This window comes from Oceanospirillum sp., from assembly GCF_048265165.1.
Classification (GTDB): domain Bacteria; phylum Pseudomonadota; class Gammaproteobacteria; order Pseudomonadales; family Halomonadaceae; genus Oceanospirillum.
The window spans coordinates 1-55815 of the sequence record NZ_JBLXCD010000001.1; the positions used below are offsets into that span (position 1 = coordinate 1).

A 55815-nucleotide genomic window follows, 5' to 3' on the forward strand; every position below is an offset into this window, starting at 1 on the left:
TACTTGGCAGTCTCAAAAGATTGAAAACAAGTCATAAAAAAACATAACAAGTCATTGCAGCAGGACAAAAAACAGCTGGTTTTTGCTCGTGCCTCGCTAATTTTAACCAGCTATTTTGTTGCCTCTGAATGAGGTGTTCAGGCTGTAGAAAAACCTAACGGGTTCTGGTTGTTGAGAATTTATCGCGCACCTACGTTGATTTAAGAGCTTAGCGGCGATGAAAAAACTGCTCCAGAATTCACGTAGAGGCGTCATTTTCAGTACAAAAAATGATCAATTTTTGAGGCTGAGGCTTTTCTACAGCCTCGTTATGCATAAAGAAGAATCGATATGAGTTTGAATATTTCCACAATACTCGCAGACCTAATATCAGAGTCTTATAAACGGAGCCCAAAGCTAACGGTCTTCGGTATATTTTTCAGTATTGCTCTAGTGGTAGTTGCAGTGTCTACCACTGAGTACTTAAAAGAGCGTGATTTCAAGAAAAGCGCGCCGAAAGATGTGGTGGTTCAAATTCAAGAGCTGGAAAAACTAGACGAAGGCTTAGGCAAACTGTCAGCATTTATCCAGCTTCAAAAGCAACAGCTGAACGAAAAGCAAGCTGTAATCTCTTCGCTTGAGAAAAAACGTTCTGAACTGGAGCCTATCGTAAATTCTCAGTCAGAGGTGGTCGAAGCCATTTTTAAGGTGCAAGAACAGCGTGCCCAGCAAAGTAAGTGGCTTGATCGGGGTATTGGTTTTGCTCTTGGCATATTGGGTTCGCTTATCGCATCAGTAATCTTCAAGCTCATTGATCGTAGGCGCAATAATGCATAACAAGCGCAGGCTGTCGGAACGCCTTCCCGCTGCGCTCCAAGTTGTCCGCAGCTGCGGGCGTTAGGCGTTAAGTTGCACCGCGTTGCGCAATACGCTGCGCTTCTTCCATGATTAAGTCATTTAAACATAAGGGCCTGAAGCTGTTTTTCGAAAAAGGGAAAACTTCAGGCATACAGACTAAGCATGCGAAAAAACTTCGCATGCAGTTAGCTGCTATCCATACATCACAAGATATCGATGACATTAATTTGCCCGGATTTTCTCTTCATCAACTCAAAGGAGAAAGGTCTAATATTTGGTCGATATCAGTCAACGGTAATTGGAGAATAACTTTCGAGTTTACGGATGGTAATACTTACATCTTAAATTACGGGGATTATCACTAATGAATATGCATAACCCACCACATCCTGGTGAATTTATTGAATCCATTTACATGGAGCCACACGGCATCAGTTGCAGGACACTTGCTACCCATCTTGGTGTTGCCGCTTCAACACTAAATCGTGTCGTTAAGGGAAAAAGTGCAGTAACGCCAGCAATGGCATTAAGGCGCAGCCCTGAAAGTTGGCTTAGCATGCAAGATAATTACGAGCTTTGGCAGGCTAAGCAGAACATCAACTTGGATAACGTGCAGCCAATAGATCTGCATGCTGCCTAACAAGCAAATGTTGAGGACACAAACACGCGGGCTCTGCTGCGCAGTGTAACCCATGCGTTAGTACCTCATTTCTGAAAACAGATTTTCTACAACCTCGTTAGCTATTATTGCGTTGTCTGAAAGTGATACTATAGTGTCACTATTAGTCTGATTCAGGGTGAGTCCATGAAGGTTGAGCTGGTTACGAACCTAAAACGCCAAGCTACAAAAATTTTGGCAGATCTGCGCTTGTCTAAAGAGCCGGTACTGATCACGGAGCACGGTCAGCCATCCGCATACCTTGTTGATGTGCAAGATTACGAGTTTATGCAGCGCCGACTTGAACTGCTTGAGGGGCTCTCGCGGGGAGAGCGCGCTGTACTTGAGGGAAGAACGTACAGCCAAAGTGAGGCCAGGGAGAAAATGAGTAAATGGCTGAAGTAATCTGGACAGAGCCCGCCCTTCAAGAATTGGATACCATTGCTGAGTACATTGCTCTGGATAATCCTGCTGCAGCAAGTCATCTGGTTCAGAAAATTTTCGATAATACCGAGCGTTTGGAGAATTTTCCCCAGTCCGGACGGATTCCTCCCGAGCTCCCTAATTCGGTATACAGGGAGTTAGTGGTTCAACCCTGTCGCATTTTCTATCGTGAGGATGGGAAGCGTGTTCTTGTCCTCTATGTCATGCGAGAGGAGCGCCAGCTCAGGGCTTACATGCTTGGAATTGGAAGCAGCTAAGCAGCCGTGTCAGTCTGATTAAGCCTTTCCACCAAGTGAATTAATCCGATTCCTGCCTGCTGGTAAAAATGTCTGCAAGGGCGAGGGTTCCTGCCTCTAACGGGCTGCCTTTGCGATAAACAATGGATAGCTGAATATGCTTTGGGCCGTGGGTGACGGGTGTCATGGTAAGGGATTTTTCATATCGGCTGCCAACAACCATATTTTTACCAATAATGGTGTAACCCAAGCCTGCAGAAATACAGCCCAGTACGCCATCGGCACTACTCATGGTCATTAACTCATCGCTGCCACGGCTTGCTTTTTGCCTCCATAACAAAGCGTGGTTTCTGTAACCACAGCCTTCCTCCCGCACCAGTAGCACGGGGTCATAATCACTTTCTTTGGGCGTTACCCTAACCAGCTCTTCTTTCACTATAGGAATGATGACCAGCTTGTCATGTTTGGGGGCGTTGCCTATGGCGGCACAGTCTACCTTGTTGTCTAAGACGGCCAGTACCAGCCGGTCGCTGGTGTCTGTATAAATCTTTGTCTGAATATTGGGGTGGTCTTGCTTGAGCTGTTTCAGCGCGAGGGGCATGTGAACCGAAGCGAAAGTTTCCGGCATACCAATTCTCAGCTCATAACTGCCCTTGTTACGCAAAATGGCCGCTTTGGCCTGATACTCCAGTTGTAAAAGCTCATCGGCGTACTGGTAAAGCTGCTGTCCGCTGGGTGTCAGCTGCAGCTTTCTGCCCGCCAGGGTGAATAATCTGGTATCCAGTTCATTTTCCAGTTTTTTAATACGGTTGGTGATATTGGATTGAACCGTATGGAGCTTATCCGCCGCGCCCTTAATACCGCCTTCATCCACAATCATTTTAAAGGTCTTAAGTGCTAAGATTTCCATTTGATTCTCTAATAATGAAGTATTTATTCTGGATGATTCAATTTTTAAGATTATCAGATCAGGTTAGTCTTTGTTAACAGTCTTTTCATTACAAGGTGGTTGTTATGTTGACAAAGCTAACTCGGACTCGGGTTTATCTTGCCGGAATCTGTAGCTTGATCGTAACGGTGGGGGTGGCGCGTTTTTCTTACAGCCTGCTGTTACCGATTATGCAGGACGGAGCAGGCCTTACAGAGTTGGGGGGCGGCTGGCTGGCGACCACTAATTTTATGGGGTATATGGCGGGTGTGCTGCTTGCTTCTAATCTGCATAACCTCAACATAAAATACAATCTGCATCGGGTTTATCTACTTCTCAGTATTGTCACTTCAGCGGCTATGGTGATGACCACGGATGTTGTTGCCTGGGCGGTCTTGCGGTTTTTTGCCGGGGTCTGTGCCTCCGGTGGCTTTATTATTGCCTCGGGTTTGATTTTAAAGTGGTTGGTTAAAAATCAGCATCGTGCGGAGTTAGGCATTCATTTTGCCGGTGCTGGGATCAGTATTATTGCGGCATCTGTGCTGGTTGAAGTGATGCTGACGCTGTCGGCAGACTGGCAGCAACAATGGTTGGCGCTGGCTGTGATGGCCGCTGTGTTTGCTGTGCCGGCATGGTTATGGATTCCACACCCTCTGGTGGATGGGCAGGATGCAAATACCACAAAAGATAATCCCCCAAGCCGGGTGTTTACCACGCTTATGATGCTGGCTTATTTTTGTGCCGGTTATGGTTATGCGGTCAGCTCTACTTTTATTGTGGATATCGTAGAACGAACCGAAGGGCTGGAAGGGCAGGGAACACTGGCCTTTTTACTGATTGGATTTGCCGCCACGCCTGCGACTCTGGTGTGGGATCGAATCGCCAGAAGAGTGGGCTACCTGCATGCCTTGCTGGCAGCTTATATTCTGCAAGTAGTGGGCATTATTCTTCCTGCCATGAATGACAGCTTACCGGCAGTCTTGTTAAGTGCGCTGCTGTTTGGCGGCACTTTTATTGCCTGTGTGAGTTTGGTGCTGACAATGGCCGGTAAGTTTTTCCCCAGTAATCCCGCCCGGTTTATGGGAGTGATGACACTGGCTTATGGTGCCGCTCAGATTATCGCACCTGTTTTTACAGGCTATCTTACCGAGGCACTGGGCAGCTATAACCTCGGATTGTACCTATCGGCCGGTGTCATGCTTCTGGGTATTGTTTTTTTGCTTGGGCTGGTGCGTCTGGAAAGACGGACAGGTTGAGGCTCTCTTATATGCGGTGCCTTTGTGGGGTGCGTTATTGGTGACGGTATGGATGATCCGGCAGGCAGGGTTGTTGGTCAGCTATTGCATTATGGCGGCCGGAGTATGCGCAGGTCATAAAAAAGAACCCCGGTTAGAGATAGCCGGGGTTCTTTAGTGTACGGAGCTAGCTGTCCGCTATTTTCCGTTTCTGCAGTGGTACTGCTAGGTCAACTAAGGAGTAAAGATGACTTTAACACTACCATCGACTTCGCTAGCGTCAATATAACCAATAGCACCGGGAGTGTTGGCAACAGCCGACTTTACTGCTGTTGTTGAGTCAAGCATGCGCGGTGGCTGCCCTTTTCCGGTAAATACCTGCTTAGACCAAAAGGCATTGAGCTGTGCCTGTGAACGGCCGGTTACTTTTGTGTGGAACTCGTCCCGCAACGCTTGCCCCTGGGACAGGTCGATAGGGTCTGCAGTCTGTCCACCTGGCAACTGCTTGCTGCGGCCAATATACAGGTCACGTATATCGTTCTTTGCCATGCTGTCAGGGCCGGAAGGGTGAGCGATAACCACCACGTCAGCCATTGCGGAAGATGTTGCCAGTAATAATGTTAGTAGAAAGTACTTCATAGCTGATTCCCTTAAAAGGCTGCGTCAAGTTTAACCGAAAAGACATTGGCATCATCATACTTAACCGATGCACTATTATTACCGTCCAGATCACCACCTGTATCGCCAAAATCAGTCACGTGGCTCAGGTCAAACTTCACGGCCATGTTGCTCATTGCATCCCAACGTACACCTATACCGTAAGAGGTACGTTCGACATTGCTGATATCAGATCCCGCGTAATAACCGTAGTAAGGGCTGCTTGGGTTTGTTACCTGGGCACGGGTGAGAGGGCGCTCACTGTCATCGGTAGACTCTGTCCTTGACACTGTCGTATATGGGCTCAGACTACCGAATGTGCGAACGACAGTAAGATAAGCTGAGTCGGTATCGACGGTAGGGCCGTCAGTTTCGAAGCGGGTTAGCTCCGAGATCACCTGCCAGGTGCCGTCGTTGTAGCTCAGGCCAACACCAGAAAAACTGGTGTCATATGATGTGTTATCACCAATAATGGATAAATCAGCTACCGCGTAGTTGGCACGCAGCGTCCAAATGAAATCGGTCCAGTTAATGACACCCCCAAATAGGTTGTCTACAGTGATATCGGTGTTTGTACCTGCGATATCAACTGTATCACTGGTTTCACCGGTAAATGCCTGCAGGCTAAGAGTTGAGAGGTCGTAATTCACATCATAAATCGCATCAACCCCAGTGTAGCTGGTGATTGGAATGCCACCATAAACATCAATAGGAGGACGAGCCCAAGGTTGCGCGTAGCCGACTTCAAGTGAATCTGAGTACATAAAAAATGGTAAGCGCATTTTACCGGCACGCGCTTTTAGATTAGAGGAGACCTGGTGGCTGATATAAGCCCATTCAAAGTTTGGCTCCCAGTTATCATCGCTGCGACCTACCAGCTGCATGGTGACATCGGTCTTATCTGAAATCGAAAAAGTACCCTGAAGTCCAAACAGGCTCTCATTGGTAAATGTACCGTCCTCGGTATAGCCTGCATAGCCACTATCATTATCGGCAATACCATAGGCAACACTGAAAAAACCATTAAAACGCAACCGTTCCTGAGTAGGTTTATTGACCTGCTGCTGTAGTGTTTTAACTTGTTGCTCTAAATTATCAACACGAGCCTGGTCGTCGGCTATGGCCTGATTGCCAGCCAAGGTGAGACCAGTAATGCATGCACTGGCAATAAAAGACTTAGGTTGATTAAGGATCATAGCTCTCTCCAAAGAATTATAATGGTCATACCTTAAACTGAGAGGCGACATCTCCCAGTCGTTTTGAGATGTTGTCGATATCCTGACAGATTGAGTTGGTCGTGCTGGTACTTTCAGTGACCGTCTCAGTATTTTTATGGATGTCAGTAACGTGTCGCATTACCTGATCAAATGTAGAGCGCTGCTCTTCAGTCGATTGGGCTATTTGATCGTTAAATGTACTGATCTCCTGGACGCTAACCAGAATGGTAGCTAGCGCCTCTTCAGACTCTTTTGTGGCTTCAACGCCTGTATTTACGTGTTTGACACTGCTTTCCATGGATTCAACAGCACTTTGGGACACGTTTTGCAGTTCGCTGATGACGGAATGAATCTCCTCAGTCGCCTGCCGGGTTCTGACAGCCAGTTCACGAACCTCATCTGCGACGACAGCAAAGCCCCGTCCATGTTCACCAGCCCTTGCTGCTTCAATGGCAGCATTCAGGGCAAGCAAATTGGTCTGTTCAGCGACCGTTTGAATCGTGTTAAGTAACTGGCCTACATCGGTACTGAAGGTGTCGAATTTATTCACCACTTGCGCTGTCGCTTTAACATCCTCTGCCAGTGTCGTTATGGTGTCGACATTCCTGTTCAGGGTCGCCTTACCCTGAGCTGCAGTGGTATTGATCTCGTTGGCTTTATCCGAACCCAAGCTGGAGAGTTGAGCAACCTCTTGTACGCTGGACATCAGTTCTTCAATGGCATGACGTGTGGCAGCGATAGCTTGAGCCTGAGCACTGATTTCACTGACATTTTTGCCGCTGGTGTCGGTCAGTCGGTCAGAAACCTGTGACAGTGATTGCACATCCTGCAGAATTTCGGCAAATGACCGGTGCAGCTTCTCAACAAAGCGGTTGAAGTTTTCGGCGAGAGGTTGGATCTCATCCTGCCCCTTATAAATAATCCGGCAAGTTAAGTCCCCTTCGCCAGATGCCATATCATGTAATGACTGAGTAACCTGATTTAAGTTACGGGTAATAGAGCGGCCAATAATAAGGCTCAGAGAAACCAGAACAACGATGGCTATAATAGCTATGATCAATGATATCTGTGATGCGCTGGAGGCGCTGGCCAGTATATCGGAAATATTATTTGTAAAACTGAGTTCTCTATTGGCTTTCATAGACTCCAGTGAGTCATGGAGTGCTTGCAGCCTTTGTGCATTTTCTTTTGCCTCGTTAGCGACCTTAGAAAAGTCTACTGTTCCATCAATAAAGCCTTTAGCAATTGTTGTGGCTGTATTAAACCAGCTGTTGAGTTGTTCTTCAGCTTGTTTGACACCAGATGTGCCTAAATCACTAAGCTTATTCAGGTTTATTTGAATTAAATCCCGCTGTTTCTCTGCCTGCTCTAAAATATCAGGGTCACCGGTAGTTACCGCAGAATTGATATTCTGCTCCATCGAAAGCAGAGTGCCGAGATTGATGGTCGTCAGTTCCAGCGAGGGGTAGAGCTTATCCTGAACCTCTGCCAACCGTTTGGCATTGTTGTTTTCAACATATAATGAATAGCCCTGGCTGACGACAAAAGCCAATAATGCAATGGCTACAATAAGCAGTAATTTTTGGGAAATTTTTAAACCTAACACGCTAATTTCCTTTGCAGTAGTATCTGTATTGGGCTTGCCTTGTTTCAGCAGCAGTCTAGGGTTAATAACAATTATACTTAATGTAGAGTTATTAATCTATGTTTTTTGTGTTGCTAATATTTACCTGTATTCAGCTTAGTAAGTTTTGGCATTTTTTCCTGTTATTCAGATAGAATTTTATAATTTTCCGTATCTTTACAGTAAAATTATCCTGCCTGATGCATCGGCTGGAAGATTGTAACCTTGAATATAATTTATGAATGGTCAGTCATCTTACTAAGGTGATTATACCCACTAACATTGTCTGGTTATTATCTGACGGATCTGATGTATAGGAGGGCTCATGCTTCTTGCTATGATATGTATATGGTTTTTGATACAAAAACTAATTTTTGTGAACGGAAAGTATTATTTGAACTGAGTAACCAACATCATGTCATAAACGACGCATTATTTTGGTTTGGTTGAAAAAATCATCCGTAGCAGGGAGAGACCAACAACGTATTTTGCTAATAAATACAAGGTGGTAGGTATTCATTGTGAGGTTACGACCTTGTTTCTGGTCGATCAGGAGCTGGCTTTCTGGCTCAGAAATTGGGCGCTAGCGATGCACCTGACGGCGTACTTACCCTGTTGGCGTGCCAGATATGTTACAGATTTTTCCTTTTTTTTAGTTGTTGGTATCAGAACTGATCTGTCAGATCCAGTGGCCGAATATGGGTAATTTTAAGCTCCCCCTGCTTTGCAGGGCTTCAGGGGTGATCAAAATGAGTTGCCGGAGCAGAGGTTCGGTTGATGGATTTTGTATTTCACGAAGTACTGCAACCTTTTTAATCACAGAAAATTGTACATTGTTACAGCTGTCAGCAATCCATGACATTGCTGACGCTGTATTGTAACTGAAAGTCTAATTAAGGGATCACATGATTAAGCGTTTTGCACGTCCACTACTATGGGTCGGATTGACTGTTTTGTTTGTTCTTGCTGCGATGGCGGCGTTGGTTGCTCTGATGGAACATAAATCCGGTGCCCTGCCTGATGTGAAGCTGAAGACACTTGATGAAGAGGTGATTACACTTGAGCAGATAGCGGACGGTAAACCTATGGTGGTCAATATTTGGGCAACATGGTGTCCGCCCTGTATTCGTGAAATGCCTCTGTTGCAACAGGCTCAGAAGGCGAATCCTGATATTGCCTTTGTTTTTGTCAATCAGGGTGAGCACTCTGAAACAGTAAATGCTTTTCTGGATAACGCTGATCTGGATCTTACTTATGTACTATTAGACAATAGAGGTCAGTTGGCACAAGTGACAGCCAGTATGGCACTGCCCACAACGCTGTTTTATAACGCTGAGGGCGAACAGGCAGATGTGCATCGTGGAGAGTTAACCGAGAGTGATTTGTCTGTATTGTTGGGTCAGATATTACAGCCCTGATTTAGGCAGGTGAATCCTGAGTCTAAAACAGAGATAATAGCGACTGTCAGAATTTAATTACCCGAACGGAAATACGGCCCGATATGAGTAAATCGTTACAGGATCAGCTATTAAACGCTGGCTTAACCAATAAGAAAAAGGTTAAGCAAGCGGAAAACCACAAGAAAAAGCAGGCGAAAGTTAAGCGTACAACAGGTCAGGAAGACGAGGTTAAACTGCGCGCAGAGCAGCAGCGTAAAGAGAAGGCAGAGCGTGATCGTTTGTTGAATCTTGAGCGTAAGGCTGAGGAAGAGAAAAAAGCCATTAAAGCTCAAGTAAAGCAACTGATTGAGATGAACCGGTTATCAAACTCTGCCGGTGATCTTGCCCATAATTTTGTGATGGACAAGAAAGTCAAAAAGATTAACGTAACCGCAAAAATTTCCGACCAGTTGGCTAAAGGGCGTTTGGCAATTGCTGAGCTTGAGGGGCGCTACGAGCTGATACCTCCAAAGGTAGCAGAGAAAATTCTACAGCGTGAGCCAGATTGGCCCATCGTACTGAACGAGAAAGCGCCGGATACCGGTGATGCAGAAGAGGATGATCCGTATGCTGATTTCCAGATTCCGGATGATCTGATGTGGTAATACCCGACAAACGAATAAGAAGCCTGCATCGCAGGCTTTTTTTATGCTTGAGTGATTCGGAATTGCTGCTAAATCAATTAGTAAAAAACCGATACCTGATAAGCTGTAGGGGAGTCATTACAGGAGGTGCCTATGTCAGCCCGCTACAGCTTTAGTTCTGATGAGATCAATGACGCGATCGACATTCTAGAGCACGCGATAGTCAACCATCGAAGCTGGTATGAGTCTCTTCTGGAGGGTTTGGTTTGTCGTCAGCCTTTCAACGAACAGGTCATGGACCCTCTGGCTCATACCAAATGCGGCTTTGGTTGCTGGTATTACCGAAATGCTTCTGAGGCGATTCGCACGACTCCTGAGTTTTCGGTTCTCGAATCTACCCATAAAGAGATGCATGATGCCGCTAGGGATCTGGTCCGGCAGTATCAGCAAAATCAACAGGCCTCGCTGGAAGGGTTTCGTACTCTTAATCGCAGTAAAGCTGAGCTGGTTGAGTTATTGAACCACATGCATGATTCTATTGTAGAGCAGCAAAATTCATTTGACCCCCTCACTGGACTGATTAATCGCCGTTCTATAGGACTGGTTCTGGATAAGAATCATGCCCAGTCCATTCGCAGTCATACCCCGTATGTCTTGGCGATGCTGGATATCGACTTTTTTAAAGCGGTGAATGATACCTACGGTCACTTAGCGGGTGATGAGGTTTTAAAAGCTGTATCCCGCTACGTCAGTGAATCCCTGCGAGAGGCTGACTCTGTGGGGCGGTATGGTGGTGAGGAGTTTCTGATACTGCTACCGGATACTAACGCCAGCGTTGCGCAGCAGGTATTGGACCGTTTGCGGCAGGGAATCAGTGAGCTAAATGTGGTTTATGACGATCAGGTGGTCTCTCTGACAGTCTCAATAGGTTATGCCAGTTTTTCTCCGGGTAAAGTAGTCTGGGAACTGGTTAAGGATGCGGACCAGGCTCTTTATCAGGCGAAAAAGAATGGCCGTAATCAGGTGGTCGCCCACCGGGACGACCTCCTTTGTCAGTATTGACTGATTAGAGTCTTAGTACTGAATGATCAGAGTGCTTTCAGCAACTTTTGTGCAGTCAGGGCTGAACTCATCGGGTTTTGTCCGCTGATCAGTAATCCATCCTGTACAGCAAAGGCCTGCCAATCGCCGGCTTTCTGAAAATCACTGCCGCGTTTAATAAACTCATCTTCCAGAAGAAATGGCACCACATCCGTCAGCTGAACGGCATCTTCTTCACTGTTTGTGAAGCCAGAAACCGCCTTGTCTTTGACCGCATAGTTTCCTGCTGCATCTTTAATATTCAGCAGTGCTGCAGAGGCGTGGCATACAGTCGCTACGGGTTTATGCGTTGCCAGAAAACGTTCGATCAGGGCAATAGACGTTGGGTTATCCGTAAGATCCCAGAGTGGGCCGTGACCGCCCGGATAAAATACGGCATCAAAGTCATCAGCGTTGATATCTGCCAGTTTCAGGGTATTAGCGATCTGACTCTTTGCGTCAGTATCCTGATCGAAACGGCGGGTATCGTCAGTTTGAAAGTCTTCCAGTTCACTTTTAGGATCAACCGGAGGCTGACCACCAGCTGGAGAAGCAAGTGTGACCTGAACACCTGCATCAACCAGTGCATAATAAGGTGCGGCAAACTCTTCTACCCAGAAACCTGTTGTTTCACCTGTATCACCCAGCGCTGAGTGAGAGGTTAAAACCATTAGTACTTTTTTATCGCTTAAAGCGCTCATATTCATATCTCCGGGAGCCGTATCAGGGGCTCGCTGGTTAAGTGTTTTTCAGGTGAACTGAAGTCTTGCCAGGCAGTTTACGGTTTGGATCTATATTGAACAATATGAGTAAAACTGACTTTAATAGTTTAATTATTGATACAATATAGGCGGTGTCGTGTTGCAACCCTCAAGCCGAGTCTGGGCCTTAAAATGAATATTTCGTTTGAACAGTTAAAAAGTATGGTGGTGTTTGCTCAGGTCGTGGAGCAGGGTAATCTGACTGCTGCGGCTAAACGTCTTGGGCTATCCCGTGCGGTGGTGAGCTATCATATAAAGAAGCTGGAAGAACAGCTTGAGGTGAAGCTACTGAATCGTTCTACCCGGGCGATCAATTTGACCGAGGCTGGTTCGGTTTATTATCAGTCCTGTCGGATTATTGCAGAGCAGGCGTTGCAGGCGCAGCAGCAGATGGAAGCGCTGAAAGAAGAACCTCAGGGGCTGATTAAAATTACCTGTCCGGTCAATGCCGGGCTCCAGTTGGTGGTGCCTGCGCTGAATGAGTTCCGAAGTCTTTACCCTAAGATTGAGCTGGATGTGATGCTCAGTGATGAGATCATCAATATCATGCAGGAGGGCATTGACCTAGCGATTCGGGGTGCGCCCCTGCCGGATTCCGGCTTGCAGGCTGCCCGTTTAACAACCCTGCCTACGTGTCTGTGTGGTGCGCCGTCCTATTTTAAAAAGCACGGACGACCCACAAATCCAGCTGAACTGGGTAGTCACTGCTGGGTCATCTACAAGCAAACCTCAGATGTACTGACCTTGCAAAAGGGTGAGCGTTCTTACAGCGTGGCTTTAAAAGGGGGAGTAAGTACCAATAATGCGGCAGCGCGCACAGCGTTTATCGAGGGTGGGCATGGGTTGGGGCGTATTCCCTTGTATGATGCCTGGCCGAGAATAGAAGCCGGCCACCTTGAAACCATTATGGATGACTTTGAACTGAGTCCTATCGATATCTATGGGGTCTTCCCACCGGGTAATGCAGCCTCTAAGAAACTGAGGCTGCTGCTGGACTTTCTCAGGGAGTATTTTATTCGTCTCGAACATCCGTTGAACGGTATCGTTCGCTAAACGCTTGGTTTTCTATGGGAGATGCTTCTCTGAGAGGTTTAATCGTTGCGGTAGATGGTTTCAATAAGGTGAAAACCAAATTTGGTTTTTACCGGCCCGTGTACTTTCAGAACAGGCTTGGTAAAAACAACATTGTCGAAGGGCTTTACCATGGCACCGCGACGGAACTCTCCAAGATCACCGCCTTTCTTACCGGATGGGCAGAGAGAGTGTTGTTTGGCCAGTTTGGCAAAATCGCCGCCCACCGCCAGCTTCTTTTTGATCACTTCCGCCTGTTCCCGGGTTTTAACCAGAATGTGTCGTGCGCAGGCCGTGGCCATGATGGTGTCCTCTGAGGTTGTCACTGCAGTTAAATAGCAGTGTTAAATTAGCGATTCAGCAAAAGCAGGTCGCTGGAAAGGCGGCTATTATAGCCATTTTTTCCGGCGAAGCAGTAATGTGACAATGATGGCGGCGCTGAACAAACCACCACTGACCCACCAGAACGCATTAGGGTTATCTGCCCCCGGCATGCCGCCAACGTTGATGCCCAGTAGCCCGGTGAGAAACCCCAGTGGCAGAAATACCGCTGTGATCATCGATAGCAGATAGACCCGCTGGTTACCCAGCTCTGACAGCTGGCTGAGTAGCTCTTCCTGTATGACCACGGCGCGTTCGCGCATCGCACCCAGATCCTCCAGATAACGGATCAGACGGTCTGTGGTTTCACGAATCCTCAGGCGTTCGGTTTCATTCAGACCACTGAATCGCTCGGTATGTAAGCGTGCCAGAGCATCGCACTGAGGCGCGAGGTAGCGGCGCAGAGTTATAATCTGGCGGCGCAGTGCAGAGAGTTCTGCCTTAACCTCATCATGACCGCCGGTCAGGGCCCGCTCTTCCAGATCTGCCAGAGTATCCTCATAGCTTTCCATGGTTTCCCGCATTCGCCAGGTCAGGTTGTCGGTCAGGTCTGCGATAAACTCCCCAGTGGTAATCGGTGCCTGATGATTCTGGATCTGGGAGAGCAGATCCTGAACAGATTGCAGCTGGCGCTTTCGGGTACTGATAATGCGGTTTTTTTCCACCCATAGACGGATGGAAACCATATCATCCGGGTCGGCTTCCGGGTTCAGGTTTACACCGCGAAGCAGCAGTAACAGCCCATTACTGAAAGGTGTACAGCGTGGGCGCGTTTCGGTCGCCGTCAGCGCTTCTGCGACGACAGACTCAAGACCGGACTCTTGTTGCAGCCAGCGCTGAACTTCTTCATTGGTGTACTCAAGATGCAGCCAAAGTAAACCCTGTTCCGGTTGCCATTGGTCGATCTCGTCGGCGGTCAGTGTTTTTCCCTGCTGATCATTAAACAGGTATGCATGAATTAAACCGGATGACACAGGCACAGGCTCTCCTTAATGATCTTCTCTGCTGATGGCGTGGAGTGTACGACGATAACTCCTTGGCTGAACACCCTTATTTTTAACGCAAAAAAACACCCTGCAGTGATTTAGCATCGTTGCTAATAACCGAAGGGTGCTTTTTGTCTCAGTTCGGACTGATGGATAATCAGGCTAACCGGTAGAGCAGAATCTTATGCGCTGATCGCTTCAGTCAGTGCTGCGCGGGCTTCATTGATTGGCGCTTCACCTGCCGCAACACCTGCTGCCTGTATCAGGCGGATATCCTGAAGACCGATAAAGTTAAGCGCTACTTTCAGATAGGTATCCTGATGGTTCAGGAATGCGATTGGTGTGTGTGCACGGTAGTCGCCACCGCTTGCTGTGATCACATACACCGGGCGATCTTTCAGCAGACCTTGTGGCCCCTGCTCCGTGTAGTGGAAGGTTTCGCCAACACGGGCGACCTGATCGATCCAGGTTTTCAGGCCGGAAGTGATGCTGAAGTTGTGCATAGGTGATGCGATCACAATCTCATCAGCTGCGCGCAATTCGGCAATGAGCTCATCAGATACTGACAGCGCTTGGTTCTGGGCTTCGGTGCGCTGCTCTGCCGGAGTATAGAAGGCCCCTATGGTTTCTTCCGTCAGGTGAGACGGCGGGTTAGCGCCAACATCCCGATGAGTAATGGTGCCCTGAGGGTTTGCAGTCTGCCATTTTTCAATAAATTCAGTGGTCAGTTCCCGGGTGATGGACTGACTGAGTTTAGGGCTGGAGTGAATCACAAGTAGATTTTTCATGGTATGTCCTTTGTCGGTTAGCAGACGGGCGGCTTCCTGAGTAGAGAAAGGTGTTGTCCGTTATGTCTTATCCTTGCTACTTTACTCCTAACAAAAAGAAATAAAATTGCATTAAATAACGCTATATATTCTGTAAATTAGAAATGTTTGAGCTTAAACTCGAAAAAATTGAAAGGTTTAGGCGGTTCAATCGTTAAAATTGGGTCAATTGGTAAACAGGGTGAAAAGCTAATGGCGGGACATAAAACAACGCTGGAGCAGTGGCGCATCCTGCAGGCAGTGGTAGATCATGGCGGTTATGCCCATGCGGCGGAGGCCCTGCATCGCAGCCAGTCGTCTCTGAACCATGCCGTAAAAAAGCTTGAGCATCAGTTGGGTGTTCAGGTTCTGGAAGTTAAAGGCCGAAAGGCATTTCTGACCGATGCCGGAGAAGCCCTTTTACGGCGCTCACGGGTGTTGACGGAAACAGCAGAAAGGCTGGAGAAACTGGCCGAAAATATTGATATGGGCTGGGAGCCGCAGCTGAATATTTGCGTCGAAGCGATCTATCCACGGGATCTGTTATTTCGGGCACTGGCACGCTTTTACCCTGAAAGCCGGGGGACTCGCATTCGGATTATCGATACGGTTCTTACCGGTAGCGTAGAGCAGATCGTCAATAATAGTGTCGATCTGGCAATTACCGGTCGTGTGCCTAAGGGCTACACCTCAGAAGAGTTATACCGGGTTGAGTTTATGTTGGTGACCCATCACACCCATGAATTAGCGGCCTTGGGGCAGACAATCAGTCAGCAGGAGCTGGTTGAGCATATGCAGGTTGTGATTAAAGATAATGCTCTTAAACCTTCTGAGTCACAGGGCTGGCTTAAATCAGAGCAGCGCTGGACCGTAGACAGCTTTGAGCGGGCAAAGCAGATTCTCAAGCACGGCATGGGCTTTTGCTGGTTACCCCGGCATGAGGTGCTGCAGGAGCTGGCCAGTGGCGAGCTTGTAGCATTGGATGTGGATTTTTCCTCCACCCGAACGGCAACCGCTAGTCTGGTTATTCCTGATCCAGACCTCTTAGGCCCAGGGGGTAGACGGCTGTATGAAATTCTGATGGAAGAGGGCCGTGCTGCCAACTGCAAAAAAACATTTGCAGCGTCTGGGTGTACATCAGAGTGAAGCGGTCTAATCTGTTTCAGCAGGGAGATGCGCATCGGTCTGTTTAAGGGCATATCTATGACCGTAAAGCTTAGGCTATAATTGCAGATATTATGAATCAATAGGAGTAATCAATGGTTCTTCAACGGTTAGGGACTCTTGTTTCACGGGCCATACAGCTGATGGCTTTCAGTCTGGTATTATCCGGCACAGCATTGGCTAATGACAGAGCGTTGTTGCAGGCCACTATCGATATGGACCGCCAGTATATCCCTGCGTTGATCTATATAGAGCAGGGTGATCGTGAGTCAGCCCGTGACGCCATGATGAAATTCTCTGAACAATGGAGTGCCTTTGTCACGACTTTTGCGGTTAACAGTGATGATCCTGAATGGCCGCATTTTCTGGATATTGCATCCGGTATGGTCAGTGAAGCTTTTATGGATGTTCAGGACGGTGAGCTGGAAGATGCCAGAAAGCAGCTGAGCGCAGTAACGGTAACCTTGCACGGCCTGCGTGAGCGCAATGGTATTAATTACTATATTGATGAACTGAATGCTTATAAGCCATACATGGATGCACTGATTGCTACAGCGGACAATAAGAAGGGCAGGTTATTCACCCGAGCTCAAATCCGGGTACTGCAAAAAAACTGGGCTCAGGTCTGGCCGCGCTGGGCGTCGATCCGCCATCATGTCAGCCGGGCAGATTTTGATCAGCAACTGTTTGGTTTTACGGATGATCGTTTTGTCGAATTAAAACGGGCTGTAGCCCAGGAGCAAACGGCGCTGAATAGACTACGACAGGCTCTGCGCACCGGTACTCATCGGGAGATGGCTGATGCCGCTATCGATCTGGAAGCTGGTTTTATGCGAACCTACCGGGCTTTTGGCGATATGCCTTTCGAGTAGATTATGTATAAGCAAGAGTTCCGAGGCTTTAAGCCGTTCAGGCAGTAAAAAAGAGGCGCGATGTTTTACATCGGGCCTCTTTTTTTGTTTCCTGCCTTATATCAGGCAAAACACTTGTGTAGGAAAAAGTGCCCTGACCGAGGGGATAAAAACCTAAGTGGGAGATCGAAACTGTTTGATAGGAGAAGAGTAAACTGATGGGTAAGTCCGGTCGGCGTTATTCGGTCAGATATTGGTGAATTGTTGCACAATCTGACATCACCTGTCGGAACACGGCATAAATCCATGCCTTAGAGTCACGGCTCAGGGTTTATGCACAGAATTGTGCACCGAAACTGTGGACAACTTTTCTGCGGTTTCACCTTACAGAAGGTTCCTAATGCAAATTCTGTGCTGATTCTTCTTATTTTACCGCTCAGGCTGCTCGGGATTTCCTGAACCGTTAATGATATTTTATTGTGATACCTATTTTTGTTTTTGTGCCATCTTTGTGTGTTTGTTTTGGCACTCCTCCATAAGTAGGAGTGCCATGGAAGGCAGAGAGAAGCGCTGTTACACTAGCGTTAAATGGTACGCATGTAGTGCGGCTTATAAACATATGAAAGGCTAGGTCATGTATAACTTTAGTTTTCAGAACCCAACCAAACTGATTTTTGGCGAAGGCCAGATTAGCAAAATTGCTTCCTCAATTCCGAAAGATAAAAAGGTACTGGTGATCTACGGCGGAGGCAGTATTAAGAACAATGGTGTCTACGATAAGGTTAGCGCAGCCTTGGCAGAGCACCAGTGGAGTGAATTTGGCGGTATTGAGCCTAACCCCGGTTTTCACACCTGCCTGAAAGCCCTAGAGCAGATTAAAGCTGACGGCAGTGAATATCTACTGGCGGTTGGTGGTGGTTCTGTGGCGGATGCCACTAAGTTTATTGCGGGAGCCGCCTGTTTCAATGGTGATCCCCTGACGATCCTGACTGAAGGCGCCAAAGTACATCAGGCATTACCTTTAGGGGTCGTATTAACGCTACCTGCAACTGGCTCTGAGAGCAATCCTAACGGCGTTGTAACCCGTTACGAAACCCAGGATAAAATGCCCTTCTACAGTCGTGCTCTGTATCCTCAGTTTGCGGTACTTGACCCGACTGTGACCTACTCTTTGCCGGAGAAGCAGGTAGCTAATGGAATCGTTGATGCTTTTGTTCACACCATCGAGCAGTACCTGACGTTCCCGGTGGGAGCCGATCTTCAGGATCGTATTGCTGAAGGTATCCTGCGTACTCTGATGGACAACGGCCCTAAGGCGCTGTCCGAGCCCAAAAATTATAATGTGCGGGCGAATGTAATGTGGTCAGCGACTATGGCCCTGAATGGTCTGATCGGCCTGGGCGTTCCTCAGGACTGGTCTACTCATTTTATCGGCCATGAGCTGACCGCGCTGCACGGTCTGGATCATGGTCAGACTTTGGCGGTGATTCTGCCGGGAATGATGGAAGAAAAGCGCGAGCAAAAACGAGAGAAACTCCTGCAATATGCCCGTGAAGTTCTGGCTATTGAGCACGGCACGGAGGATGAACGCATTGACCGTGCTATCGAAGAGACCCGTGCCTTCTTTGAGTCCTTGGGCGTGCAAACCCGGTTGAGTGATTACGGCGTTGGTGAAGACGATATTCCACCGATGATCGCAGCGCTGAAAAAACACAATATGGTCGCCCTGGGTGAGCATCAGGATGTAACTCCAGAGGTTAGTGCTGCTGTTCTTAAACGCTGCCTGTAAAAAAGCCCGGAGCCCTCGCACAAGAAAGATCCATCGGATATGTAGCGGGGGTGAGGTTATCTGCCAGGTAATTCTGTGAGGTAATAGGTAATTCTGTCAGGTAATAAAGTATCGGCATAAAAAAGCCCGGCCTGCAGCGAGAGATGCAGCCGGGCAAATAACTTTCCGAGGGATAAAACAACATACGCTTTTCGTTGAAAAAGCACTTTTACAGCCGTTGCACGACGGTTGTAAAAATGGCCCGGTAAATGCGGATTACCGGGCCGAAGGGTGTCCGGTCAGCAGGGTGTCGAAAATGACCGGTGTCGATCACCTGAGTATTCATCACAAGCAAGTATGAATCAGAGGGGGAAACCTCAGGTGCCATCCACGGAGTAAATAATAGATAACCCGCGTTTGATTAAAAACCTTATCGGATCAATATAAAGTTTTGCTTGCAACAAACTTTTGTCGAATTCCTCCGCTGAATAAAATATCCTGTCAGATCTCGGGTATCTGATAGCTTCCTTTGATACACTAGCTACTTCCGTATGCACAGCATAACTCCATCTTATTTATCAGGCAGTTGCAGTTTTCTATGAGCGCTAAGAGTGTAAAAAACTACTCACTGGGGCAGGTGGGTGACTATGAGATTAAACAGCTCAAAGTTTTTAAAACCGTCGCCGACTGTGGAGGCTTTTCCGCAGCAGAAACCGCACTGAATATCGGTCGCTCGACCATTAGTCTGCATATCTCGAATCTTGAATCCCGGCTGAACCTGGTGCTTTGTAAGCGCGGGCGCTCCGGATTTTCCCTGACGGAAGAGGGAGAAGTGATCTACAAGATGACGGAGAACCTGCTGGACTCGCTGGATGCGTTCCGCATGACGGTCAACAACCTCAACTCCAGTCTGACCGGTCGTCTGAAAATTGTTCTGTCCGATACCGTAAGTCTTGATTCCCGGCTGGCATTTCCTGATCTGATCGGCATCTTCGCCGATGAGGCTCCCGGTGTGCATCTGGCCAATGACGTAGCCTCCATGGCTGAGATTGAGCGCATGGTGCTGAATGATCGTGCCGATGTCGGCTTTATTCCCTGTCACCGCAAGCTGGAAGGTCTGGACTATATTGACCTGTTCAGCGATACCTGCCGCCTGTATATCAGCAGCAAGCATCCTGTGGCGGCACTGCCGGACGAAGAACTGACCGACGAATTAGTGAACAGCCTGCCACTGGTACATGCCGGTCTTAAGCCCCATGAGTCGGTCGATGAGCTGATGACCGGGCTGAACCGTGTCGCTGAAGCCTACTTCTATGAAGGCCGACTGGCGATGATCCTATCCGGCGAGTTTATCGGCTTCCTGCCGGAGTGCTATGCCCAGTCCTACGTGGATGACGGCCTGATCCAGCCCCTGACACCGGAAGAGCGTTATTACGTACTGCCCATGACCGCCATCTGGAAGAAAACCGCACAGCCGAGTAAGCCCCGTGAATTGTTCCTGAAGATATTGCGTGAACGCTTTAATACCGGTGAGAGTGACAGCTAAACACTGACTCTTATTGGTTTGTTCCTACTACATAGTGGGAGCGCAAAAGCCCGCTGTTTACCCTCCCGTTGGGAGGTGTAAACCGCGGGCTTTTTGGTTTCTGTGTTTTCGTCACCAACGACTAAACTGGTGAAATTTGACTAAGCCTGTGGCTGGATTGACTTGATCAATGGCAGGTGCTTGGCTTCGTATGCTTCAATTAGAGTGACCATGACATCCAGTTTTCCCCCTTCGGGTGAATCCGGTGCTGCCATCATCAGGCTTTCAATCTCTTTCAGCGCCGCTTGGTAGTCGGCATCAGTTTTAATGGGTCTGATGTCCATTTTGAGTACCTCTTTGCTGTTACTCGGTGGTTATTAAATCGCCTGAACGTCGATCTTGCAAATATCCGTCATTGACGTATATTGATTGAATGTTGACGATTATTGAAACTCCTACATTTGAAGCCGATGCAGGCAAAATCTGGTCAGAGGAAGAGCGCAGTGCTTTCTTCGCGTGGTTGGCCGCTAATCCCGAAGTTGGCGATACAATTCCGGGGAGTGGGGGATGTAGAAAGGTTCGATGGTCACTTGCGGGTTCAGGGAAGCGTGGTGGAGTACGTGTCATCTACTTTACCCGGTTGGCAAATGGTGAGATCTGGTTATTAGTGATCTACAGGAAAGCCGTCAAAGAAAATATACCTGCGCATATCCTGAAATCAATTCGTGAGGTGCTGGAAAATGAGTAGCGATATTCTGAGTGCAGAAGAGCTAGGCAATAAGCTTCTTCAGTCAGTAAAAGAGATGAAAGCGGGTAAAGCAGCTCGGGTGAGTGAGGTTGTGCCTAATGAGGTGGCGGAAGCGCGAGGCAGAACAGGCCTTACTCAGCGACAGTTTGCCGAGGTGCTGCATATTTCGCCACGTACCTTGCAGGAATGGGAGCAGGGGCGACGTAAACCTTCGGGGCCAGCGAAAGCACTAATTGAGATTGCGTTCCGCCATCCAGAGATTATTCGGGAAGATCTCGAACTTAGGGGGTAGCTTGGCTTCTCAGGCCTGCACCAGAACCAACTCGTTCCCACCGCTCCGCGTGGGAATGCATACCCTGCAATCTTCCGGTGCCGTATTTCGTCAGACTATAGGTGTGGTTCGTAAGTGAAAAAGTTCTGTTAACCTATATAATTGGTCTGTGCATGGTGCCGTTCAGGGTAGAGACAGCGAGAATTAGTCTGAAATGTTAGAAGATAGCCAACGAGAGACCCTTGAAGACAAAATGTTCAAGGTAGAGAAAGTAGGTTCTGGATATCCAAATACTCTTTTTGTCCGTCTTGTGGCTAAGAGTATTGTATTCACCAACGTAGACTTTAAGTATTGTATTTTTGATGCAGCTTATTTGAGGAACTGCACTTTCAAGTCCTGTGACTTTACAGGTTGTAGGTTTATAAATAGTAACTTAGTTGGTTCAGCATTTAATGGGTGTCGGTTTGATTACGCTACTTTTGAAAAAACACAGATTGATACTGATGTTTTAGAAAGTGGTTGTCCAAGCCCTGAAAACTTGAGGTTAAAATTTGCTCGTTCTCTACGAACAAACTACCAACAACTAGGGGATGCTAAAGCGGCCAATAAGGCTATAGGTATTGAATTAATAGCTACGGAAGAACATCTTTACAAAGCATGGGTTTCCAAGGAGTCCTACTATAGGAATAAGTATAAAGGTTTTTCTAGGGTTTCTATGTTTTTTGAGTGGCTTGAGTTCAAGATTTTGGATTTTATTTGGGGTAATGGCGAAAGTGCATATAAGCTTTTTAGAGCGCTTTTTATCGTTCTTATGTTGATATCGATATATGATGTTAATTATTATGGTGACTTAAATTTGGTGAGCGATTATTGGCATTCGTTTTTAAAGTCGCCTCAAATACTATTGGGCATCAATGTTGGAACAAGCTATTCAGGGGTATTTATGGCTTCGGTCTTTGCTGTAAGGCTAGTTATGTTTGGCTTCTTTATGTCAATTCTCATTAAGCGCTTCAATAGGAGGTAGTTTTGCATATCTATGCCTTCGGCTCCATATGTAGGGGAGAAATTGATAGAGGCTCTGATGTAGATATGCTCATAGTTTCTAATGGTAAGCAACATAATATAAACCCCTCTGATTACTCGATTTATTCTTACGAACGAATCGACGAGCTTTGGGCCCAAGGCAATCCATTTGCATGGCACCTTTTCTTAGAGTCAAAACTAGTTTTTTCTCATGATAACTCAGACTACCTGTTGGGGTTAGGTAAACCAAACCCATATTTTTCTGGAAGGGCTGATTGCATAAAATTCTACGAAATTTTCAAGTCAGCCGAGCTATCTCTTAAACAATCTACCCTTTCGCAAGTGTTCGATTTGTCATCAGTTTTTCTTGCAATGAGAAACTTTGCATCATGTTTTTCTTTGGCATTTCTGGATTGTCCTAATTTCTCGAGGCGATCAAGCCTGAAGTTAGGGGAGTTAAGCGTGCCAATTGATAGTGAAGTTTTTGAAATATTAGAAAATGCTAGAATTCTGTGCACTAGAGGGATTGGATTACCTCCTGACGAATCTCAAATTTTAATGGTAATTGAGAGCCTTTCAGAAATAGAAAACTGGATGTTGTTATTAATGAGAAGAGATCATTTATGAGTGAGTTTAGAAATAGAATTGATTCTCAGAGGGAAGCTATTAAAATCGTGAATAGTTTTCAACTATATGATGAGTTTTTATTTAGTTTGACAGAGAAATCAATTAATAGATGGGTGGCTGCTAATCAAATAGACCCTAAAGCGAGGCATGTAGGTCTCTTAGTTGAGGTATCCAGCAAGTTGTCTTTTTTGGCAAATAAAAGCCAAGAACAAATTACTGAAGATTATATTGAACTGTCGAAAAGCGTATCAAAAATTTTGGATCAATTGTTTGATGAGCTAAACAAGATTAAAAACAATAACTAAAGGGAGTATACGGATTAATTTATACTTTCGTCGATGCTATTCAGCATAGCCCCTGTCTACCATGTAGAGCGCGATATACAGTCTGTGTCAGTGTTTTCAAGCGGCTATAGCAGGCTTCTGGCCTCCTGGGCTTCAGTCAGCTTCTACCACATAACATCCACCCCCCCCCAAAAAAAGAAATACCCCAGCCTAGGCCGGGGTATTGGGTATCACTCTAGCGTGCTTAATATCGATTAAGCGTGCTCAGCGATCATCTTAGCCAGGATATCCAGACCTTCGTTCAGCACTTCGTCGCTCATGGTCAGAGCCGGCAGGAAGCGGATAACGTTAGCGCGGATACCGCAAGACAGCAGAATCAGACCATGCTTAGGTGCCGCAGCAACCAGCGCTTTGGTCAGTTCAGGGTTTGGCTTGTTGATGTCGCCGTCCTGAACCAGTTCCATTGCAACCATGCAGCCCAGATTACGAACAGCGCCGATCACCTGAGAGTGCTCTTCTTTCATAGCGCTCAGGCGTTGATTCATCTGGTCGCCAATGGATACAGCGCGTTCAACCAGTTTCTCTTCTTTGATCACGTCGAGAACGGCCAGAGCTGCTGCACAAGCAATTGGAGAACCTGCGTAAGTACCGCCCAGGCCGCCAGCAGGAGAAGAATCCATAACCGCTGCTTTACCAACAACCGCAGACAGTGGGAAACCACCGGCGATACCTTTAGCCATGGTCATCAGGTCTGGTTCAACACCAGTGTGTTCGATAGCGAACATTTTACCGGTACGGCCGAAACCGTTCTGAATTTCATCAGCGATCAGCATGATGCCGTGCTCGTCACAGATCTTGCGCAGTTCTTGCAGGAACTCAGCAGGAGCCTGATAGAAACCACCTTCACCCTGTACTGGCTCGATGATAATCGCAGCAACCTGAGACGCTTCGATGTCACAAGTGAACAGCATTTTCAGCGCTTTCAGAGAGTCTTCAATGCTGACGCCGTGCAGTTCATTCGGGTAAGGCGCGTGGTAAACACCCGCTGGGAAAGGCCCGAATTTTGCTTTGTAAGGAACCACTTTACCGGTCAGCGCCATTGTCATGTTAGTACGACCATGGAAACCGCCGTTGAATGCGATTACGCCTGGACGACCGGTGTGAGCGCGTGCGATTTTTACACAGTTCTCAACCGCTTCAGCACCTGTCGTTACGAAGATCGCTTTTTTGTCGCCAGAGATCGGCGCGATTTCAACCAGCTTCTCTGCCAGCTCAACAGCAGGCTCGTATGGGGTTACGGTGATGCAGGTGTGGGTCAGTTTTTCTGTCTGAGCTTTAACTGCTTCGATCACTTTAGGGTGGCAGTGACCTGTATTCAGTACCGCGATACCGGCAGCAAAATCGATGTAGCGGTTGCCTTCAACATCCCACATTTCTGCGTTCTGACCGCGCTCAATGAAAGCCTGCGCCAGGTTACCCTGACCTACTGCGAAAACTTTGTTCTTACGTTCCTGCAAAGATGCATTCGTTGACATGTTTTAACTCCACAAATAAAGGCACGCGATGGCGGCCACACAGAAAAAGGGGGAAGCAGGCACCCATTAAAGGGTGCCCGAGTGAAGGTGTTTCGCTTAGCGAATGCCACCCATCAGCATGTATTTGATTTCCAGATATTCATCCAGACCATACTTAGAGCCTTCGCGGCCTGTACCGGATTCTTTAACGCCACCGAAAGGCGCAACTTCGGTGGACAGGATGCCGTCATTTACCGCAACCATGCCGTACTCCAGGCCTTCAGACACACGCCATACACGGCTCATTGTCTCGGAGTAGAAGTAGGCCGCCAGACCGAATGGGGTGTTGTTGGCAATTTTGATCGCTTCTTCTTCAGTTTCGAAACGAACGATAGGCGCTACAGGACCAAAGATCTCCTGGGTAAATACCGGCATTTCCTGAGTGACGTTCGATAGAATCGTCGGGGTGTAGAAGAGTTCACCGTGTGCGTGACGCTCACCACCAGTCAGAACTTTAGCGCCCTGTTCAACAGAGGCTTTCACCAGATTGTCGACTTTGTCGATGGCGGCTTTGTTGATCAGAGGGCCCACTTCAACGCCCGGCGTGGTGCCGTTACCGATCTGCATCTCTTCAACACGCTTGGCCAGTTTTTCAGAGAACTCATCGTGTACACCAGCCTGAACCAGCAGACGGTTAGCACAGACACAGGTCTGGCCCGCGTTACGGTATTTGGATGCGATGGCGCCTTCTACAGCAGCATCGATGTCGGCATCATCAAATACGATGAACGGCGCGTTGCCACCCAGTTCCATAGAGGTTTTCTTAACCGTGTCGGCACACTGCTTCATCAGGAGTTTGCCTACCGGAGTAGAGCCGGTGAAGCTCAGCTTGCGCACGATAGGGCTGGACGTCAGTTCGCCACCGATAGCCGCAGCATTGGTGCCGGTTACCACGTTCAGGACACCTGCCGGTATACCGGCGCGATGTGCCAGCTCAGCCATGGCCAGTGCACAGAAAGGTGTTTCTTCCGATGGTTTGATCACGATGGTACAACCCGCTGCCAGTGCTGGAGCAGCTTTACGGGTGATCATAGCAACCGGGAAATTCCATGGCGTGATTGCCGCAACAACACCAATAGGCTGCTTAACGGTTACGATGCGTTTGTCTGCAGCATGAGTTGGAATTACATCGCCATAGGCGCGGCGGCCTTCTTCTGCGAACCACTCAATAAAGGAGGCACCGTACATCACTTCGCCCACGGCTTCTTTTAGTGGTTTACCCTGCTCGATGGTCATCAGAAGACCCAGGTCTTCTTTTGCTTCAACCATCAGGTCGAACCATTTTTTCAGAATAACGGAGCGCTCTTTCGCTGTTTTTGCTTTCCAGGAAACCATCGCTTTATCAGCGGCTTCAATCGCTTGACGGGTTTCGTCAGCGCCCAGGTCAACCACATCATCAATATGCAGACCGGTGGCCGGATTGTTTACCGCGAAGGTCTTACCGCTTTGGGCATTAACCCATTCGCCGTTGATGTAAGCCTGTGTCTTAAGTAGCTGTGAATCTTTTAATTTTAGTAACATGGTTTGCTCCAACTTCCTGGCACAAAAAGCAAGTAATTCGTCGGCAGGGGTCTGAGTCAGGAGGAGCCTGCCCATGACAAATGCTGCCAAAGTACGTGCAGTCTAATTAAGGGCTTGGTTTTAAAAAATGAATAACAATCAACGCATAGTTTGGTTAAAGCTGAACAATAACAGCTAAATCTGCAGATAATGCCTGTTTGCCAAGAGAAAAGTTAACCTGCAGATAGCACTGAAGCCCTTATAAATGAAGGGCTTCAGTGTTTTTCCATACTGATGCGATACTTATACAGTAAAGGCTTCTGTCAGTTTTTCCAGTTGTTCTGCCCGTTCGTAGGTTGCACGGGTGTTGTCAGAGATCTGGCGATTTGCCTGATTGTTGTTCTTAATTTCCCCGGCGATACTATCCATATTCTGCGCCATATCACCTGTGGTGAGAGCAACTTCACGGATGGCTTGCTCAATGGCGGTGGCTTGCTCTGCTGCTTCAGATGTTTGCCGCTCAATAAGGCGGATGGATTGTTCAGCTTTTTCACTCAAAAGGCGACCGTTTTCAACTTCGCTGCGGCTTTGATCGATAGCTTCAACCACATTCCGGGTGCCTTTCTGAATCCGCTCAATTTTGTCTGTGATGCTGGAGGTAGCGTTAACCGTCTGTTCTGCCAGTGTGCGGACTTCATCGGCGACAACAGCAAAACCGCGACCTGCTTCTCCGGCGCGGGCCGCCTCAATGGCGGCATTGAGTGCCAGCAGGTTAGTCTGTTCTGCAACCCCCTGAATCAGCTCAATGACGGTATCAATCTCTTTGGACTGTTCACCAAGTTGCTCAACGGAGTGGCTGGTGCTTTCAAAGGCGGCGGCGACGGACTGCAACGACTCCAGTGCCTGGGATATTACCTGAGCGCCATCCAGTGCTGAATCATGAGCACCCTGAGTGGAAGAACTTACCTGCAGGCCGCTTTGGGCGATCTGCTCGGTGGTAACGCTGATCTCTTCCGTTGCAGCAACCAGTGATGTACTGCGCTGGCTGATATTCTCGCTGCTTTGCTGAATATTTCGCTGGGAGTGATCCGTTTCATCAGAGATCTGCTTCAGACTGAGGGTGCTGGTCTTAATATGGCTGACCAGGTCATGAATCTGGCTGCACATGGTATTAGTAGCATCCGCTAGTTGATGGAACTCATCACTGGGGTTGGAGCCTTTTGTCATACGGGTTGTCAGGTCACCGGAGGCGATCTGGTTGAGTGCATTTAAGGCTCTCTGCATATTGCGGGAGATGGATGTTGCCACGGAACCAATAATGGCGACGGCAATAGAGACCAGAATCAGGCTGCCGATGATCAGTGAATTACGGGCGCTATTACGGGTTTTCTGTACATTCTGCTGGGCTTCTTCTGCCAGTACATCGATCAGCCGATGGGTTGCGCGCTGAATCTGCTCGTTAAGTTGGCCGCGAAGCTGATCTAAAATGGTTTCATCTTTTGCATGTTGCAGTTTAAGTGCCGCCATCTCCAGATAAGTATTTTCATAGCGATCGACATCTGCGGCAAACATCTCTTCAAAGTTAAAGTCGCGCATATTACTGCGTAGCTTCTCAATCAGATCCATAACTACTTGCTTGTGCGGGGTGTCGGATGTAATCAGGAAGTCTTTTTCAGCGTTACGGATCTCTTTAAACGTGGTGGAGAAACTGTCCAGAATTCCCAGTTTTTCGACCACTTCATTGGCTATATCATCCAGCTGTTTAATCATGCCGTTTTCGCCCTGAAGTTTCAGGCTAAGGCCGACGCTTTCGTCCAGTGTATTAAGATAGTCAGGCATTAGGCTCAGTGTTTCACTTAACTGGCCACGGGCTGTTTGGTCTGTAAGGTTGTTCCGGGCCTGGGTTAGTGGCGCTTCATAGCTGGACTTTAATTGACGAACTGTTTCTGCGGCTTGGTTCAGTGACTTAATTTCCGGCTGTTCTTTAAGTTTTTCCAGAATCAGCAGGCGGGATTGCAACTGACTGATCTCTGTACTGGCCTGGTTAATCCGGTTTTGTTCGGTGGAAGCATCATTCATGGTGCTTAATACGGAGACACTGTAAATCCCCATGATGGCGAAGCCGGCAATAATGACGGCAACGATAAGGATCAGCTTCTGTCTGAGCGAGAAGTTGATATTCATCCTGTACTACTCCTGGTTTTATATGAACTCTTACTCTGTTCAGAGGTGAGTTTCTTATCTGGTCTGGGGGAGGTTGTCTTCGTGCTGAAGGCCACCAGCCCTTATTTTGCAGGGGGTAGCCCGAGGACGAGGCATAGATTTGCGACTCTAGGGGGTAGGCTTTCGTCTAACAATGGATGGACTTCAAAGTTTAGTTTGATGCCCATCAAACATATGACCTTTATCATATTAAGGTAATACCCCTGACCCCTTGTTACATAAAGCCTGAAGCCTTTTGGCCTGAAAAAGCTCAATAGGGCGGGATTTCAGTCGAGTTACCAAAATACTGATAAATGGTTTCCAAAAATAACGTTTTTGCCCTGTTCGGTTTTTTCATCTGTTTGTAAATCACCGCCGCACCCAAGGTGAAGTGTTTATGCTGTCGGGCGATCGCTTTTAGTTCACCTTTCTCAACGTAGGGGCGGGCAAGCTCTTCCGGCAGAAAGCAAATATACTCGCCACTCAGGGCTAGTGCGATCCGGGATTCGTAATGATAGGAGCTGCCCGCCAGGTTCATCTCACTGAGCTGGTGGTAGATCTCTTCATGGGGTTGTAATCCGGCGTGAACCAGCTTGGCATTACAGATCATCTCATTGGTGATTTCCGTTTCTGGCAGAGGATAAAACGGGTGCTCTTTAGCGCAGTACAAGTAGTTATTGTCGGTAAACAGATGAATATAACTCAGTCCCTGTAACTTGCGGTGATAAGGGATAAAGGCGATATCCAGATCACCATTCAGCACCTGCCGCTCCATATCGCGCATATGTTCCACTTCAAAACTGAGCGTCACTTTAGGGGCTGCTTTGCAATAGGCACGCATAACCTCGGGGATGCGGCAGCGTTCATCGTTGCTGTAAGTATCACTCAGGGCGATGCGTAGTTGGCCGGCTGGGCTTTCCCCGAGGTTGTTGAGTGTGCTGCGGAACTGATCCAGTTGAATCAGAAGTTGTTTGCTTTCTTCATAAACTACGGCCCCTTCGTCGGTCAGTAGAAAACCGCCCCGGCCCCGCTTACAAAGAGGCATCCCTAACCGGGATTCCAGGCTGGCGATATGGTTGCTCACCGTGGGACGGCTGATATTCAGTTCGGCGGCGGCAGAGGTAAAACCGCCGCTTTCCACGACAGTTTTAAAGAGTTTAAGTTGTTTCAGCTCGTAATCGCTGATCTGCCCCAGAGACGGTTTTTTCATAGGAGGTCTCGCTGTCTGCATGTATGCCTGCTAGAGGCTCATGGTAAATATAATCAACCTTAGCAGTGTTTATTGTCCTATTACGTAAAAAAAGTCAAACCTTTGGGTGGAAATCGGTTGGTTTAACCCTGAATTACCTTTTGTGATGATCTGCCGGCGCAAGGGGTAAGCCAAAAGGCTGCTTTATAAAAAACTATAAGATCAGGTGAGACATATGTTCACTAAAAAGACAATGTTCGGGACATTAGGACACTGCAAAAAGAAGTTTTCAGCAGCAGCACTGGCTCTGACTCTGGGTGTAGCTGGTATGGGTCAGGCCGCAGCAGCAGAGCATAATTGGCGCTTCAGTAATCTTTACAGCCGCGGAACGGCTTTCGGTGAAGTTTACGAAAGCCTGGCAAAAAACATTGAGCAACTGTCTGATGGCCGTATCAAGGTTCAGGTTTTGTACTCAGGTGAAGGCGTAGGTACCAGTGGTCTGTTGGGTGCGGTGAAGTCCGGTCTGATCACCATGGGTGCTCCTTTCCAGTCAATGCACGCGGGTGAACTGCCAGCTGGTGTGGTTGAGATCGGTCTGCCGGGTGGTACCGATGACCCTAAAGAGCTGCAGGCTCTGTTCCACGAGAAAGGTTTTGGCGAGGTTCTGACCAAAGCTTATGGTTCTCAGGGCATGGTTTGGATGGAACCCTACATTCAGCCACCGGTTTATATTCTGACGAAAAAGCCCATTAACTCTGTTGCCGATTTCAAAGGTCTGAAGATACGTGCGCCGGGTGCTTACGGTAAGTTCCTGCGTAATTTGGGTGCTTCTCCGGTATCGCTTGCCTGGAGTGAAATCTACACCTCTCTGGCTACCGGTGTGATCGATGGTTCTATCGGTTCTAACATGATCGATCACCGTGATGGTAACCACGTTGAAGTGGCAAAGTATATGTATCGTCTGCCGCTGGCGGGTGCTCAGGTTCTGCCGATTGTTGTTAACCGCAATGCCTGGAAAAAACTGCCGGATGACCTGAAAGCCGCTGTGCGTAAAGCGACTGAAATCCATGCGGATGACCAGCTGCGTCTGTCCCGTCAGTGGGAATCTGAAGCGGTTACCGAGATGGAATCTAAAGGTTTAAAATGGAGCCCTGAGCCTAGTGAAGCGGATAAGAAAGCATGGGTTGATGCTGGTGCCAGTCTGTGGGACGAGTACGCTGCTAAGGATAAGTACAGCAAACAGTTGATCGATATTCTTCGCAAAGAGCAGATGTAAACCTGATTAAAGCAACTTTATAGCAGCTAACCTGCTGTGCAGGTGCTTTAATACATATAACATCTTGGGGAGCGCCTTCGGGCGCTCTTTGTGCTCCGTTTATTAGGTAAGCCGCCTTTAGGTAAACCTTTTTGTTAGGTAAAAAACATGACTGCATTCCTCAGAAACCTGTGCCGACTGGTGGACCTGATTGTCCGCTTCTGCGGTAAAGCTGCAGCCTATCTGATGCCGATTTTGGCCTTTGTTGTTGCCTTTGAGGTTTTCTCCCGTTACGTGTTAAACAGTCCGACGATCTGGGCGTTTGACTTGTCACTGTTTCTTTTCGGTTATATTGCTGCTTTGGGTGGTGCCTATGCTCAGCAGCAGAAGGCGCATATCAATGTTGATATTCTCTATTTCCGTGTTTCTAAAAAATCCCGTGCCGTGTTCAATCTGATCTCCTGGGCGCTGGGTGTCTTCTTCCTGGTTCTGATTATGAAACTTTGCTTCGGAAAGTTTGAGGAAGCGATTGAGTACGACTATCGTCGCCAGAGCGAGTGGGCTCCACCTATGTTTCATTTCTGGATCATGATGATTGTCGCTGCAGGTTTGTTTGCTGCCCAGTTGGGACGGGATATGTTGGCTGAACTTTATTTCCTGATTACCGGGCAGCCATTGATCGAAGATACGGATACAGACTCAGACGACAACCCGGACGGGGACAACTCTGATAAGAATAAAGATCAGCAAACAGAGGCGGCGAAGTAATGGATCTGGGTATTGAGGCATTAACCGGCGTTCTGCTGGTCTGTATTTTTTTCTTTTTTGCACTGGGTGCTCAGGTAGGTCTGGCACTGGGCGGCATCGCCATGGGTATCGGCTATATGGTTTGGGGGGATGGCCTGTTCAATATTATTCCCTCAACCATAGAGTCGACCTATTTCAGCTTTATTTTGCTGGCTATCCCTCTATATATCTACATGGGGCAGCTACTGACCAAGTCTGGCATCGGTGATGCGATGTTTAACTTCAGCCAGCTGGTTGTGGGTAGGGTGCGCGGTTCTTTGGCGATCAGTGTGATCGGTGTCTGCTCTATGATTGGTGCCATGGTAGGTATTATCGGTGCAGGTATTATGACGTCAGGCTCTATCGCTCTGAAGCCGATGCTGGACCGTGGTTATGATCGCAGGCTGGCGCTGGGTGTGATTATGGCCGGTGGTGGCCTGGGTATTCTGATTCCGCCCAGTATCCCTATGATTATGTTTGCGGCGTCGACTCAGAACTCAGTGGGGCGTATGTTCCTGGGAGCTATGATGCCTGCGCTTCTAACGGTGTTCAGCCTGATGGCTTACGTGGTGATCAGCTGCTGGCTGAAACCCGAGAGAGCACCGATTGATTCTCAGCAGGAAGATTTTGTTCCTCATACTCCCAGTGAACGGTTTCGTGTGATTCGTGATGGCCTGTTCTCATTGCTGCTGATTGCTGCCGTGCTGGGCAGTATTATTACCGGTATTGCAACGCCAACGGAATCCGGCGCTATCGGTGTGATGGGGGCTATTGTTCTGGCGATCCTGTTTAAGCGCTTTAAATGGGATATGTTCCGCTCCGCAGGACTGCAAACCGGTATCCTGGTAAGCGTGGCGATGTGGATTATCTTCGGGGCATCGGTATTCAGTAACTTCCATCTGCTGATGGGCGTGCAGAATATGGTGGCAGATTTTACCAATGGTCTGGATATGCCGCCGATCATGATCATCATTATGTTTCAGCTGATCATGCTGCTGCTGGGTTTTATCATCGACGAGTTTATTATTGTTCTGATGTGCGCCCCGTTGTTTACGCCGATTGCGGTATCTCTGGGCTATGACCCGATCTGGTTCGGCGTGCTGATGATTCTGAATATTCTGATTGCAGTACAGACACCGCCGTACGGTTTTGCGCTCTTCTATCTGAAAGGTATCGCACCGGCAGGTATCGGCATGGGCGAAATCTATCGTTCGGTAACGCCTTTTGTGCTGATCAATGTGATGGTACTGATCTTGTGTATGGTGTTCCCGGATATCGTACTTTGGTTGCCTGGTATGGTGATGGATGGGTAAGTATCTGCTATCTGCCTAGCACGATGAGAAGCCGCTTCCTATGAAGCGGCTTCTTTGTTTTCAGCTTAACTGGCTCTTTCAGGTGCCCACACTCTTGAGCTTGCCCCGGTCTACATCACAGGTTTTTTTGTCGGATTACTTTTCTGCTCGTGGCCGATGACAAACAAACCGGCTCCAAGAATAATACCAGTCCCGACCAGAGTCAGTGTGTCCGGGTATTCACTGAACACCAGAAATCCTAAAAAAGTTGCGCTTACAATCTCAAGATACTGAAAGGGCGCCAGGGTACTGGCTGCTGAACGATGAAAAGCTACGTTAATCATCAGATAGCTGATGGCAGATACAGCTCCCAGTAGTGCCAAAAGAGGCAGGTGATTGCTTTGCAGATGACTCCAGTGCAGTACCGCTTCCTCTGTATGATTACCAGCAATAAGCAGTAAGCCAAGAAAGAGGATACCAGCGATGCCGGTTCCGGCCTGAATCTGCAGTGGCTGCAGATGGTCACGGCATTTGCGGATTACAATAAAGTGCAGAGCATAACAAAGTGCCGCCAGCATCGGCAGTACGGCGCTGAAGCCATACAGCTGCCAGTTAGGGCGAATCACTACCATAGCGCCGATCAGACCGACAATAGCGGCCAGATAGCGAACCCAGGGTGTACGTTCCTTTAGGATCAGCCCGGATAGGGCCATCAGTAATAAAGGCTCGATAAAGAAGAGGGCGATAGCATTGGCGACCGGAAGCTCCTTTAAAGACCACATCATAAAGGTAATTGCAGTACTGATCAGAACGCCTGCGATGCTTAATCTGATTTTCAGAGCCAAAGTTAATCTTCTGAGTGATCCCGCTCCTGCGGGGCTTTGTAGCAGAATTAGCATGACCAGAAGGGTCTGCAGCAGGGTTCGGATAAAGCTGACCTGAACCGGCCCTAAAGACTGCGTCAGAATTTTGGCCAGAACATCCACCGTGGGCACCAGTAGCATAGCCAGAATCATAATGATCAGGCCACTTTGGTTGTTTTGTTGATCATTGGGGTGCAGTAAGTAAGAGAGAAAAACTCGCATAGCCGTCTCAGGCTCCAGACAAGGGGTGAAGGTGTTAGCCGGATATTGGCCTTTGGTTGAGGCCCGTTGATGGGCTGACTCTTGTCGTCGATTTCAGCTTCTGATGAGCTGCTTAATAGTATTGTCTTATGGTTCCGGCAGTCTTTGTGCTGCCGTTTTACGGCTAACAGAGGTTATCTTTGGTGATGCCCTTTCGTCTGTTACGCAGAAGCGGCATAATACGCGCCTTTTACCGATGCGGACAAACAGGATTTCCTCCCGCCCGGCCGAATAATTAATCAACAAACTCAGGTTATTACATTGCTTACTACCGCTAATATCACCATGCAGTTCGGCGCAAAGCCGTTATTTGAAAACGTTTCCGTTAAATTTGGCGAGGGAAACCGTTACGGTCTGATCGGCGCCAATGGTTGCGGTAAATCCACCTTTATGAAGATTTTGGGTGGTGATCTTGAGCCAACAGCGGGCAATGTATCCAAAGATCCCAATGAGCGTATCGGTAAACTGAAGCAGGATCAGTTCGCCTACGAGCAGTACAGTGTCGTTGATACTGTCATCATGGGTAATACCGAGCTGTGGGCGGTTAAAGAAGAGCGCGATGCGATCTATTCAAAAGCGGAAATGACCGAAGAAGACGGTATTCGTGCTGGTGAGCTGGAAGGTGAGTTTGCCGAAATGGACGGCTACACCGCAGAATCCCGTGCCGGTGAACTTTTGCTGGGTGTGGGTATTCCTGTTGAACAACATTTTGGCCCGATGAGCGAGATCGCGCCGGGCTGGAAACTGCGTGTGCTGCTGGCACAGGTGCTATTTTCTGACCCTGATATTATGCTGCTGGACGAACCCACCAACAACCTGGATATCAACACCATTCGTTGGCTGGAAGGCGTTCTGAACGAACGTAACTGCACCATGATTATTATTTCGCACGATCGTCACTTTCTGAACTCTGTTTGTACCCATATGGCGGATCTGGACTACGGTGAACTGCGTCTGTATCCCGGCACGTACGATGAGTATATGACGGCGGCAACTCAGGTGCGTGAGCGCCAGATGGCGGATAACGCTAAGAAAAAAGCTCAGATTGCGGACCTTAAGGCCTTCGTCAGTCGTTTCTCGGCCAACGCGTCCAAGTCCAAGCAGGCGACCTCCCGCGCCAAGCAGATCGACAAAATTCAGCTGGATGATATCAAACCGTCCAGCCGTCAGAACCCGTTTATCCGCTTCGAGCAGGAGAAGAAACTGCACCGCCTGGCGCTGGAAGTGGAAGGTCTGTCAAAAAGCTTTGACGAAGAGCTGTTCTCTAACCTGAATCTGATGGTTGAAGTAGGCGAGCGTATTGCGATTATCGGCCCGAATGGTATCGGTAAATCGACGCTGCTGAAATGTCTGGTAGGTGATCTGGAACCAACTACAGGTATGTTGAAGTGGTCCGAAAACCACAAGTTGGGCTACTACGCTCAGGATCACGCGGCTGATTTTGAAGCCGGTGATACTCTGTTTGACTGGATGGCTCAGTGGGGACAGGAAGGCGATGACGAACAGATGATTCGCGGTACGCTGGGCCGTCTGCTGTTCTCCCAGAAGGATATCGACAAATCCGTTAAGGTGATCTCCGGTGGTGAACAGGGTCGTATGTTGTTCGGTAAGATCATGCTGCAGCGCCCGAATATTCTGCTGATGGATGAGCCCACCAACCACCTGGATATGGAATCCATTGAGTCTTTGAACCTGGCACTGGAAAACTACGAAGGCACGCTACTGTTTGTGTCTCACGACCGTGAGTTTGTATCGTCACTGGCAACCCGTATTATCGAGATTACCCCAACCGGTATCGTCGATTTCCACGGCACCTACGAAGACTATCTGACCAGTCAGGGTGTTAACTGATAGGTGATTGCAGGAATCAGATTGTCGTTTAAACGATTAATCAGTCCCTGATCCGATGCCGGTTTGTTTGCTCTGTTCTGAAAGGCAGTGCGTAACAGACCGGCATTTTTGTCGTGGTCTGTTATTCGTCTTGTTCTGTCCGCAGTGATCGTTAACCCAGGCCAATGAGCATATATCGAGTCTGTGGTTCTCTTTTACCGCTTTTTGATAGTGATAGCCCTCAGTTATGAGTTCATCAAAAAAAGCCCGCCTTGATCGTTTTATCAGCCAGATGCTGTTTAAGCGTGATCCGGCAAATCCGGTGAGTAAAAAACAGGTGCGCCTGTTATTGGCGCAAGGTCGGATTCGGGTGAACGGAAGGCCTGCAGAAAGTATCAGCCAGCCCATCGACTTTTTCAGCCGCATTGAACTGGACGGTGAGCTGTTGCAAAACAATCGCCCGCTTTATCTGATGCTGCATAAACCGGTGGGTGTGGTGACGGCGGTCACCGACGATGAGCACAAAACGGTGATCGACCTGATCGATCATCCTGCTAAAAATCAATTGCACTATGCGGGACGACTCGACCTGAATACCTCAGGGCTTTTATTGCTCACCAATGATGGTGACTGGTCGGCCGCCTTGACCCTGCCGGATAAAGAGGTTGAGAAGTGCTATGAGGTAGAGCTGGCGCGTCCGGCCAACGATGACTACGTGCAGGGTTTTGCTGACGGTATCTGGTTTGCTTATGAGGGTATAACGACCCGTCCGGCACGACTGGATATTCTGGATGATCATCATGCCCGCGTTTGGTTGACCGAGGGGCGCTATCATCAAGTAAAGCGGATGTTTGGTCACTTTCGTAATGAAGTGGTCAGGTTACACCGAAGCTCCTTGGGTTCTCTGCAACTTGACCCGACATTAAAGCCGGGTCAGTGGCGTGAGCTGAGATCAGAAGAGCTGGATGCCCTGAAAACCCAGGGAGCCGGTTACAGCGCTTCGTTTAATAGCCTTATTTAACGATTGATCAGAGTAGTCAGCTCATCAAAATGACGGATCACCTGATCGGCCTGATGGGCGTAGTCCGGTAGCTCTTCCGGTGCGAACAGGCAGGAGTGCATTCCGGCATTGTTGGCGGCCTCAATGTCATAACGAAAGTCTCCCACGTACATAATGTGCTCGGGCTTCAGACGCCACTCGCTGGCAATCATCAGTAGTGCCGTGGGATCTGGTTTTGCAGGAGCTTCTTCGCGGGTGATAATACGGGTGATCGGCATAGCATTATTACGGATTTTAATCTGAGCGGCTTCCTGAAAGTTGCGGGTCACAATCGCCATCGGATAGTTATTCTGATTCAGACAATCAACGAAGAGTTTGGCGCCGGGTATCCAGCTGGCCTGATGGGCATCATCCAGTTCGTGTTGTTCAATAATACTGTTTGCCCTGTCTTTAAGGTAAGGGTCCTGCAGTTGTGCCGTGAACGTCAGAATATCGTCTTCATCAGGGCAGTTCACCTGTTGACGTAGCCATTGGAAGTCCAGAGAGGAAGATACCAGTGTCCCGTCCAGATCAAAAATCACACCTTTAATATTTTTCATTCCGTTCTACCCTGCGAAAGTTTAGTTGGACTGAAAGCCAGATAATTCAATACGTTATATCAGTAAAACCGAGCCTTTTCACGTTGCAAAAATAATCTTAGACAGAAGAGGCTATCTGTGTATAATGAATTTGTCTGAAAGCAAGTCTGTATTTATGCACCATTTCGATGTCTTCAATTTAGTAAGTACCTCGTCCTGTTTTCCATAAGTAATAGCACGACTTCCAGCAAAACCGCTTCACTGTTGAAGCAAAAAAATTACTCTTGTATGACAGGAATTTAATCATGTCTAAAGTTACTGGCACTGTTAAATGGTTTAACGAATCTAAAGGTTTTGGCTTCATCGAGCAGGAAAGCGGCCCAGACGTATTCGCACACTTCTCTGCGATCGTTGGCAACGGTTTTAAAACCTTGCTGGAAGGCCAAAAGGTTGAGTTCAAAGTAACTCAAGGCCAAAAAGGCCCACAGGCTGAAGAAATCGTTGTACTGTAAGACATTCTTGTCTTAGGTATTACGGGCTCAAGCCTGGATCTGAAGCTTAATTCGTTAAGTCAAGATCAACAAAAAGCGAAGCTACGGCTTCGCTTTTTGCGTTTTTGTAAGTTTTTTTAAAGGTCAGTAAGGTATCGCAATGGGTATTTCAAAAGATAAGGTTGTTCAGTTTTACTACACGCTGAAAGATGAAGCTGGCCAGACACTGGAAAAAAATGTGGGTGCTGACCCGGTCGCTTATTTGCATGGCCATAAGAATATGATGCCCGGTGTTGAGAAAGCACTTGAAGGGCGTGAAGCGGGGGAAGAGTTCACGGTTACCCTACCTCCGGAAGAAACCTACGGTGTACGCCGTGAAAATAGTGAACAGCGCGTGCCGGTTAAGCATCTGATGGGGGCTAAGAAATGGAAGCCGGGTATGATGGCGGTTGTTCAGACTGAGCAGGGGCAGCGTCAGGTTACCGTTATTAAGGTCGGCAAGTTTATGGTCACGGTTGATACCAACCATCCGATGGCCGGTAAAACCCTGACCTTTGATATGATCGTCGCTGATGTTCGTGATGCAACATCGGAAGAGATTGCCCATGGTCACGCCCATGGCATTGGTGGTCACCACCACTGAGCATTCCGGCAAAGGGCTGTTGTATGGCAGCCCATGCTGTGCTGTTGGTTTTTATCTTTTCCGGCTTCCGCTGGCCTTTTCATCCGAGTGTGTTTAACCCTCGGGTTAAGATGGTGAGCGCCACTTTGAAGGCGAGTATCCTGTCCAGCGCTTAAAGGCCCGACAGAAGGCCGCTGTCTCCGAAAACCCCACCCGTTCGCTAACTTCGTTGACCCCAAGGTGCTCTGAACTCAGCAGCTTAATGGCAAGATCGCGGCGCAGCTGTTCTTTTAACTCCCGTAACGATGTCCCTTCTTCCGTAAGTTTCCGGCGTAATGTCCTGGGTGCAATATGGAGTTTGTCGCTAATCCAGTCAAGATCCGGAAGCTGATCAAAATCGAATTGCAGCAGTAGCATTCTGATTCTTGTTTTTAGTCGTTCATCCTGATCCGGGCGGTGCAGGATCATAGCGGGGGACTGATTCAGGAACTCGTTCAACTCCTCCTCACTACGTACAATGGGAAGCTGTAGATATCTTGGGTGCAGATAAAAGCCGCAGTGGCATACGTTGTACTCCAGCGTACCCGTGTACATCGCCGGATACTCTCTTGCATGGGGCGGAGGAGGGTATGAAAAGCAGGTGCGGCTGAAAGGTATCTGTTGCCCGGTCAACCAGCTGGAGAAGCGTTGCCACATGAGAATAAGAAATTCCTGTAGCAGGTGATTGGGGTCTTTACAGGCGTCCTGTAATTGCAGGCGGAAAAATACCTGTGTCTGACCGGATTCTGTTATCTGTTCCGCATCCAGATGTGCATCAATATCCGGATAAACCGTGCTATAAAAGCGGGCGCTTTTTTTTAGCATGCCACCCAGTGTCCTGGCTTGTTGTGCCAGCTCTGCCATTAATGCGAATACCCCATTTTTACACACAGAGGGTGCCAGTCCCATAAACTCATCATGGGTTTCCCGCCAGACTGCTTTGATCAGATTACTCAGCTGCTGTTCGGTGATCAGTTGGTCCGGCTTTTGATACCAGTGCAACGGAATTCCTGCTTGTCGGAGTAATGTGTGTGCCGCAACACCCTGTGCCAAAGCACCGGTAATACAGGCGTGAATGTAGTGGTTGGCAATATAAGCCTTTTCTATTGAGCCCGGCTTTATGGCAGCCGGTAGCCTTGTGGCAGAGGGCATTCTGTTGATGTCTTATTATTGTTTTCAGGAAAGATGTGCTTCAACGCTATTACATTCCCGACCTAAGATCCAGCTGTCTGTCTGACTGAGCCGATTGTTTGGCCGTTTTGATCAATTAAATCGACCGGGTTCATCATTCTGTGCCCAAAAGATAAGCGATTAAATGGCCTTTGTTATCAATCGAGTTAGAAAACAATTTCAATAATAAAGTAAAACAGCCGGTGAGTATTTACGCTATGAATGCATCTGTTTCTTCTCAAAGTTCCTTGTCAGCTTCCGTTTATGGGGATGATGCCCCGCTTTTTGTTGAGATGGTTCAGCGCTTTCTGCAACAAAAAGTTGAGCCCTATTTCGAGCAGTGGGAAGCTGAGCATCAGGTTCCACGCTCTCTTTGGAACACCTTTGGTGAAGCCGGTTTATTGGGAGTTGATCTGCCGGAGTCCTATGGCGGTGCCGGTACAGATTTCCCAATCAGCCAGCTGGTGTGTGAAGAGATCTCCCGTTATGGCTACGGCGGTGTTGGTAGTGGCTATAACATTCATGCCAATATTGTGATGCCCTATATTCTTCATATCGGCTCAGAAGCTCAGAGGCAGTATTGGTTGCCGAAAATGGCTTCCGGTGAGGTGCTGGGGGCCATTGCCATGACTGAGCCCGGTGCCGGTAGTGATCTGGCCGCTCTCAGAACCCGTGCTGAGAAGGTGTCCGGTGGTTGGAAGATAAATGGTTCTAAGATCTTTATCACCAATGGTCTGCTGGCGGATATGGTGATCGTATGTGCGAAAACAGACCCTCAGGCCGGTGCTAAGGGGGTATCTCTGTTTCTAGTGGATGCGAGCCTGCCGGGTTTCTCAAAGGGTAAGGGTATTCTCAAGATCGGCCAGCACTCCAGTGATACCGCCGAACTCTTTTTTGAAGACCTGATCGTACCGGAGGATGCTTTGCTGGGGGAGCTGAACAAGGGCTTCACCTATCTGATGCAGGAGCTGCCCCGTGAGCGTCTTGGGGTAGCGTCTCAGGCTCTGGGGGCGATGGAGGGGGCTCTACAGCTTACTCTGGATTATGTACAGGAAAGAAAAGCCTTTGGGCAGCGCATTGCAGACTTTCAGAACACCCGTTTTAAGCTGGCGGAGGTGAAGGCTCAGATTGAGTTGGGCCGGGCTTACTTTAATCAGTGTATGCAGCGCTACAGTGAAGGTGCGATGAGTGCCACGGATGCCGCGACCCTCAAGCTGATGCTGAGTGAGATGCAGTGTAAAACCATCGATGAATGCCTGCAGTTGTTCGGTGGCTATGGTTACACCACAGAATATCCCATCTCCCGATTCTATGTGGATGCCCGTATCCAAACGATTTATGCCGGTACCTCTGAAATTATGAAAGAGGTGATTGCCCGTTCTCTACTGGGTAAGTAAGCAGCAAGGGCGTTAGGCGCTCTGTGCAACCGGAAACAGCAATAATCAAAAATCCAATCAGAAATACAATAAACAAAAGGATTCTGCTATGTCTGCAATCGATCTGTCTCAGGTAGTGATTCTTGACGGTGCCCGTACTGCGATAGGGAGCTTTGGTGGCTCTCTGAGTTCGTTTTCTCCGGCAGAGTTGGGAACCCTCGCCGCGAAGGAAGCGATTAAACGCGCCGGAGTGCCAGCAGCGGATATCGACCACGCTGTATTTGGCCATATTATTACCACAGCCCCTCAGGACGTGTATCTGGCCCGGCATATCGCTTTGAACTCAGGCCTGCCGGTGGAGTCTGCCGCTTTGAATGTGAATCGTCTCTGTGGTTCTTCCGTGCAGTCCCTGATCTCAGCGGCACAGATGCTGGCAGCTGGTGATAGTCGTATCGCATTGGCCGGTGGTGCAGAAAGCATGAGTAAGGGGGCATATCTGCTGCCTAATATGCGCTTTGGTCAGCGCATGGGGGATGGTAAAACGTTGGATATGACGCTGGATATTCTGAGTGACCCGTTCGACAGCGGTCACATGGGTATCACGGCTGAAAATATTGCGGCCAGATACCGCTTCAGTCGTGATCAGCTGGATGAATTTGCTCTTACCAGCCATCAGCGGGCAAGTGCGGCGATTAAAGAGGGGCTGTTTGAATCTCAGATTGTGCCGGTTGAGATCAGAAAGCGTGGACAAACTCAGCTTTTTGCTACCGATGAGCATGTTCGTGGGGATATCACCGCTGAGGGTCTTGCCAGCCTGAAACCTGCTTTTAAGAAAGAGGGGCTGGTGACGGCAGGTAATGCTTCAGGTATCAACGATGGTGCTGCTGCAATGGTGCTGACGTCAGAGGCTGAAGCCACCCGTCGCGGCCTTAAGCCACGCGCACGTTTTATCAGCTATGCTTTTGCCGGTGTCGAGCCTGATGTGATGGGGCTGGGGCCGATTCCTGCGGTGAACCGCGCACTGGAGAAAGCAGGCTTAGAGGTGGCAGACCTTGATGTGATCGAGTCCAACGAAGCCTTTGCGGCTCAGGCGATGGCGGTCACGGAAACTCTGGGCTTTGATCCCGCCAAAGTGAACCCAAATGGTGGCGCTGTAGCCCATGGACACCCAGTGGGGGCAACCGGCTCTATGATTACTCTGAAAGCCCTCTATGAACTGGAACGCACCGGTGGGCGTTATGGCCTTATTACCATGTGCATCGGTGGTGGGCAGGGTGTCGCCCTGATCGTTGAAAATCTGAAGGGGCAGAGCTGATGGCTGAACTGCAAATCCGTCGGGTGGCCGTGATCGGTGCCGGTGTTATGGGGGCAGGGATTGCGGCTCAGGCGGCTAATGCCGGTGCTCAGGTGCTGCTGTTGGACCGACCATCTGAGGGTGACACTTTTGCTGAGCGTAGCCGGATTGCTGCTGACGCATTAGGGCGAATGATCAAAGATGGTTCTCGGGGGGCTCTGATGTCCTCCTGTGTGGCTGACCGTATCACGGTGGGCAATACGGAAGATCATTTTTCAGAGCTGGCTGGACAGGACTGGATTGTGGAAGCGGTTGTCGAGCGGCTGGATGTTAAACGGGCCCTGTATCAAAGAATTGATCAGGTTCGTTCTGCACATTGCATGGTTTCTTCGAATACATCCACTCTGCCGTTACAGCATCTGCTGGATGGGATGAGTGACGGTTTTCGTCAACACTTTGTGGTGACGCATTTTTTTAATCCACCACGCTATATGCGACTGGTGGAGTTTGTTTCTACTGATGAGACTTCGCAGGAAGGGCTGGCAACACTTAAGGCTTTCAACGATAAAGCGATGGGGAAAACCGTGATCACCTGCGCGGATCGCCCGGGGTTTATCGCTAATCGTCTGGGCGTCTACTGGATGCAGGTGGCGTTACAGGAAGCGGTCTCACTTGGATTAAACGTTCAGCAGGCTGATCAGGTTATGCAGCTTTGCGGTTTTCCGAAGACCGGAGTTTTCGGGCTTTGGGACTTGTGCGGTATCGATCTGATGCCGGAGGTTACTGCAAGTCTTAGTCGTCTGCTGCCGGAAGACGATGCCTTCCAGCGATATGCCCGTTCACCGGAGCTTATCAGCACCATGATCGAAAAGGGCTGGCATGGCCGCAAGGGCAAGGTCTTGCAGGGTTTTTACCGCCAAAGCATAAATGATCAGGGGCTGAAGCAGCGCCACCAGCTTAATTTGACGACTCTTGAGTATCAGGCGTTATCTGACACGACGGACTGGCCCAGCTTGCAATTGAAGAAAGGTGATCTTTCTGTGCTGGTGCAGACTGATGATAAAGGTGGTGAATATGCTCGGCGGGTATTGAGCCGTGTCATCGCTTATGCCGCCAGCCTTCTACCGGATGTCGCGGAGGATATCGACGCAATCGATACCGCTATGCGTTTGGGCTACAACTGGCGCTTTGGGCCTTTTGAACTAAGAGACCGGATCGGCGTGGAAATCTTTGATGCGCTGCTTCATGAGGAACAGAACCGTGATCCTAGTGCTTTTGCCGGAACTGCACTTTGGTTGCAATGGGCCGCTGAAGATCACAAACCCGGTTACTGTCAGATTGATGGGGTAACTCATCAGCTGACTTTAACCGAGGGGTATCAGTCCATTCACCGTGCTGAAGGTATTGTTCACTGGTCGGATCTGACCCAAGGACAACTGTTGATAGAAGGCCAGCTCAGCCGTCTCTGGCAGGTGGATAATGAGCTGCTTTGTTTCGAACTGTCCGCCCGAATTAACGCGCTAAGCACCACGTTGCTGGATGAGCTGGAAACCGCTTTGGATCGTGCGATGGGTGACAATAAGGCACTGCTTATCGCTAGTAGTGGCAGTGTCTTTGCCGCAGGAGCTGACCTGAAAGAGTTTGTTCAGCTGCAGGAAAACAAGGGGCTTGAGGGCTATATACGCCGGGGACAGGAGCTGTTTCAGCGTATCGAAGCCTCGTCTGTGCCCGTGGTGGCTGCCGTGGCTGGCAAAGCGCTTGGCGGAGGTGTGGAGCTGCTGATGCACTGCCATTATGTGCAGCTGGCCGCTGAAGCTCAGTTGGGGCTGGTGGAGGCTCAGGTTGGTATCGTTCCGGGGTGGGGCGGTTGTAAAAAGCTGCTGGCGAACAGCAGTCAGCTGTTGGGTGCTGATCAGGCGATTGAATATTGCTTTAGCACTCTGAAGTCAGCCCGCGTCAGTTACTCGGGATTGGAAGCGAAAGCTCTGGGCTTTGTCTCAGAGCGAAGCGCTGTAAGTATGAACCCGGACCGGTTGCTGGGAGATGCTATTACCGCGACCAGATCCCTAATCGGTAAAAGACGGGTCGCTGTTGATACAGATCCTCTGCCATTAATACCCTGGCAACCAGACGCTCCGTTGGCAGATGGCAGCTACCAGTCGACCCTGGAACAGGCGTTGTTGTCTCTGTTGAATAGTGCTGGCGCGGAAGGGTGGTATAACGCTTTCGATCAACTGGAGCTGGCTACAGATCAGGACCTGGCCCAGCACGCCGCTTGCGTTGCCCGGATGAAGCATCTGCTGGAAACCGGTAAGCCGCTAAAAAACTGATCTTACCTGCTGGTATGCCTGGGTTGTGATTTATGGCAGGCAGAGTTGTGCGGTTTTAATAAATATTAGGAAGGTTTTATTTAATCATGTTGGCCATTACGATCAATAATAACGACCGTTACGGCCATTGCTAGTAGTTTACAGGCGTTATTAACTAAGTAGCGCCTGTTCTTTAAAACTCAACTCTTAATAAAAACAGAACAAAAACAAAAATCTTAGAAGAGAGGTGTCGTATGACGACAATGGATATGGCTCAAGTGATTTCTCAGGCTACCCGTAACACTTTAGGTGCAGGCCTGGAGCGTTCGGCTCGTCGCAATAACAATAAAGTTGCCCTGCAGTATGCAGATAGATACTGGACATTTGCTGAATTCAATCTGGCGGTGAACCGAGTCGCTAACCAGTTGATTCGTTCTGGTCTGCAAAAAGGCGATCGCGTGGCTGCCTATGGTAAAAACTCAGATGCATATCTGCTGCTTTTTCTTGCCTGTGCTAAAGCAGGGTTGATCCATGTACCCGTGAATTTTGCTCTGGTAAAGGATGAGCTGCTCTATATTCTGAACCAGTCCGGCGCAAAAGCGCTTTTCTCTGACTCCAGCCTTAAAGCTCATATTGATGAAGTATACGGTCAGGCAGAACTAGCTCTGCATGGTAGCCTGCATGCAGCTGATCCTGCGACAGGTTCCGATGAAAAGCTGGATATTCTTGCGCTGGCTTTGGACAATTCCGTCAACTCAGAGGCACCGGATATCGAGCTCAGTGACAGTGATGTAGTGCAGATTCTCTATACTTCCGGCACTACCTCTGACCCTAAAGGGGCTATGCATACCCACCGTTCTTTGATGTCGGAATATAACAGCTGTATCAATCACCTTGATCTCTCATCGGATGATCGTGGCCTTGCCGCTCTGCCGCTTTACCACTCTGCGCAGATGCATGTCTTCAGTATGCCCGCCTTACTGCAGGGATCTTTTTCTTATCTGATCGATACGCCTACACCGGATCAGATCCTGCGCTTGCTGAAAGAGGAAAAACTAAACAGCTTTTTTGCGCCGCCAACGGTCTGGATCGCTCTGTTGCGCCATGACGACTTTGTGGATACTGAGTTACAACATCTGAAGAAGCTTTATTACGGTGCATCGATTATGCCTGAGCCCATTGTTCATGAGCTGGAGCAGCGCTTGCCCGAGTCTGGTCTGTACAACTGTTATGGGCAGAGCGAGATTGCCCCTCTGGCAACGGTTTTGACACCGGCTGAACATAAAGCGCGTCCAAGCTCTTGCGGTCGTCCTGTTTCTTCGGTTTGCACCCGTATTGTCGACCCTGTGACCGGTGAAGATTGTGCGCCGGGGCAGCAGGGAGAGCTGGTACATCAGTCGCCGCATCTGATGGTGGGCTACTGGAATAAGCCGGAAGAGACGGCTGAGGCGTTTAAAGATGGCTGGTTCCACTCCGGGGATCTGGGTATTCAGGACGAAGAGGGCTTTATCTATATCGTTGACCGCATCAAGGATGTGGTGAATACCGGTGGTGTTCTGGTGGCCAGCCGTGATGTTGAAGAAGCGCTCTATACCCACGCGTCCATTGCTGAGGTGGCCGTTATCGGGGTGCCGGATGAGAAATGGATCGAGGCAATTGCTGCTGTGGTGGTGCTGAAGCCTGGTGTAGAGGTGGATGAAACGATACTTATCCGACATGCTAAGGAACATCTGGCGGCTTTCAAGGTGCCAAAGCAGGTTCACTTTGTTGACCAGCTTCCGAAGAATACTGCAGGCAAACTGCTGAAACGCACGTTACGCGACCAGTTCGCTCAGATCGATTAGAAAGGATCGAAGCTTTGCCCGCCCTCCCTGTGAAGCAGGGAGGTTGTTACGCAAATAAGTAAAAAAACAAAAACAACAAAGGAAGACCCTATGCGTTTAAAACTGAAAAAAATATCTGCTGGTGTGCTCTCGGCTTTGGCTATATCTGCCGGTGCTCATGCTGCCGAAATATCGGATAACGAAGTTCGCATTGGCTATATTGCAGATATGTCTGGTACATACAGCCCCCTGGCAGGCCCTAATGGTCTGACTGCTGCAAAAATGGCCATTGCGGATTTTGGCGGTAAGGTTAACGGTAAGAAAATCACTATTGTTGCGGCGGATGATCAGAATAAGCCGGATATTGGAGCGAATAAGGTTCGCCAGTGGATCGATACCGATAATATTGACCTTGTGGCAGGTATGGTTTCTTCGGCGGTAACTATCGCGGTAAATAAGGTTGTGGAGTCAAAGGATAAGCTTTCTATTGTGTCCGGGTCTGCATCTTCATCGATAACCAATCAGTATTGCACACCGAATTCGGTCCACTATGTTTATGATACCTATGCTATGGCCCATGGCACCGGTGAAGCCGTTGTAAAAGAAGGTGGTGACAGCTGGTTCTTTTTGACCGCTGACTACGCCTTTGGTCATGCGATGGAAGGCGATGTCGCATCCGTTGTTAAAGGCAGTGGTGGTAAGGTGGTTGGCGCTGTACGACACCCTCTGGCCACCAGCGATTTCTCTTCCTTTATTTTGCAGGCTCAGGCTTCTGGTGCCAAGATTGTTGGTCTGGCTAATGCGGGTGCGGATACGATTAATGCACTGAAAACGGCGAAAGAATTTGGTGTGGTGGCATCGGGTCAGAAGTTAGCAGGTTTGTTGGTTTTTTTGCATGATGTGAAGAGTCTTGGCCTTGAAACCACGCAGGGATTGCAACTGACCACGGGCTTTTATTGGGATCGAACACCCGAAACGCGCACCTGGTCAAAACGCTTCTATAAAGAGACCGGCACCATGCCGACGATGGTACATGCAGGGGTTTACTCTTCAACCATGCACTATTTAAAAGCTGTCGAAAAGACGGGTACGGATGACTCCCAGACTGTTTTGAATGAGATGAAGAGAACACCGGTTAATGACTTTTTTGCCACTAACGGTCGTATCCGTGATGACGGGCGCATGATCCACGATATGTATCTAGCTGAAGTTAAAAAACCGTCAGAGTCAAAAGGAGAGTGGGACCTGTTCAAAATTCTGCGTACCATTCCGGCAGATCAGGCCTTCCGGCCGTTATCAGAGTCTAAGTGTCATTTAGTGGCTAAAGGCTGAGTGCCAGTAGCTAAAGGCTAAGTGCCATGATTTATTATTCGGTGCTGTAAGGCGAAGTTAACTCGTTAGTCCACCTCTTGTTATCATTTTTTTCTTGATAAAGCCCGGCTGCTACTGATTAGCCGTCGGGCTTTTTTCGCTTTCGAACTTAGAAAGGAATATTTCTTGCTTTAAAGATAAAGGCCCAAAAAGCGGCAAACCTCGTTACTGGCGCTGCTCTGGGTTCAGAGCAGCTGGTGGGTAATTTTCTTTGCCAGGGATATATCGCCCAAGTGTTTGGCCAGGTTGCTGACTTTGATCCATTTCCGGCTGCGTTGGTTATCTTCCGGCCAGTGTTTCAGTTCTTTACGCACCTTTAGCGGGTAGAGCGTCAGGTTGCGCTCCACCTGCTTGCTGAGGGAGCGGGTACGATGGCTGAAGCGCTGTTTGCGGCTGGCGCGACCCAGTACACCGGCTTCTTCGTAGGCTTCCAGCTGGGCTACATCCGAGTTGCTCAGCTTTTTCTCAGGCTTACCTGTTGGTACGATCCAGTGCTTGTGTTTACGTGATGTAATCAGGCAGATTTGTAACCCCTTCTTTTTGTGATAACGAATCGGCAATGCTGCAATCTTTGAACGTCCCTTTTTCTTAATCATAACTAACCCTGTAATTAGGTGTGCTTCAGAGCTTTTTCAGCTTACAGGCGATCTCTTGCCAGAGAGCCTCATAGGCCTGACCACCGGGTGAGCGAGGGGCAAAGCAACTGATAGGAGAGCGGTGCTCGCCCATTTTTTCGATATCTGTTGAAAAAGGTATCTGAGCGTCCAATAAGCGAGGGGTTGTATCCTGTAACCGTTCTATAGTGCTTTTATGCAGATGCTTCTGTCTCTGGACCATGGAAAAAAATGGATAAACCGTGCGCTCAGGCAGGTCATTTCTGTGAAAGAAATCCTGCAGTTGCTCAAAGGTTCTCTCGGAGAGTGTTGTCGGAATAACCGGGACGAGAATCATATTGACGGCATGGAACACGGCCTCACTCAGATAGCTCAGGGTTGGCGGGCAGTCCAGGATAATCAGGTCATATTCTTTCTTCAGCCCCTTCAGTACCCGCTTAAGGCGCTGTTCCCGTTTACCCTGATCACTGAGCAGGGCATCAAAATGCCGAAAAGACTCGTGGGCAGGAATAATATCCAGCCTGTCAAAGTCTGACGCCTTGATCTGTTTGAGTAGCTGCTCATAAGTTTTGAAGAAGCGCTTACCCCAGTTCTTTTTACTGGGACGTACCCGAAAATAAAAAGAGGAGGCGCCCTGGGAGTCCAGATCAATAAGCAGAGTGCGGTAGCCAGCCTGGGCCGCCAGGTAGGCAAGATTGACAGAGGAGGCTGTTTTGCCAACGCCGCCCTTGATGCTGTAACAGGCCAGTGTTTTCATTCGGATAACCTCCCTGTTTTAGATTTCCTTTGAACTGCAGTGGGTATCAGAGATTCAACACGCAGGCGAATATCATTGTCTAAAAAAGCTTCAAGCTGTAGGCCGATGTGGGCCCTCTCCTGTCGCTGTTTACTGTAAAGGGCGCTGTTGAGTGCATGAACTGCTGCTTCTGTATCTGCACTGGTGTTACGGCCTTTTAGGTATATTTCCAGATTTTCTCTTTGTACGCAGAGATCATTAAATCGGCCGAGATTATTTTGGAGTTGTTTAAGAGCTTTTAAAAGGGGACGGATCTCCTCTTTAGGGAACAGATCTGCAAAGAACTCCAGCAGGTAACGCAGTTTTTTGCAGGCCAGCCGTACTTCATGTACCTGCTCATCCGGCGAGTGGCCTGTTATATCGGCCGCATCCATACTTATAGCATTGTAGCGGCTGACAATCTGGCGGGAAGCCTGCTTTAGAATGGCTTTATGTCCTTTTCGGGGCGGCGATTGAGGACAGAGGGAGATGCGGGATTCGATCAACCCGATCTGACTCAGATACTCAGGTGAGTTGAGTCGCTGAGCCAGCATTTTCTGTTCTTTCTGACGTTCACCGGCGATATCCCGGAATAGTTTTCCTAATCCGATATGGAAGTGTGCAGGGACCAGGCTGAGGTAGTAGTCTTCTGATTCAAGGCAGACGTCAAGATCCCTTAAACGACCGGTCGTCTGGGCTATCTGGGTTAACTGTTTTTTAAACCACTGACTCTCATCCCGACCAATACTTTGTTTCATCTGGGTAAAGAGAGCACGCAACCGGCGTAAGGCAACCCGGTATTGATGCAGGAACCCCGTATCCCAATCCCGAATAATACCTTCTTCGTTGCAGCGAACATTTTTCCAGAGCGTGCTTGCAATGATGGCAACCGCATCACAACTGTCCAGCTCCGGTGTCAGTGCAATACGTGGCCGTGCACTGTATGAACTGGGCTTTATGCCCAGGAGCCTGAGGCTGTTAAGGAAGATATGGTGCTCAAGTTCGTCAGGCTTGCTGTGGAGGACAATATTCAGGCACCGCCGGTATTCTTTGTCGTAGCCCCGCAGACCTTTAAGCTCAACCATGGTGCCATAACCCGTCAAAATGACACTCAGGTCGCACACTTTTTTCAGGTCTTTGTTGCGTACAGCATAGTGGCAAAACTCTACTTCGAGTTCAGCCATCGGAAACAAGCGGCGTCCCTTGGTGAGCTTCTGTATTGACTGCTTGAGGGTCGGGTGGATTAGGTTTTTGGCAAAAACGGGAGGATTTTCACCGTCGAAAAAAGTTAATCCTGAGTCATCTACTCTGAGAATAAGACCTTTATTATTACTGGCCAGCAACTGTTTTCTGTGCCAGAGGTGCCACTCAAAGTCATCGTAAAAGCTTAGGGTTTCGTGCCGGATCTGCATCGGCTCCAGTGTAAATTTTTGCTGGTACTTATCCAACAGGCGTTCGGTGGAGTCACTGTCTTTAATCAGCCAGCGAGAGTGCGCTGTCATCTTGGCTACTTCCCTTTGGTGAGTGTAATACGTCCGTCAAGGTAGGCTTGTATCAAGCCCTCAATAAGTTTCTGAATACTGGAGTCCTCTTCAATGGCCCGTATTTTTAAAGCCTTGAGAGTTTGTTGGTCGAGACGTAGGGAGGTGTTTTTCTTTTTTCGTTCAGAGTTTGCCGAAAGTTCCGTTTCTATAGTTGTAGCTGTCATAAAGCGATCCCTTGCCATGTAAGAATGATGGTATGACGTCATTCAGTATCACTGATTCTCTACCTGAATTTCAAATGACAATATTATGACACTGTTTTTTACAAAGGGTTTGATCAGCGTTGTTCCTTGAGCTGATGCATGAAAAGAGGGGTGATGTTTTTTATTTTTATGAGAAAAGGTATCATTCTCTTTTTGCCGTGAGAGCGGCCTGAGTCATTAAAAGGATGGAATCATGGTTAATTTGTTACAGATGGGTGCTTTACGTGTTGTATGGGTATTGGCTTTTACACTTTGTTCCGGTGCCAGTTATGCCGCCAGTATTGCTGATGATGTGCGTGATGTGGTTGAGGAGAATATTGCAGCGACCCAGAGTGAAGACATGACACGAATGATGAAAACGATCCATAGCTCATCCCCAAGCTATCAGGCAACAATGCAGCAGGTTCCAGCGCTGTTTCAGCAATACGATCTTGAATATGAGTTAACCGGTTACGACTTTGTGGGTGTTACCGGCGAGTTCGCCGTAGTCAAAGTAAGTCAAATTACCCGGAAGGTGGGTGGTTCGGCGGCATTCAATGATAATGAATTAGAGCTGCTACAGGCATTCAGGAAAGAAAACGGTCAGTGGAAGTTCTGGTCACAGTCTGTGCTAAATATGAATTTCTTTGGACAGTAACATCTGCTGATACAGAGCTTTTTATCGGGAGGAGGGTATCGTCCGGTTTCTCCGTGTTGATGAGCTCTTTCTGAATAGCAGCTTCCTTGGGGAAGCTGTTTTTTTTGCCTCCCTTCTGGAATATCGTCAGCGGTGCTAGTTGCTGTCTGTGGTTGTTTCTTTCTCTGAAGCTTCGGTTTCGACTTCCATTTTGGCACGTTCTGCTTTTGATATATAGCGAGGTTTATTGCAGCCACCGCTTTCAAAAGCTTTTTTACTTTTAGCGCGTTTGCTTTTTTTGCTCAAAATCTGGTTGATCTTTTTCTTACGGTTCATGGTTTTTCACTGTTGTGTGGTGATATTTTTATAATGTGCAAAATAAAACCCCGATACATAAGTACCGGGGTTTTGGGGAAATAGTTCAGAGGGGTGGGAATATACCCACCCAACGGAATTACTTCTTAGCGTTACGCTCTTTAACTTCAGCAATAACCTTCTCAGCAACATTTGCTGGGCAAGGCATGTAGTGGCTGAACTCCATAGAGAACTGACCACGACCTGAAGTAATGGTACGCAGGTGACCAATGTAGCCGAACATTTCGGACAGAGGTACGTCTGCTTTGATGCGTACGCCAGTAGTACCTGGCTCCTGATCTTTGATCATGCCGCGACGACGGTTAAGGTCACCGATTACATCACCTACGTTGTCATCAGGTGTGAACACGTCAACCTTCATGATAGGCTCGATCAGCTGAGGAGAAGCCTTAGGAATAGACTGACGGAATGCGCCTTTAGCGGCGATTTCGAAGGCTACTGCAGAGGAGTCAACGGCGTGGAAGCCACCGTCGTACAGTTCAACCTCAACGTCCAGTACCGGGAAGCCAGCCAGAACACCTTGATCCATCATGCCTTTGAAGCCTTTCTCAATGGCAGGGAAGAATTCTTTAGGTACGTTACCGCCAACAACTACAGAGTTGAATACGAAACCGGAACCTGGCTCACCTGGTTTGATACGGTAGTCGATCTTACCAAACTGACCGGAACCACCAGACTGTTTCTTGTGCGTGTAGCTGTCTTCTATAGGCGCCGTGATCGTTTCACGGTAAGCAACCTGAGGCTGACCCACTTCCAGTTCGATACCGAAAGTACGCTTCAGAATGTCAACTTTAATATCCAGGTGCAGCTCGCCCATACCTTTCAGGATGGTTTCACCGGAGTCTTCATCAGTCTCAACCTGGAAAGATGGATCTTCAGCGATCATCTTGCCTAGTGCAACACCCAGTTTTTCAGAAGAACCTTTGTCCTTAGGAGCAACTGCGATAGAGATTACCGGATCAGGGAAAATCATCGCTTCAAGAGTACATTCGTGCTTAACATCACACAGAGTGTGACCAGTCTGAACGTTCTTCATACCAACAACTGCGATGATATCACCAGCCTGAGCTTCGCTTAATTCATTACGCTCATCAGCCTGCATCTCAACCATACGGCCGATACGTTCAGTTTTACCGGTTGCAGAGTTCAGGATGGTGTCACCCTTCTTCAGCCTACCAGAGTAGATACGTACGAAGGTCAGGGCACCAAAACGGTCATCCATGATCTTGAACGCCAGGGCGCGGAAAGGCTCTTCGGTAGAAACGGTTGCCACCTCACCGGTAGGCTCACCTGTTTCAGGGTCAGTCAGAGGCTGAGGGTCAACTTCAGTTGGGGACGGCAGGTAGTCAACAACCCCATCCAGAACCAGCTGCATACCTTTGTTCTTAAAGGCAGAACCACAGAAAGTAGGGAAGAATGCCAGGTCACGAGTACCTTTACGGATACAACGCTTCAGGTCTGCTTCAGAAGGCATTTCACCTTCCATGTAAGCTTCCATCAGGTCGTCGTCCATTTCTACAGCGGTTTCAACCAGTGCTTCGTGGTATTCTTCAACCTTGTCGACCATGTCCGCAGGAACGTCAGTGATTTCATACTTCTCAGCATCACCGGAGTCGTCCCAGATATAGGCTTTCTTGGTCAGAACATCAACTACACCGGTGAACTCATCTTCGATACCGATTGGCAGTGTCATAACCAGTGGGTTTGCGGCCAGTACGTTTTTCACCTGATCCACAACGCGATAGAAGTCTGCACCCATACGGTCCAGCTTATTGACGAAGATCAGACGGGCTACTTCAGATTCGTTCGCATAGCGCCAGTTGGTTTCAGACTGAGGCTCAACACCACCGGAGCCACAGAATACACCGATACCGCCATCCAGTACTTTCAGGGAACGATATACTTCAACGGTGAAATCAACGTGCCCAGGAGTGTCAATAACGTTGAAGCGGTGGTTTTTCCAGAAGCAGCTTACTGCTGCGGACTGAATGGTAATACCACGCTCAGCTTCCTGCTCCATAAAGTCAGTGGTAGATTCACCATCGTGAACCTCACCGATTTTATGAATCTTACCGGTCAGCTTAAGGATACGTTCTGTGGTAGTGGTTTTACCGGCATCAACGTGAGCAAAAATACCAATATTACGATAGTGATCTAAGTTTGACATGTTTCTACGCTATACAGTCAGGGTTAATTTGCGCACTGGCGCCTCAGAAGAGTCATTCTGACCCGCTTCAATCGGCCACCGCGCGTTCAATCAGATTTGATTTGCGCGCAAGTATAGCAAAAGTACTTCAAGAAAATAGACCACGGCTTTAAAAAATCCCCCTTTTTTCATCTAATGCATCCGGCTTTAGTGCTCATATTGGCTTTTGGGGTGAGGTTTGCTAATTCCCTGATGGATAAAGGCTTGCTTTAAAATAGGTTCTTTATTTGTTGAACAGGTTTTCTTGTATCTCTGTATTTTTAGATTTAGCAGGATAGAATCCGGAGCTGTTTATTTATCCGGGACTCTTTTACTTTTCGCCTGAGGCGAATTTCCCGCTCAGCTGCTTTCGAGGTCAATGTGCAAAATTCGCCACGGGTCCTGAAGGATCACCGCTCCGCTCTGGTCATGGGGGCCGGGCTTATCCTGATATCAGAGTTATTTTTGGTTCTGTCCGGTATGGTGGTAAAACTTATCTCTGATGATGTACCCGTGCAGATGATTGTTTTTTTTCGCAATGCACTCGGTCTTGTAATCCTTACTCCCTGGTTGGTCAATAATGGCTTCGGTGCGATAAAAACAAATCGCCTCAGGCTACACCTGATGCGGGCTGTTGTCGGGGTTACCGCGATGACCTGCCTTTTTTACTCCTGGGGTTATCTGCCGCTGGCTCAGGCTGCGCTTTTAAAACAAACAGCTCCTTTCTTTATTCCCGTTATCGCTTTTTTCTGGCTAGGGGAGCGCATTCCTGTGATTGTAAAACTGGCCATTCTGATCGGTTTTTCCGGGACGTTTCTGGTTTTAAATCCAGGGAGTGGACAGTTAAACACTGCTGTGTTGATCGCTCTGGGAGGTGCTGCTCTGGGAGGACTTGCTAAGGTGACGATTCGTCGAATGCGTTCGACAGAACCTGCGGGGCGCATTGTGTTCTATTTTGCCTTTTTCAGTGCCATTTTGTCTTTTATTCCTGCGGTTATGGTCTGGCAACCCATAGGCTGGCAGAGTTTGGCCTGGCTGTTTTTGGTTGCAGGTACCTCAACCTTGGCTCAGCTCTTTCTGAGCAAGGCTTATGGGTTAGCTCCTGCTGGACAATTAGGCCCTTTTACCTACGGATCGGTTGCGTTTGCTGCTCTGATGGGTTGGTGGTTATGGGGTGAGGTGCTGTCCCTGAGTACATGGCTGGGAATTCTGTTAATTACTGGCGGAGGTATTCTGGCGATGCGAGGTAAAATCATGGTGAAATCGACTAAATAATCAGAGTTTTTATGCGGAAAAGTCTGGGTTTTCTTTCGTTGTTGGCAATTTTATTGCTCTAGGTTGCTATTTGTAGTTTTGCTGGTATAAAAGGCCACTTTTCGACTGAAAAGGCAGGCCTTTTTTATTGTGCAGGCCATAATTACTAGAGTAAAAGTAGCAGAGGTTTGTTTTGGATAAGCAGTTAAAGCCATTTGA

At 48.5% G+C, this 55815-nt stretch carries 55 protein-coding genes and 1 pseudogene (1 of these 56 only partly in view); 34 read left to right on the top strand and 22 right to left on the bottom strand.

What is annotated here, in order from left to right:
* Positions 1-330: 330 nt before the first annotated feature.
* From ACN0R8_RS00005 to ACN0R8_RS00025, 5 genes are all read left to right on the top strand, one after another.
* The gene (locus tag ACN0R8_RS00005; protein WP_417593831.1) at positions 331-816 is read left to right on the top strand and encodes a hypothetical protein; all 486 of its coding nucleotides are present in this window, start codon (positions 331-333) and stop codon (positions 814-816) included.
* A 107-nt stretch (positions 817-923) separates the two neighbouring features.
* A complete protein-coding gene (locus ACN0R8_RS00010; protein ID WP_417593833.1) occupies positions 924-1202 on the top strand; it encodes a type II toxin-antitoxin system RelE/ParE family toxin in 279 nt (92 codons plus the stop codon).
* Positions 1202-1477 carry a HigA family addiction module antitoxin gene (locus ACN0R8_RS00015; RefSeq protein ID WP_417593835.1) on the top strand — a complete coding sequence of 92 codons (276 nt, stop codon included), beginning with the start codon at positions 1202-1204 and terminating at the stop codon, positions 1475-1477. The genes ACN0R8_RS00010 and ACN0R8_RS00015 overlap by 1 nt, the downstream gene beginning before the upstream one ends.
* Before the next feature lie 165 nt (positions 1478-1642).
* A complete protein-coding gene (locus ACN0R8_RS00020; RefSeq protein ID WP_100689219.1) occupies positions 1643-1900 on the top strand; it encodes a type II toxin-antitoxin system Phd/YefM family antitoxin in 258 nt (85 codons plus the stop codon).
* Entirely contained in the window at positions 1888-2196 is a 309-nt protein-coding gene (locus tag ACN0R8_RS00025; RefSeq protein WP_417593838.1) for a type II toxin-antitoxin system RelE/ParE family toxin, read from the top strand. Before ACN0R8_RS00020 ends, ACN0R8_RS00025 begins: the two co-directional genes overlap by 13 nt.
* Before the next feature lie 40 nt (positions 2197-2236).
* Here the strand turns inward: ACN0R8_RS00025 and ACN0R8_RS00030 are convergent, their stop codons facing one another.
* Positions 2237-3085: a LysR family transcriptional regulator gene (locus ACN0R8_RS00030; protein WP_417593840.1), complete on the bottom strand. Its 849-nt coding sequence runs from the start codon at positions 3083-3085 to the stop codon at positions 2237-2239.
* 104 nt (positions 3086-3189) lie between these two features.
* Between ACN0R8_RS00030 and ACN0R8_RS00035 the strand changes: the two genes are divergently transcribed.
* Entirely contained in the window at positions 3190-4359 is a 1170-nt protein-coding gene (locus ACN0R8_RS00035; protein WP_417593842.1) for a YbfB/YjiJ family MFS transporter, read from the top strand.
* 213 nt (positions 4360-4572) lie between these two features.
* On the opposite strand, the gene ACN0R8_RS00040 is transcribed toward ACN0R8_RS00035, so the two are convergent.
* The 3 genes from ACN0R8_RS00040 to ACN0R8_RS00050 are packed head-to-tail and all read right to left on the bottom strand — an operon-like array spanning position 4573 to position 7818.
* Complete coding sequence (locus ACN0R8_RS00040) at positions 4573-4977, bottom strand: phosphate ABC transporter substrate-binding protein (protein WP_417593844.1); 405 nt, start codon at positions 4975-4977, stop codon at positions 4573-4575.
* A gap of 11 nt (positions 4978-4988) precedes the next feature.
* Complete coding sequence (locus tag ACN0R8_RS00045; RefSeq protein WP_417593846.1) at positions 4989-6191, bottom strand: hypothetical protein; 1203 nt, start codon at positions 6189-6191, stop codon at positions 4989-4991.
* Positions 6192-6216: 25 nt separating this feature from the next.
* Positions 6217-7818 carry a methyl-accepting chemotaxis protein gene (locus ACN0R8_RS00050; protein ID WP_417593848.1) on the bottom strand — a complete coding sequence of 534 codons (1602 nt, stop codon included), beginning with the start codon at positions 7816-7818 and terminating at the stop codon, positions 6217-6219.
* A gap of 923 nt (positions 7819-8741) precedes the next feature.
* Here ACN0R8_RS00050 and ACN0R8_RS00055 point away from each other — a divergent pair.
* The 3 genes from ACN0R8_RS00055 (at position 8742) to ACN0R8_RS00065 (ending at position 10921) form a co-directional block, all read left to right on the top strand.
* Positions 8742-9254, top strand: a complete 513-nt coding sequence (locus ACN0R8_RS00055) for a TlpA family protein disulfide reductase (RefSeq protein WP_417593850.1) — start codon at positions 8742-8744, stop codon at positions 9252-9254.
* Positions 9255-9337: 83 nt separating this feature from the next.
* Positions 9338-9880: a DUF2058 domain-containing protein gene (locus ACN0R8_RS00060; RefSeq protein ID WP_417593852.1), complete on the top strand. Its 543-nt coding sequence runs from the start codon at positions 9338-9340 to the stop codon at positions 9878-9880.
* Positions 9881-10012: 132 nt separating this feature from the next.
* On the top strand, positions 10013-10921 hold the full coding sequence (locus tag ACN0R8_RS00065) for a diguanylate cyclase (protein ID WP_417593854.1): 909 nt from the start codon (positions 10013-10015) through the stop codon (positions 10919-10921).
* Positions 10922-10947: 26 nt separating this feature from the next.
* On the opposite strand, the gene ACN0R8_RS00070 is transcribed toward ACN0R8_RS00065, so the two are convergent.
* Complete coding sequence (locus tag ACN0R8_RS00070; protein WP_417593856.1) at positions 10948-11640, bottom strand: type 1 glutamine amidotransferase domain-containing protein; 693 nt, start codon at positions 11638-11640, stop codon at positions 10948-10950.
* A gap of 192 nt (positions 11641-11832) precedes the next feature.
* Between ACN0R8_RS00070 and ACN0R8_RS00075 the strand changes: the two genes are divergently transcribed.
* On the top strand, positions 11833-12753 hold the full coding sequence (locus ACN0R8_RS00075; protein WP_417593858.1) for a LysR family transcriptional regulator: 921 nt from the start codon (positions 11833-11835) through the stop codon (positions 12751-12753).
* 38 nt (positions 12754-12791) lie between these two features.
* Here the strand turns inward: ACN0R8_RS00075 and ACN0R8_RS00080 are convergent, their stop codons facing one another.
* The 3 genes from ACN0R8_RS00080 to ACN0R8_RS00090 form a co-directional block, all read right to left on the bottom strand.
* On the bottom strand, positions 12792-13073 hold the full coding sequence (locus ACN0R8_RS00080; protein WP_078320820.1) for a peptidylprolyl isomerase: 282 nt from the start codon (positions 13071-13073) through the stop codon (positions 12792-12794).
* An 87-nt stretch (positions 13074-13160) separates the two neighbouring features.
* Positions 13161-14126, bottom strand: coding sequence for a zinc transporter ZntB (locus ACN0R8_RS00085; RefSeq protein WP_417593861.1), 966 nt, complete (start codon positions 14124-14126; stop codon positions 13161-13163).
* Between the two features lie 194 nt (positions 14127-14320).
* Positions 14321-14926 carry an FMN-dependent NADH-azoreductase gene (locus tag ACN0R8_RS00090; protein WP_417593863.1) on the bottom strand — a complete coding sequence of 202 codons (606 nt, stop codon included), beginning with the start codon at positions 14924-14926 and terminating at the stop codon, positions 14321-14323.
* 231 nt (positions 14927-15157) lie between these two features.
* Between ACN0R8_RS00090 and ACN0R8_RS00095 the strand changes: the two genes are divergently transcribed.
* The 4 genes from ACN0R8_RS00095 (at position 15158) to ACN0R8_RS00110 (ending at position 20273) form a co-directional block, all read left to right on the top strand.
* Positions 15158-16090: a LysR family transcriptional regulator gene (locus ACN0R8_RS00095; RefSeq protein WP_417593865.1), complete on the top strand. Its 933-nt coding sequence runs from the start codon at positions 15158-15160 to the stop codon at positions 16088-16090.
* 113 nt (positions 16091-16203) lie between these two features.
* Positions 16204-16980, top strand: a complete 777-nt coding sequence (locus ACN0R8_RS00100; protein ID WP_417593867.1) for a hypothetical protein — start codon at positions 16204-16206, stop codon at positions 16978-16980.
* A 613-nt stretch (positions 16981-17593) separates the two neighbouring features.
* On the top strand, positions 17594-18748 hold the full coding sequence (locus tag ACN0R8_RS00105) for an iron-containing alcohol dehydrogenase (RefSeq protein ID WP_417593869.1): 1155 nt from the start codon (positions 17594-17596) through the stop codon (positions 18746-18748).
* A 577-nt stretch (positions 18749-19325) separates the two neighbouring features.
* Positions 19326-20273, top strand: a complete 948-nt coding sequence (locus ACN0R8_RS00110) for a LysR family transcriptional regulator (protein ID WP_417593871.1) — start codon at positions 19326-19328, stop codon at positions 20271-20273.
* Positions 20274-20440: 167 nt separating this feature from the next.
* Here ACN0R8_RS00110 and ACN0R8_RS00115 read toward each other — a convergent pair.
* A pseudogene (locus ACN0R8_RS00115) lies at positions 20441-20596 on the bottom strand (transcriptional regulator); the annotation flags it as partial.
* A gap of 89 nt (positions 20597-20685) precedes the next feature.
* Here ACN0R8_RS00115 and ACN0R8_RS00120 point away from each other — a divergent pair.
* The 5 genes from ACN0R8_RS00120 (at position 20686) to ACN0R8_RS00140 (ending at position 23226) form a co-directional block, all read left to right on the top strand.
* Complete coding sequence (locus ACN0R8_RS00120) at positions 20686-21000, top strand: transcriptional regulator (RefSeq protein ID WP_417593873.1); 315 nt, start codon at positions 20686-20688, stop codon at positions 20998-21000.
* Positions 20993-21292: a helix-turn-helix domain-containing protein gene (locus ACN0R8_RS00125; protein ID WP_417593875.1), complete on the top strand. Its 300-nt coding sequence runs from the start codon at positions 20993-20995 to the stop codon at positions 21290-21292. Before ACN0R8_RS00120 ends, ACN0R8_RS00125 begins: the two co-directional genes overlap by 8 nt.
* 193 nt (positions 21293-21485) lie before the next feature.
* Complete coding sequence (locus tag ACN0R8_RS00130) at positions 21486-22295, top strand: pentapeptide repeat-containing protein (RefSeq protein WP_417593877.1); 810 nt, start codon at positions 21486-21488, stop codon at positions 22293-22295.
* Between the two features lie 2 nt (positions 22296-22297).
* Positions 22298-22921 carry a nucleotidyltransferase domain-containing protein gene (locus ACN0R8_RS00135; RefSeq protein WP_417593878.1) on the top strand — a complete coding sequence of 208 codons (624 nt, stop codon included), beginning with the start codon at positions 22298-22300 and terminating at the stop codon, positions 22919-22921.
* Positions 22918-23226, top strand: a complete 309-nt coding sequence (locus tag ACN0R8_RS00140) for a hypothetical protein (RefSeq protein WP_417593879.1) — start codon at positions 22918-22920, stop codon at positions 23224-23226. Before ACN0R8_RS00135 ends, ACN0R8_RS00140 begins: the two co-directional genes overlap by 4 nt.
* 233 nt (positions 23227-23459) lie before the next feature.
* Here the strand turns inward: ACN0R8_RS00140 and gabT are convergent, their stop codons facing one another.
* The 4 genes from gabT to ACN0R8_RS00160 form a co-directional block, all read right to left on the bottom strand.
* On the bottom strand, positions 23460-24740 hold the full coding sequence (gene gabT, locus ACN0R8_RS00145) for a 4-aminobutyrate--2-oxoglutarate transaminase (protein ID WP_417593881.1): 1281 nt from the start codon (positions 24738-24740) through the stop codon (positions 23460-23462).
* 96 nt (positions 24741-24836) lie between these two features.
* On the bottom strand, positions 24837-26300 hold the full coding sequence (locus tag ACN0R8_RS00150) for an NAD-dependent succinate-semialdehyde dehydrogenase (protein ID WP_417593883.1): 1464 nt from the start codon (positions 26298-26300) through the stop codon (positions 24837-24839).
* Positions 26301-26582: 282 nt separating this feature from the next.
* Positions 26583-28463: a methyl-accepting chemotaxis protein gene (locus tag ACN0R8_RS00155; RefSeq protein WP_417593885.1), complete on the bottom strand. Its 1881-nt coding sequence runs from the start codon at positions 28461-28463 to the stop codon at positions 26583-26585.
* A 289-nt stretch (positions 28464-28752) separates the two neighbouring features.
* On the bottom strand, positions 28753-29691 hold the full coding sequence (locus tag ACN0R8_RS00160) for a LysR family transcriptional regulator (RefSeq protein ID WP_417593887.1): 939 nt from the start codon (positions 29689-29691) through the stop codon (positions 28753-28755).
* Between the two features lie 214 nt (positions 29692-29905).
* Between ACN0R8_RS00160 and ACN0R8_RS00165 the strand changes: the two genes are divergently transcribed.
* The 3 genes from ACN0R8_RS00165 (at position 29906) to ACN0R8_RS00175 (ending at position 33024) form a co-directional block, all read left to right on the top strand.
* Complete coding sequence (locus ACN0R8_RS00165) at positions 29906-30946, top strand: TRAP transporter substrate-binding protein (RefSeq protein WP_417593889.1); 1041 nt, start codon at positions 29906-29908, stop codon at positions 30944-30946.
* 147 nt (positions 30947-31093) lie between these two features.
* Positions 31094-31693, top strand: a complete 600-nt coding sequence (locus ACN0R8_RS00170) for a TRAP transporter small permease subunit (protein WP_417593891.1) — start codon at positions 31094-31096, stop codon at positions 31691-31693.
* Between the two features lie 5 nt (positions 31694-31698).
* Complete coding sequence (locus ACN0R8_RS00175) at positions 31699-33024, top strand: TRAP transporter large permease (RefSeq protein ID WP_417595163.1); 1326 nt, start codon at positions 31699-31701, stop codon at positions 33022-33024.
* 110 nt (positions 33025-33134) lie between these two features.
* Here ACN0R8_RS00175 and ACN0R8_RS00180 read toward each other — a convergent pair whose 3' ends face one another.
* The gene (locus ACN0R8_RS00180) at positions 33135-34088 is read right to left on the bottom strand and encodes a DMT family transporter (protein ID WP_417593893.1); all 954 of its coding nucleotides are present in this window, start codon (positions 34086-34088) and stop codon (positions 33135-33137) included.
* Between the two features lie 300 nt (positions 34089-34388).
* Here ACN0R8_RS00180 and ACN0R8_RS00185 point away from each other — a divergent pair, with 300 nt between their 5' ends.
* Together ACN0R8_RS00185 and ACN0R8_RS00190 are read left to right on the top strand one after the other, a co-directional pair.
* Positions 34389-35978, top strand: coding sequence for an ABC-F family ATPase (locus ACN0R8_RS00185; protein WP_417593895.1), 1590 nt, complete (start codon positions 34389-34391; stop codon positions 35976-35978).
* Positions 35979-36204: 226 nt separating this feature from the next.
* Positions 36205-36978 carry a pseudouridine synthase gene (locus ACN0R8_RS00190; RefSeq protein WP_417593897.1) on the top strand — a complete coding sequence of 258 codons (774 nt, stop codon included), beginning with the start codon at positions 36205-36207 and terminating at the stop codon, positions 36976-36978.
* On the opposite strand, the gene ACN0R8_RS00195 is transcribed toward ACN0R8_RS00190, so the two are convergent.
* Positions 36975-37556, bottom strand: a complete 582-nt coding sequence (locus ACN0R8_RS00195; protein WP_417593899.1) for an HAD family hydrolase — start codon at positions 37554-37556, stop codon at positions 36975-36977. The two genes, ACN0R8_RS00190 and ACN0R8_RS00195, sit on opposite strands and share 4 nt — an antisense overlap.
* 284 nt (positions 37557-37840) lie before the next feature.
* On the opposite strand from ACN0R8_RS00195, the gene ACN0R8_RS00200 reads away from it, so the two are divergent.
* On the top strand, positions 37841-38047 hold the full coding sequence (locus tag ACN0R8_RS00200; RefSeq protein ID WP_078319808.1) for a cold-shock protein: 207 nt from the start codon (positions 37841-37843) through the stop codon (positions 38045-38047).
* Positions 38048-38186: 139 nt separating this feature from the next.
* Positions 38187-38669 (top strand): FKBP-type peptidyl-prolyl cis-trans isomerase, encoded by a 483-nt coding sequence (locus tag ACN0R8_RS00205; protein ID WP_417593902.1) that lies wholly within the window; start codon positions 38187-38189, stop codon positions 38667-38669.
* A gap of 105 nt (positions 38670-38774) precedes the next feature.
* On the opposite strand, the gene ACN0R8_RS00210 is transcribed toward ACN0R8_RS00205, so the two are convergent.
* Positions 38775-39839 (bottom strand): AraC family transcriptional regulator, encoded by a 1065-nt coding sequence (locus tag ACN0R8_RS00210; protein ID WP_417593904.1) that lies wholly within the window; start codon positions 39837-39839, stop codon positions 38775-38777.
* A gap of 236 nt (positions 39840-40075) precedes the next feature.
* Here ACN0R8_RS00210 and ACN0R8_RS00215 point away from each other — a divergent pair, with 236 nt between their 5' ends.
* The 5 genes from ACN0R8_RS00215 to ACN0R8_RS00235 all read left to right on the top strand — a co-directional run bounded on the left by ACN0R8_RS00215 (position 40076) and on the right by ACN0R8_RS00235 (position 47991).
* Positions 40076-41254, top strand: coding sequence for an acyl-CoA dehydrogenase family protein (locus tag ACN0R8_RS00215; protein WP_417593906.1), 1179 nt, complete (start codon positions 40076-40078; stop codon positions 41252-41254).
* 88 nt (positions 41255-41342) lie between these two features.
* A complete protein-coding gene (gene bktB, locus ACN0R8_RS00220; protein WP_417593908.1) occupies positions 41343-42548 on the top strand; it encodes a beta-ketothiolase BktB in 1206 nt (401 codons plus the stop codon).
* Positions 42548-44857, top strand: coding sequence for a 3-hydroxyacyl-CoA dehydrogenase NAD-binding domain-containing protein (locus ACN0R8_RS00225; protein WP_417593910.1), 2310 nt, complete (start codon positions 42548-42550; stop codon positions 44855-44857). Before bktB ends, ACN0R8_RS00225 begins: the two co-directional genes overlap by 1 nt.
* A gap of 233 nt (positions 44858-45090) precedes the next feature.
* Positions 45091-46680, top strand: a complete 1590-nt coding sequence (locus ACN0R8_RS00230) for a fatty acyl-CoA synthetase (protein ID WP_417593912.1) — start codon at positions 45091-45093, stop codon at positions 46678-46680.
* A 90-nt stretch (positions 46681-46770) separates the two neighbouring features.
* A complete protein-coding gene (locus tag ACN0R8_RS00235; RefSeq protein WP_417593914.1) occupies positions 46771-47991 on the top strand; it encodes an ABC transporter substrate-binding protein in 1221 nt (406 codons plus the stop codon).
* Positions 47992-48215: 224 nt separating this feature from the next.
* On the opposite strand, the gene ACN0R8_RS00240 is transcribed toward ACN0R8_RS00235, so the two are convergent.
* Genes ACN0R8_RS00240 through ACN0R8_RS00255 form a run of 4 tightly spaced genes read right to left on the bottom strand, consistent with a single transcriptional unit; the run spans position 48216 to position 51127 of the window.
* On the bottom strand, positions 48216-48626 hold the full coding sequence (locus ACN0R8_RS00240) for an NUDIX hydrolase (RefSeq protein ID WP_417593916.1): 411 nt from the start codon (positions 48624-48626) through the stop codon (positions 48216-48218).
* A 25-nt stretch (positions 48627-48651) separates the two neighbouring features.
* Entirely contained in the window at positions 48652-49401 is a 750-nt protein-coding gene (locus ACN0R8_RS00245) for a ParA family protein (RefSeq protein ID WP_417593918.1), read from the bottom strand.
* Positions 49398-50921 carry a CHAD domain-containing protein gene (locus ACN0R8_RS00250; RefSeq protein ID WP_417593920.1) on the bottom strand — a complete coding sequence of 508 codons (1524 nt, stop codon included), beginning with the start codon at positions 50919-50921 and terminating at the stop codon, positions 49398-49400. Before ACN0R8_RS00250 ends, ACN0R8_RS00245 begins: the two co-directional genes overlap by 4 nt.
* 5 nt (positions 50922-50926) lie before the next feature.
* Complete coding sequence (locus tag ACN0R8_RS00255) at positions 50927-51127, bottom strand: hypothetical protein (protein ID WP_417593922.1); 201 nt, start codon at positions 51125-51127, stop codon at positions 50927-50929.
* 232 nt (positions 51128-51359) lie between these two features.
* Between ACN0R8_RS00255 and ACN0R8_RS00260 the strand changes: the two genes are divergently transcribed.
* Positions 51360-51803, top strand: coding sequence for a hypothetical protein (locus ACN0R8_RS00260; RefSeq protein WP_417593924.1), 444 nt, complete (start codon positions 51360-51362; stop codon positions 51801-51803).
* Positions 51804-51938: 135 nt separating this feature from the next.
* On the opposite strand, the gene ACN0R8_RS00265 is transcribed toward ACN0R8_RS00260, so the two are convergent.
* Both ACN0R8_RS00265 and fusA read right to left on the bottom strand, forming a co-directional pair.
* Positions 51939-52118, bottom strand: a complete 180-nt coding sequence (locus tag ACN0R8_RS00265; protein ID WP_417593926.1) for a DUF2986 domain-containing protein — start codon at positions 52116-52118, stop codon at positions 51939-51941.
* A gap of 118 nt (positions 52119-52236) precedes the next feature.
* Positions 52237-54324, bottom strand: coding sequence for an elongation factor G (gene fusA, locus ACN0R8_RS00270; RefSeq protein ID WP_417593928.1), 2088 nt, complete (start codon positions 54322-54324; stop codon positions 52237-52239).
* A 399-nt stretch (positions 54325-54723) separates the two neighbouring features.
* Here fusA and ACN0R8_RS00275 point away from each other — a divergent pair, with 399 nt between their 5' ends.
* On the top strand, positions 54724-55617 hold the full coding sequence (locus ACN0R8_RS00275) for a DMT family transporter (protein WP_417593930.1): 894 nt from the start codon (positions 54724-54726) through the stop codon (positions 55615-55617).
* Between the two features lie 172 nt (positions 55618-55789).
* Positions 55790-55815: the 5' end (the start) of a branched-chain amino acid transport system II carrier protein gene (brnQ, locus tag ACN0R8_RS00280; RefSeq protein ID WP_417593932.1), read on the top strand. The gene runs 1270 nt beyond the window's last position; the window shows 26 of its 1296 coding nt (coding positions 1-26); it begins with the start codon at positions 55790-55792; its stop codon lies off the right edge, out of view.

Excerpts from the sequence above, each read along its gene's own strand:
- ACN0R8_RS00120 (WP_417593873.1), top strand. The coding sequence starts at position 20,686 with ATGTTGACGATTATTGAAACTCCTACATTTGAAGCCGATGCAGGCAAA.
- ACN0R8_RS00125 (WP_417593875.1), top strand. The coding sequence starts at position 20,993 with ATGAGTAGCGATATTCTGAGTGCAGAAGAGCTAGGCAATAAGCTTCTT.
- ACN0R8_RS00140 (WP_417593879.1), top strand. The coding sequence starts at position 22,918 with ATGAGTGAGTTTAGAAATAGAATTGATTCTCAGAGGGAAGCTATTAAA.
- ACN0R8_RS00165 (WP_417593889.1), top strand. The coding sequence starts at position 29,906 with ATGTTCACTAAAAAGACAATGTTCGGGACATTAGGACACTGCAAAAAG.
- ACN0R8_RS00240 (WP_417593916.1), bottom strand. The coding sequence starts at position 48,626 with ATGATTAAGAAAAAGGGACGTTCAAAGATTGCAGCATTGCCGATTCGT.
- ACN0R8_RS00065 (WP_417593854.1), top strand. The coding sequence starts at position 10,013 with ATGTCAGCCCGCTACAGCTTTAGTTCTGATGAGATCAATGACGCGATC.
- ACN0R8_RS00255 (WP_417593922.1), bottom strand. The coding sequence starts at position 51,127 with ATGACAGCTACAACTATAGAAACGGAACTTTCGGCAAACTCTGAACGA.
- ACN0R8_RS00250 (WP_417593920.1), bottom strand. The coding sequence starts at position 50,921 with ATGACAGCGCACTCTCGCTGGCTGATTAAAGACAGTGACTCCACCGAA.
- ACN0R8_RS00200 (WP_078319808.1), top strand. The coding sequence starts at position 37,841 with ATGTCTAAAGTTACTGGCACTGTTAAATGGTTTAACGAATCTAAAGGT.
- ACN0R8_RS00195 (WP_417593899.1), bottom strand. The coding sequence starts at position 37,556 with ATGAAAAATATTAAAGGTGTGATTTTTGATCTGGACGGGACACTGGTA.
- ACN0R8_RS00215 (WP_417593906.1), top strand. The coding sequence starts at position 40,076 with ATGAATGCATCTGTTTCTTCTCAAAGTTCCTTGTCAGCTTCCGTTTAT.
- ACN0R8_RS00205 (WP_417593902.1), top strand. The coding sequence starts at position 38,187 with ATGGGTATTTCAAAAGATAAGGTTGTTCAGTTTTACTACACGCTGAAA.
- fusA (WP_417593928.1), bottom strand. The coding sequence starts at position 54,324 with ATGTCAAACTTAGATCACTATCGTAATATTGGTATTTTTGCTCACGTT.
- ACN0R8_RS00060 (WP_417593852.1), top strand. The coding sequence starts at position 9,338 with ATGAGTAAATCGTTACAGGATCAGCTATTAAACGCTGGCTTAACCAAT.
- ACN0R8_RS00245 (WP_417593918.1), bottom strand. The coding sequence starts at position 49,401 with ATGAAAACACTGGCCTGTTACAGCATCAAGGGCGGCGTTGGCAAAACA.
- bktB (WP_417593908.1), top strand. The coding sequence starts at position 41,343 with ATGTCTGCAATCGATCTGTCTCAGGTAGTGATTCTTGACGGTGCCCGT.
- ACN0R8_RS00100 (WP_417593867.1), top strand. The coding sequence starts at position 16,204 with ATGGTTCTTCAACGGTTAGGGACTCTTGTTTCACGGGCCATACAGCTG.
- ACN0R8_RS00265 (WP_417593926.1), bottom strand. The coding sequence starts at position 52,118 with ATGAACCGTAAGAAAAAGATCAACCAGATTTTGAGCAAAAAAAGCAAA.
- ACN0R8_RS00235 (WP_417593914.1), top strand. The coding sequence starts at position 46,771 with ATGCGTTTAAAACTGAAAAAAATATCTGCTGGTGTGCTCTCGGCTTTG.
- ACN0R8_RS00160 (WP_417593887.1), bottom strand. The coding sequence starts at position 29,691 with ATGAAAAAACCGTCTCTGGGGCAGATCAGCGATTACGAGCTGAAACAA.
- ACN0R8_RS00210 (WP_417593904.1), bottom strand. The coding sequence starts at position 39,839 with ATGCCCTCTGCCACAAGGCTACCGGCTGCCATAAAGCCGGGCTCAATA.
- ACN0R8_RS00035 (WP_417593842.1), top strand. The coding sequence starts at position 3,190 with ATGTTGACAAAGCTAACTCGGACTCGGGTTTATCTTGCCGGAATCTGT.
- ACN0R8_RS00010 (WP_417593833.1), top strand. The coding sequence starts at position 924 with ATGATTAAGTCATTTAAACATAAGGGCCTGAAGCTGTTTTTCGAAAAA.
- ACN0R8_RS00040 (WP_417593844.1), bottom strand. The coding sequence starts at position 4,977 with ATGAAGTACTTTCTACTAACATTATTACTGGCAACATCTTCCGCAATG.
- ACN0R8_RS00020 (WP_100689219.1), top strand. The coding sequence starts at position 1,643 with ATGAAGGTTGAGCTGGTTACGAACCTAAAACGCCAAGCTACAAAAATT.
- gabT (WP_417593881.1), bottom strand. The coding sequence starts at position 24,740 with ATGTCAACGAATGCATCTTTGCAGGAACGTAAGAACAAAGTTTTCGCA.
- ACN0R8_RS00030 (WP_417593840.1), bottom strand. The coding sequence starts at position 3,085 with ATGGAAATCTTAGCACTTAAGACCTTTAAAATGATTGTGGATGAAGGC.
- ACN0R8_RS00005 (WP_417593831.1), top strand. The coding sequence starts at position 331 with ATGAGTTTGAATATTTCCACAATACTCGCAGACCTAATATCAGAGTCT.
- ACN0R8_RS00075 (WP_417593858.1), top strand. The coding sequence starts at position 11,833 with ATGAATATTTCGTTTGAACAGTTAAAAAGTATGGTGGTGTTTGCTCAG.
- ACN0R8_RS00025 (WP_417593838.1), top strand. The coding sequence starts at position 1,888 with ATGGCTGAAGTAATCTGGACAGAGCCCGCCCTTCAAGAATTGGATACC.
- ACN0R8_RS00080 (WP_078320820.1), bottom strand. The coding sequence starts at position 13,073 with ATGGCCACGGCCTGCGCACGACACATTCTGGTTAAAACCCGGGAACAG.
- ACN0R8_RS00070 (WP_417593856.1), bottom strand. The coding sequence starts at position 11,640 with ATGAGCGCTTTAAGCGATAAAAAAGTACTAATGGTTTTAACCTCTCAC.
- ACN0R8_RS00055 (WP_417593850.1), top strand. The coding sequence starts at position 8,742 with ATGATTAAGCGTTTTGCACGTCCACTACTATGGGTCGGATTGACTGTT.
- ACN0R8_RS00095 (WP_417593865.1), top strand. The coding sequence starts at position 15,158 with ATGGCGGGACATAAAACAACGCTGGAGCAGTGGCGCATCCTGCAGGCA.
- ACN0R8_RS00180 (WP_417593893.1), bottom strand. The coding sequence starts at position 34,088 with ATGCGAGTTTTTCTCTCTTACTTACTGCACCCCAATGATCAACAAAAC.
- ACN0R8_RS00155 (WP_417593885.1), bottom strand. The coding sequence starts at position 28,463 with ATGAATATCAACTTCTCGCTCAGACAGAAGCTGATCCTTATCGTTGCC.
- ACN0R8_RS00045 (WP_417593846.1), bottom strand. The coding sequence starts at position 6,191 with ATGATCCTTAATCAACCTAAGTCTTTTATTGCCAGTGCATGCATTACT.
- ACN0R8_RS00260 (WP_417593924.1), top strand. The coding sequence starts at position 51,360 with ATGGTTAATTTGTTACAGATGGGTGCTTTACGTGTTGTATGGGTATTG.
- ACN0R8_RS00150 (WP_417593883.1), bottom strand. The coding sequence starts at position 26,300 with ATGTTACTAAAATTAAAAGATTCACAGCTACTTAAGACACAGGCTTAC.
- ACN0R8_RS00110 (WP_417593871.1), top strand. The coding sequence starts at position 19,326 with ATGAGCGCTAAGAGTGTAAAAAACTACTCACTGGGGCAGGTGGGTGAC.
- ACN0R8_RS00170 (WP_417593891.1), top strand. The coding sequence starts at position 31,094 with ATGACTGCATTCCTCAGAAACCTGTGCCGACTGGTGGACCTGATTGTC.
- ACN0R8_RS00105 (WP_417593869.1), top strand. The coding sequence starts at position 17,594 with ATGTATAACTTTAGTTTTCAGAACCCAACCAAACTGATTTTTGGCGAA.
- ACN0R8_RS00190 (WP_417593897.1), top strand. The coding sequence starts at position 36,205 with ATGAGTTCATCAAAAAAAGCCCGCCTTGATCGTTTTATCAGCCAGATG.
- ACN0R8_RS00225 (WP_417593910.1), top strand. The coding sequence starts at position 42,548 with ATGGCTGAACTGCAAATCCGTCGGGTGGCCGTGATCGGTGCCGGTGTT.
- ACN0R8_RS00015 (WP_417593835.1), top strand. The coding sequence starts at position 1,202 with ATGAATATGCATAACCCACCACATCCTGGTGAATTTATTGAATCCATT.
- ACN0R8_RS00130 (WP_417593877.1), top strand. The coding sequence starts at position 21,486 with ATGTTAGAAGATAGCCAACGAGAGACCCTTGAAGACAAAATGTTCAAG.
- ACN0R8_RS00090 (WP_417593863.1), bottom strand. The coding sequence starts at position 14,926 with ATGAAAAATCTACTTGTGATTCACTCCAGCCCTAAACTCAGTCAGTCC.
- ACN0R8_RS00230 (WP_417593912.1), top strand. The coding sequence starts at position 45,091 with ATGACGACAATGGATATGGCTCAAGTGATTTCTCAGGCTACCCGTAAC.